This is a genomic window from Planctomycetaceae bacterium (assembly GCA_041398825.1).
Lineage (GTDB): Bacteria > Planctomycetota > Planctomycetia > Planctomycetales > Planctomycetaceae > F1-80-MAGs062.
Window position 1 is genome coordinate 57,420 of record JAWKTX010000014.1, and the last position, 57,671, is coordinate 115,090.

Here is a 57,671-nt window from a genome sequence, read left to right on the forward strand (position 1 = left end):
GGAGATCGACCTGCTGGCGCGGACTGTCAAACGGGACGGCGAAGTGATCACACTGACACAAAGACAGTTCGACCTTCTGGAGTACCTGATGCATCGGTGCAGCCAGGTTGTTTCGCGGGAAATGATCGCGCGCGATGTCTGGAAGGCCGCGACTGCTACATGGACCAATGTTATCGATGTTCAGATCAATCAGCTGAGGAAACGGATCGAACGTCCGCACTGGAAAACCGTGCTGCATACTGTGCGAGGTGAGGGGTATCGACTGGGAGATTCTCCTTGAACGTCCCGCAACCGAATCCCTTTCGCCGGATCCGGACGTGGAGCATACGCTGGCGTCTGACGTTCTGGAACGCGGTTGTCATGACCGCGCTGTTGACCGTATTCAGTCTTACTCTGCTGTTCATCGTACGACAGCACCTGATCGCAACGGTCGATCGCGTTCTGTTTGAAGAACTCAGAGAACTAATCGAGGAAATCAGCTTCTGCCCGGACATCGAAAATCTTCAGGAACAGCTGCAACAGCGCTATGCCGTCCATGCTCATTACCACTTTCGTGTGATCTCCGAAGACGGAAGGACGTTGTTTCGCAGTCGATTCCTGAATTTCATTGATCTCCCGGTGACTTACAACGCCGGCGAGCTTCGAGGTCCCGTCTTCGACAATATCGAGCTGACGAATCTTGGCCCGTATCGCCTGCTGACGATGGCGATGCGAGACTCCAGATCCAATCCGATGCTGCTGCAGGTCCTCTCTCCGCGTTCCGAACTGAACAAGGAGTTCCTTTTCTATGTGTGGATGATCCTTGGCATTGGTCCTGCAGCGGTTCTTGTGACGGTCGTCGTTGGCTATTTTCTTGCCCGGGGCACTCTGCAACCTATTGAAGAGATTGCCAGCACCGCCGAAATGATTTCGGCAGATAACCTCAGTCAGCGAATTGAGTGTCCGAATCCTGACGACGAACTCGGACGGCTGGGCACAACGCTCAACCACACGTTCGATCGACTTCAGGCATCGATCAGTGATATGCGACAATTCACTGCAGACGCCGCACATGAACTACGAAGCCCGCTGACGGTTATGAGAACGGAAGCGGAAATCGCTTTGAGAAGCTCCCGTTCCACGGACGACTATCGCAAAGCAATCGGGGTCACACTGGAAGAAACAAACCGGCTGGCTTTGCTGGTCGACCAGCTTCTGGTTCTCAGTCGACACGATGCGCATATCGACGCCCCGCCCGAAGATATCGTTCCTGTCGATGCGTTGTTGAAGGACGTCGCGGAAAAGTTTCGAGGCCTTGCCATGGAACGAGGTTTGACATTCGAAGCCGGAGAACTGCCGGAATGGTATGTCAAAGGGGATGATATTCAGCTAAGCCAGATGTTTTACAACCTGCTGGACAACGCCGTGAAATATACGCCGGCTTCGGGACGAATTCTGCTCCGCTGCAGGATTCACCAACACACAGCGCACTACGTTATCGAAAACTCCGGAGAGGGGATCCCGGAGGAACATCTGCCGCACATCTTCAAACGATTTTATCGGGTCGATACGTCCCGCACGCGAGCAACCGGTGGTACGGGACTGGGGCTCGCCATTTGCAAATCCATCGCTGAGGCACACGGCGGGAGCATTCAAGCCGAAAACGCCCCGGAAACAGGAACGAGATTCACTGTTATTCTGCCGGGCCGGACTTCGGAATGATGCCCAATAGCCAGTCTGAGACAGACTCAACAAACATGCGACAAAGAAAAGCCTTTACACTCATCGAACTACTCGTCGTCATCGGCATTATTGCCGTGCTGATCGCTTTGTTGCTGCCTGCCGTACAGTCCGCACGTGAAGCCGCAAGAAGGATTCAGTGCCGGAATCATCTGCGCCAGATCGGCCTGGCACTGCATAATTATTCAGACGTTCACGACAAACTCCCTCCCAGCTTTGTGTTCTCACTCAAGGGGTCATGGAGCGTCCACGGAAGACTGTTGCCCTACCTGGAACAGGGCAATGCATACAGTCAGGTTCGACTGGATGTGGAATGGCATGAACCGGAGAATCTCGCCACTGGAATTCAACAACTGTACATCGAAACGTATCACTGCCCATCCGATCCGAATGCCGGCACACTCTACGACGCCGGACCGGGGGAAGGTTTCGTGCAGCCGGTCAACTATGGATTCAATTTCGGCACCTGGCTGGTCTATGACCCCCGTACAAATACCGGCAGCGATGGCGTGTTCTTCCCCAACTCATCACTGTCGATCGATTCCTGCAGGGACGGACTCAGTCAGACACTTGCGGCCTCAGAAGTCAAATCGTTTCAATCGTACTTTCGTGACACCGCCGACCCGGGTCCTGCGGTTCCTCCCAACGACAACTATATCTCCCAATTTGCAGGAGGTGCTCAGTTTGGACTGGGGCCACACACGAATGACAACACCGGACACAATGAATGGTGCGAAGGAACGGTTCATGACAGCGGTTTTACGACCGTGTTCCCACCCAACGCAAGTGTGCAGTATGTTCATTCGGACAATCGTCCCTACGACATCGATTTTTCATCACGCTACGAAGGCACAAGCCTGCATCAGCCGACCTATGCGGCTGTGACATCCAGAAGCTATCACACGGGCCTTGTTCATGCCGCGTTAATGGACGGATCTGTCCGATCAATCAGCAGCAACATTGCGCTGGAAATCTGGAGAGGGCTTGGCACGCGAAGCAGCGGTGAAGTCATCGGAGAATATTGAATTGACTTGCCACTGTTCCCGGTGGCCCCGCATCAATCAACCGGGACGAAAAGCTGCCGCAGGCCGTTCTCCGGGTCGCAACGCCTCCAACGGACATGTTTTCCTGCCGTTGTCAGAATTCGACCCGAAGTTTTGTTGCAAAAAAAATGCCTCTTTCATGAGAATGGCCGGACGTCTGTCGACCGCATGCAACCCGCCGGGATGCGAGAAAATGTCCTCAAAGATTCAGATCCGCTGCCACTCCTGTCAAAAACTTCTGGCGGTCCCTGCAGCGGCTGCCGGAAAGAAGATTCGATGCCCCGGGTGCAGCGAGATCCTCCCGGTTACAGCCGATGGCAAGACCTCGGCTCCGCGAGAAGCTCCATCACGTCGTGCCCCCAATCGTGCAGTTGCCGCGCCCGGGAAAAGCGCCGCGACTGGGAAAAGCGCCGCGACTGGGAAAAGCGCCGCGACTGGGAAAAGCGCCGCGACTGGGAAAAGCGCCGGGCCGCGTTCGTCCGCAGCGAGCGGAACGCCCCCTGCTTCCGCGGCACCGCGCAAGGCTCGGCGAGTTTCCGCCGAAGCACCTCCACAACCACAACCCAGACGAATGGCTAAACCAGGACGAAAGTCCAGGCAGGACGATCACCGATCCAATGATGATCCTTATGCGGCCGATCCCTTTGGATCCGATCCGTGGGACGATGGAGCGGATTCGTACGATCCCTATGTCGACCCGGTTGGCACAGGCCCGATGCCTGGGCGATCACGAAAAAGAACGAAATCTTCAGCACAGCCTACACTCAAAGGAACCGGTAATGAACCACCGGCAGCACAGTATCAACGCAGTTCCGGCGTGGATGGCGGCATGATTTTGAAAGGCGTCGCGATGATGGTCGGCGCCGTGGTCTGGTTTGTTGCGGGATGGTCTGCAGGACGAATCTTCTTCTATCCGCCGATCCTGCTTGTTATCGGTCTGGTTACCGCAGTGCGAGGTCTGTTTGGCCAAAGCGAATGAGTCCTCAAACCGCCGTCAACAGATTTGCTTTCGGAGTAGACTCAAACCGGCCATTTCAGACAGGGCAGGTAACCGGCGAGACCCGGCGAACCCACTTCTAATTCTGCGCTGACACTGCGTTCAGGGCCAGTCAAAGGGAAACACCCGCATCACAGCAGGCACGACCGCCACATTCAAGCTCTTTCACCACTGAAGGCCCGGTCTCGAATGGAGTCCTGGGTCGGATGAAGTCGGAGCAGAATCGATCGATCGCTATCGAGATGAAACAGTTTGCGTGTTCCATTCGTCCAGCATGGCCTGAACGCGAGCAGGATTAAAGTTGTCGGGGACGCTTTCGTCCTGATTTGCCTGCAGATCGGAGACCGTCAGGTCTGGAGAAGACACGCCGCCGGCAGGAACATCAGCCTTTGCCGACCAGGCAATTGCATTCAGGACAAGCGTTCGAAAATCGCGGTGTCCCCAGTTCCAGTGAAAATGTCCGCCGGTAATTCCAAAGCCGCGACCACCATCTTCCCGAGTTCTTGCCCACGCGACGGTTTGTGGCTCTTTACGTTCCAGAACTGCGGCTCGCACAGCAGCGTTGTTGCTGTGCGCTCCGTCCGGTCGCGCCAGCGTGCCGTCATCTTTAACAAGAGTGCTGGCCGGAGGCAGATCCTTCAGAATCGAAGTGACCTGCCCGGCTTCATCGAATCGCATGTGATAATACCATTCATCATTGATATGGAATGGCTTCACACCGTTTGCAATCGGGTGTGCAGGCAGTTCCCGGAAGCTGGCCGTCCAGTGCGGATTCACTGACCAGTCCGTTTCAAAATAGCCACCGGTCCAGCGCAGAAAAGCATCACCGGAAGGACCTTTGGGAACTTCGACGCCGTAGTGGATACAGACCAGCCCAACGCCTTTCTTAAGGACAGAATCAAGCCGGTCGAGTTTGCTGTTGAAAGGGTGACCGCCTCCTCCATCGCAGTAAATCACAATCGCATCTGCCGAATCCAGAACGCTGTCATCCTCCGGCCAGCCATTGGTGTAAACCGACGCTTCCACTCCGATGCCTGCATGATTCAGGGCATCCGAAAGCAGCATGCACCCAGCTTTGTGCTCATGCGCTCCGTATCCATGACTGGGACGCCCGGCGATCAGAGCCACCTTCTTTGGTGCCGGCGTCTTCTTCAGGCGAATATTCCGGAATTGAACGATCATCGGGGGACCAACGTGAATCTGCAGAGCAAGCAAACCTGATTCCCGACGCTGCTGTTCGTCATTGTCGACACATTCAATGGTCGGCACGCCATTGATGAAATGCTGAAAGCGAAAGCCATTGGCAACGATGCGATACTTATTCCAGTCTTCGTGTTTGATCTTCGACTGAATCTCTTCTGAGTTTCCGATGTTACCGACAACCTTCTTTTCGAACTTGTCACCGTTTCTTACCAGTTCGGTCGATTCTCCTCGCAGTGCCAGAATCCCTCGAAACTGCTCTCCATACAGAATGCCTGAGTAGGTTTTGCCAGCTTCGAAATCAGCCTGGTAGCCACCGATACCCCACTCCGAATTGGGCAGCTCGAAACTGCGGTATTGAATGCCGGAATTGCCGTTCACAATTCGGTATTCCAGTTCCAGCTCAAAATTGTCGACCTCGCCACCACGCCAGATCAGAAACTGATTCTTCGAGATCTTGTTTTCAGCAGTGGTCTGCCCCGTGATCGCTCCGTCTTCCACTCGCCAGAGTTTTGGATTTCCGTCCCATCCCTCAAGAGTTTTGCCATCGAATATCGTTTGCCACTCGTCCGCAACGATGTCTGAAGGACTTGTTATGCAGGCTGCAGTGGCAGCGAGCAGAAGCAGGAAACGGACAGCTTTCATAGGGACTCCTTTAATGCTACAGATGATCGAGTGGGTGGGCTTGTGGAGAGCGAATGAGCCGGAGCTTCATCACGGAGAAGTTGGATGATGTTACAATGTAACAAACGTTTCAGCGATCAACAGCTTTACGGAGTGAAGAAAGGCGTCGACAGAAAAGGGTCAGGGCTGTTTTCACCTGACGTTAGCTTAGCTGCCCGTTGAAAAACCGTGACACGCAGGACGACTGGAAACCATCGTGTTTTGAGGTCTCCTGCTCGAGCCAGTCCCGTTTTTCAACCGGCTGTTGTTAGCGATCTTCTGTTTTCACCGTCTTCCGGGGGAGAGGGGCAGGGTGGGGGCGTTGCGGTCGAAGACGACCACATCCACTTCGAATAGAACCTCATCGGCAACCGACTCAAGCAAACCACCTTCATCGATGCCGACGGAACCGCCCGTTCTTCATACCGCCACCGAGAAGGACGAAGTCATCCGGGTGGGCGCGTTTCGCATCGTTTGGGAGCCCCACGAGCGACCGGAGGAGTTCCGCTACGGTGTTTTCTGACTGGAGAGGGAATCGCCATCAGGGTCATCGTATTTGTTTCATAAATCAGGATGCCCCTTACTGCTGCCTAATGTGACCGACACAGAGCTCGTATTCGCTGCGCGAGCGTTTCGTTGGTGGCGAACAGGATCCCTCGGTGACACATGAGCGCGGAGTCGGCCCGGTTGAGGTAGAAACATTGGCCGTAGATGTCGGTGGCAACCGCACCAGGTCCGCGCCGTCTGTACACGGAGCCAGTCCCTTTTTCTCCGGTACCAGACAGATTCATAAGGAGTCCAGAACTTCGGTTGCGAGCCGTGTGCTGTAGCGATGAGCCTTCCAATGGCCGGGGCTCCATCCTTGAAGAAAGCGGAAAAAGTCGGTCCATGCCACAGGATACAGTTCACGCCAGTTGGCTTCGAGCGCGCGACTGTCGACAGCCTTGCCCGAGCCTACCAATGCTTCGCAGAGGAACTCGAAGTAACGATCCAGCAAAGCGGATTCACGTCGCTCACACTCGTCCTCATCAAAGCAGCTGCTGACGAAGTAGGCCACATCTTTCATGCCACAACCTCCACCGACGTACTGAAAATCGACGGCCGCAGCATGTCTTCCATCGGGACTAAAACAGAAGTTCGCAAGCTTTGCATCGCCATGAACAAACGTCTGGAAGGGGCTATCAGACAGTCGACGATCGAGCTCGCTGGCAGCTGCTTTCAGAGGACTGTCGTCGAGCGCATCGAATTCATCGGGGCGAGTGGCGAGGTGCCAATACGTTCCGGTGGTCCACAAGTCTTCGGGCGGCTCTGTCATGAATGTGGCATGGAAGTTAGCCAGCCATAACAGGCACGCATCGACTTCGGCGTCGCTCACGTTCCAACGGCGACCGGCAAAGCCCGCGGCGTTCAGGTCTTCCAGGAGAAGGAGGACTCCATCGGGACGATGCTCGACGGCCAGACAGTTGGGCACGCGACAGGCATCAAGACACCGCTCCGCATATCGTCCGTACCAGGCCGTCTCAACCTGATACGATTTGATCTTTCGCTGATGCGAGCGATCGGACGTCCAGCCGTACTTATGGGCCTGCTCGTCAGGCCAGCGCACGTGCTTCAGAACAACGCTCGGGGTCGCGCAGCCCGAAAGATGACATCGCACAATCTGCCCATAGCCGCTCCAAAGACTCTGCACGACCTCGGTACGTGAAATCTTCGCTGCGCCCGTCGACTGGAGTACGAATGCAGTAAGAATAGCGTCGAATTGATCCGCCTCAGTCACGTGGTCAGGTCTCTCGATCAGTTCGGTTTTGCATAATGAAAATTTCGTCCTCCGGGCTGTGGGTTGTCACGAGGGCGGAGCCCGACAGAATCTCTGCCGGTGGCGTCAGCCACCGATCCGAAGTGGAAGGCAATCAAGGCCGGAGGCCGACACATCATAATGTTGATTGGCAGCCTTGTGTCGCCCTCTGGGCTCGCGGATGTGATGTAACTGAGATCCGGTGGCTGACGCCACCGGCAATGAATGTTTCGCCCTCCGGGCTATGCAGTCCCTCTGTCCGCCTTGCCGATTTGAAGGGCGGCGTACGGCCGGTTTCTACCGGCCGCTCATTTACGAGGGCGGAGCCCGGCAGAATCCCTGCCGGTGGCGTCAGCCACCGTTCTCAAGTCTTTGGGAACAAAGGCCGGAGGCCGACACATCACTCCCAGATGTACTTCGGATCGTAGTCTACTTCGTGTCGTTTCAAAATCTCGAGGAATTCATCCTGAAACGATTGCTTGCGATGATGCTCCATCTGGCGGCTGATGTACGCAACGACGGCATTCTGCCAGGACGGACTGACGGTGAAAGCTCCGTATCCGTCTTGCCAGTGAAACCTCATTCCCGCGTCACGCGATTCGTTGATGTGCTTGCTTGTATTGGCTTTCAGTTTGCCAACAAAGTCGGACACCGCCACTTTCGCCGGAATCCGGACGAGTAAGTGAGCGTGATCGTAGTAGCCACCAATTCGGATCGCGAAGCCATCAAGATTCCTGGCGACGCCTGCCATGTAGGCCCAAACGCCTTCTCGGAACTGATCATCCTGCAGGAGTGGGCGTCTTTCTTTGGTGCTGAAAACAACGTGATAGAGAAGTTGTTGATGGGCTGCCATGTATCGCCCTCCGGGCTCAGGTGTGATGCAATTGTGATCCGGTGACTGACGCCACCGGCAATGAATATTTCGCCCTCCGGGCTATCCAGCCAGGACAACGGCAGAGCCCGAAAGAGCGATACGCAATCAATCTAAGGGCAGAGCCTGCCAGCCGGAACCTGACAGGCTCAGGGCGGAGCCCGACAGAATCCCTGCCGGTGGCGTCAGCCACCGGTTCTCAAGTCTTCGGGAACAAAGGCCGGAGGCCGACAAATCGCGCCCATGGCGACACCATGTTGCCACTTCGTGGCTGGATAACGCGGCCTTCGGCAGCTTGTCGTCAACTGTCCGATCGCTCATGGGAAATCAGGTTCGGATCGTGTTTCTGGCTGTTATTCACATGGGGTGTCGGATTTGGCCGCAGCGTGGACGGCTTCTGCTGTACGCACAAAGTCAACCATATCCTCTGAGAGAACGAGTTGGTCGCGCCACATCAGGAATTGAGCACCATTCAGGACAAAATCAAATCCAAGGTTTGAGCGAAAGGGCCACTGTGTATCAGGTTTGAGGTTTTCAAGGCAGGAAACCAGGTTGGCTCCGAATGGACGGCGTTCGAATCGGCCGCGTTCGTTAAAGATGCAACAGGAATACTCAAGTGACGGATGCGGAAACGAATAATTGAACAGACGTACGGCCAATGGTCGCAGAAGTGCAAACAACGGCAGCTGTCCAAATCCCATGACGTGTACTGGTTCAAATTGGCAGCCTTGGTCCACGATCCAGACGAATGTGGATTCCGTTCCCGTCGCATCCAGTTCGTCGTCATCCCGGATGACGTCAAACACGAGGATCTGACGCTGGTCCCCCGATTGAATCTGAGCATTCACCAGTTGCGTCTGCGTCCATAGATCTATTCTGCGTCGAACACCTCGAAAGTTCCCAAAGGCATCACGCAGTTCGTCCGTTGTTGTCGGTGTCCACTTGAGTGGCCTGAAATTCAATGAATCCAGTGTTCGTTCGCGGTCTGTACGGCGCGTCTTCGTGGCACGATCTCGAGGGCGAACGACAAAGTAATGGCCCAACACGCAGACCAGAACAAAGCCGCCGACCAAAATCAGAACCGGAATGAGAAGGACCCACGGGGACGCGCCTTCACGAGCGGGCTGTGGAACGCCTGGTTGCCATGCAAGCTGCCGAAGCGCGGCTGAAATCGATTGAGATGGATATCGAATAGGGGTTACTCATCTGTGTGAGTGGGCTCTCACTGTAGACAGATCGTTCGCGAACGAAGATGCCTGCAGTTATTTCGTATCCGGGCTTTCAACGGCATTGCTGTAGAACTGGACGAGATTGCCGCGTAGTACTTCGAGAGATGGCTCGTGGATGTACATCATGTGGCCGCCTTCGAAGTAATGCGTTTCGACGTTCTGCATGCGTTCGGGCGACAGGCCGAGATGATTGATGGTGTAGTCCATCGCTGAATGCGGAGTCGCCAGATCGTAGTATCCACAGGCAACAAACAGCTTCAGGGATGGATTCGCTGTCATGGCGCGGCGCAGTGTTTCAGAGGCATCGACGTAGCGATTTTCAAAGTTCCGATAGCTCCATGGATAAACGTTACCGGTCAGAATTTCGTAGACGCGTTCTTCTTCATACTTCAGGTCGCGTCGAATGTAGTCATTCATTGCCGCAGTGAACGGTCCGAAGATTGCAGCACCGCTGGCGTCAAATTCATACGATTCTCCGGCAGAATCTCGATCCATGTTTGAATAACGACTGTCAAATCGACCAATGGTACGATTGCGATCACGAAGCAGTTCTTTTCCGAAACGGTTCATAGGAATACGAAGGTGTGATGCCTTCACATATTCAGGCGACAATCCCGTAAGACGTGCGAGTTTTTCTGCGACGGCATCGAACTGATCCTGCTGAATACCGGAGCCTTTCATCAGTGCAAGAGCGTAGTCACTGGCGGCAAATTCTTCTGCCTGCCGGACCACGTCTTTCAATGAAAGTTGCTGAAGATCGGCCGGCAGAGCCTTGTGATACCATGCGGTCGCGGCGTATGTCGGAAGGAACAGAAGACAGGGCAGATCGTTGCTTGTGCTGAATCGCAGCGTCTGAAAATTGATCGCTCCGGAAATAACGACAATGCCGTTTAGTTCGAGGTTATAGCGGCTCTGCAGGTGTCCACTGAGCCCCGCTGCCCGAACGCCTCCGTAGCTTTCGCCACATAGAAACTTGGGTGACGGCCATCGCTGAAATCGTGTGGTGTAGTCGTGAATGAACTGACCGACGCTGGCAACGTCCTCTTCGTATCCGTGAAATTCATTCTTGTTCACATCTTTTGACGGACGACTGTATCCGGTACTGACAGGGTCGATGAAAACAAGGTCTGTTACATCCAGCAGCGACCATGGATTCGAATCCAGTCGATACGGTGGTTTCAGATAGGACGCGTCCTCCGGAAAGCGAATAAACTTTGGCCCCAGCATCCCCAGGTGCAGCCAGACCGAGGAAGACCCCGGCCCACCGTTGAAGCAAAACGTGATGGGGCGACGCGATGCATCTTCACCATCCCTGGTATAGGCGACGAAGAACATCTCCGCGCGGGATTCCAGCGAATCGGACTTCATCAGAAGCTTGCCCGCTGTGGCTGTGTAGGAAATCGACTTACCGCCAATTGTGGTTTCGTGCTGAGTTTCCACCAGCACTTCCTGAGGTTTGTCCTCCTTTTCCTTTTTGGTGTCGGCATCGTCCGCCAGAACCAGACTGCCGGGAATCATTGCCAGCAGCAGCAGGAATCGGATTTGCTGGAAGCCACGCATCGTCAAGTCACTTTCCGTTTAAGGCGATTTCAGAAGGAAGAAGGCGAGTTTACGGCGACGAGTCCGGCCTGCGAAAGAATTTTCAGGAAGTTATGCGGCTAACCGAATGAAATCTCACGTGCCCATGCGTCCCGATTTTGAGGGAACCCCGACTCGATCAACTGCAGACGATGACAAAATCGCTATGCTGTTGTTCGAGCCGTCCGTGTGACAGATTGAGAGTATGCCGGAAGCATGCAGAATCGGAGAGGGGTGATGCCGTTACTGGTCGACCTCCCGGCCATCAACCAGAAATAATAGGCAGAGAAAATGGGTGCAAAGAAGAACGAAGTGCAAGTTGGCCTTGTTCAGATGACGTGTACGGAATCACCTTCTGAGAATCTGGAGAGGTCGATCCAGAACATCCGCGAAACGGCAAACGCTGGCGCGAAGGTGATCTGCCTGCAGGAGGTCTTTAACACTCAGTACCCCTGCCAGTCCGAAGATCACGCGAATTTTGAACTGGCCGAGCCCATTCCTGGCCCGACAACTCAGGCGCTGTCTTCGATCGCGAAAGAGCTGCAGACGGTGATCGTGGCGCCGGTTTTCGAAAAGCGAACCCACGGGCTCTACCACAATTCCGCTGTTGTGATTGACGCTGACGGATCCACCGCAGGCCTGTATCGAAAAATGCACATTCCGGATGATCCGCTCTACTACGAGAAATTTTATTTCACACCCGGTGATCTGGGTTTCCTGGCATTCCAGACCCGTTACGCCAAAGTGGGCGTCTGTATCTGCTGGGACCAGTGGTACCCGGAAGCTGCCCGGCTCACAGCAATGCAGGGAGCAGAACTGTTGTTCTACCCCACTGCTATTGGCTGGATTCCGGGTGAGCGCGATGTCTATGGTGAGAGCCAGTATTCTGCCTGGCAGACAATGATCCGCAGCCATGCCATTGCGAATGGGCTTTTCGTGGGTGCACCAAATCGAGTGGGAGTGGAAGGGGAAATCCAGTTTTGGGGAGGATCATTCCTTTCCGATCCATACGGCAATGTGCTGGCCAGGTCACCTCACGAAACAGAAGAGAATCTGGTCGTGAATTGTGACCTGTCCCTCATAAACACCGCGCGCACCCACTGGCCCTTCTTCCGCGATCGTCGAATCGATGCGTTCGGGGATTTGCAGAAACGCTGGTGTGAATGATTCATCGCCGGGCATCCGTGCGCCAGCGCAGACAGATTATCCCTGGATTCGTGTGCGGCGTCCGGATCGAATGGCCGGTGTACAGTTCGAGCCCTTGTACAGTTCGAGCCGGTGTGCCAACCGGGCTGGCGAGTCCGAACGATCAGAACAACGCGGGCAGGCCGAGTTGTCGTCGAACGATGACCCACTGCCCGGCATGCATTAACCAATGTGATCCCTGCAGCGAAAACATGTTGCCAACCGTGGGGGCGTAATCGACGCCTGTTGCCCGATCAAGATCCTCATCATTCTGCTCATTCAATAGCGCGATGGTGGCTGCACGCTGAGCCTGGTACGTTGCCAGAAGGACTTCCTTCGAGTCGAAGGCAGAAGCATCGTCCGATTCTGCTGTTGCCTTTTCGTACCTTGCCGCAAATCCATCCGGCAGGGGTGGCATTGTTCCGGCTTTGATACCTTCGATCATGGAATGCTCCGACGCGATCAGGTGCCCGATCTGCCACTTAATGTGATTTGTTCCTGAACACGGTCGCAACATCAATTGTTCGTCAGTGAGGTCATTGATGTAGGCCAGCGAGATCATTTCTGCCATATCCAGCCCAAGCTGAAGTGCTTTGCAACTATTCATTGACTTGCTTTCGTAGTGAGACAGTTCAGGGGGATGATTGGTGCTTTCGTTTGCACCGAAGCGACGCCGTGGGAGATCAGGTCATTTCGAAGGATTGTCCGGCGCTGCGATTGTGGCTTTCTGTTGCAGCGTTGATCTCCCGGGCAGAGACTTTAGACTGACCACGCTTGAAATCCAATGCACCTGACCTCTCAAAGCGGTCATCATCTGAACAGCAGAACTCGATGCGCATTCTTATCAGCGAAAACGAAATCCGGGATCGCGTTAAACAACTCGGATCCACGATCAGCAGCGACTACGCAAATCGCCCGCTGACGATTCTTGGTGTGCTGACAGGCAGTATCGTGCTGCTGGCCGACCTGATCCGCGCGACAAACGTTCCTTTGCGAGTCGCCCTGATACAGGCATCAAGCTATGGTGGAACCAGAACGACGCCCGGACAGCTATCTGTCAACAGCTCGCTTGTTCCCGATCTGAAGGGTCGAGATGTCTTGATCCTGGACGACATATTTGACACGGGCAGCACCATGGTGGGACTCTTCGAAGCCGTCGCCGGATACAATCCCAGTAGTATCAAGTCGGCTGTCCTGTTGTGGAAAACAGCCAGAAGCCGTGTGGAACTGGAGCCAACCTACTACGGCTTCAAAATTCCGGATGAATTTGTTGTCGGCTATGGGCTGGATTACAACGACGAATTCCGGCACCTGCCCTATATCGGAATCCCGGATCCACAGGATCTTGAAGAAGCGTCGCTCGGTGGAATTGCAGCGAGCACGGATGCCACCAATGCCAACGTCACGTGAACCTCGTTGATATGGCGAGACCGTTCGTGCAGTGTGATGAACTCCTGCGTTCTCGCCTGGCCAGGTGGGATGATCAGCTTCTGCAGTGGCTGATAGATCCAAACATAGTCCACCACTGCAAGTCCTGCGGATAAGACCGTCAGAAGCATCGCGACTCGCATTCGCTTGCGCAGGCAGCCACTGGCGACGAAACTTGCGATTGCTCCGCCCACAAGAGCCATCGTCAGGGTGATGGCACCAAAAAGGTAATAAAGTGGGAATCGTACCGTCGCCAGTTGGTCACGCGTGACCGAGTCAAATTCCGGATTGGTTTGTTCTGCAACGCTTGTAATCACAAACAATGCCGCGCCGCCAACCCAGACTGCGAGCATGAGTCTCAATAGCACCACACTGATGACTGTGACAATTCGTTTCATATTCATGGTTTGCAAACAGGCCGATCTGCCTGGTAGGTCCGGAAATCAAAGGATCAGCATCGCATCACCGTAGCTATAAAATCGATACCGCTCTTCAACGGCTTTTCGATAGGCTTCCAGGGTCAGATCATAACCGAGTAATGCCGCAACCAGAACGATGAGTGTTGAGCCGGGCAAATGGAAATTTGTCAGGAGCCTGTCGACAATTTGAAATGTGTAGCCGGGGCGGATAAACAGATTTGTCTCGCCCTGCCAGCCGTGGTCCGGGGAAAGTCCGGCCGATGCTGCGGACTCTAAAGTTCGGACAGATGTTGTGCCAACAGCAACAATGCGACCTCCGTCGGACTTCGTTTGACAGATGTCCTGTGCTGACGACGGGGGAACCCGGCACCATTCATGATGCATATCATGTTCGCTCAGGCATTCGGTGGATACCGGGCGAAACGTTCCGATTCCCACGTGCAGCGTGACTTCCGTTGAACGAATTCCACGATGCTCGCACTGCCGAAACAATTCCGGTGTAAAGTGAAGCCCGGCAGTTGGTGCCGCTACCGCTCCCGGGACTGTTGCAAAACAGGTTTGGTACCGTTCCTGATCCGATTCATCTGCCAGCTTTCGTCCCATGTACGGAGGCAACGGCAGGCTGCCAAATCGGTTAAGAATCGAAATGGCATCCGCATCTTCTGAAATCCTGACACTCCAGCTTCCGTCTGAGAATTTTTCGTGCAGAGTGATCACGAGTGAATCTGAATCCTGACGGTCCGCATCGCGATGATACGCAGGCAGCACAGTGATCGTTTCGCCCGACCGGAGTTTCCCCCGGGTTTCTCCCAGCAATATCCATTGGCCGGGAGCTGTTTCCTGAACGAACAACCCCTCCCAGCGTCCTCCGGTCGCTGTGCGATAACCAAACAGCCGCGCAGGGAGCACCTGCGTGTTGTTGAAGACGAGCAAATCCCTGGGCTGTAGTAAGTCGGGCAGATCGAGGATTTTTCGGTGCTGGATTTGGCCGCTGTTTCGATCCACAACCATCAGGCGGGATCCATCGCGTCTCGCAGCAGGGCGCGACGCGATGAGCTCTTCCGGCAAGTCGTATTGCCACGACGACAACAAATCCAGGTTGGGAACCTCACCAGACATCAGATGTACTGATTAATGATGTTTTCGAGCATCTCCTGGCGCCCGCTGATGTTTGCATCGGCTTCACCTTTCTCAAGCATGTAAGCTTCAAGGTCAGTAAAGTTGGTTGTGCCGATATCAATTTTTCGTCCGATTCCGGTTTCATAACTGCTGTACCGTTGTTTGACGAAGTCAGAAAGAACGCCATCCGCGCGAATCGCAGCCGCAATTTTCAGGCCGCGAGCAAATGCGTCCATGCCACCAATGTGAGCATGAAACAAATCGATGGGATCAATGCTTTCGCGTCGCACCTTGGCGTCAAAGTTTGTGCCGCCAGGAGCCAGCCCACCCTGCTTCAGAATGATCATCATGACCTGAGTCGTCAGATAAATGTCGGTTGGGAACTGGTCTGTGTCCCATCCCAGCAGCAGATCTCCCGTATTGGCATCAATACTTCCGAGAGCGCCCTGAATGGAAGCGTATTCCAGTTCATGCATCATCGTGTGCCCCGCCAGCGTTGCGTGGTTGGTTTCGATGTTCAGCTTCACAACATCCAGCAAACCATACTGCCGAATGAAATTCAGGCAGGCGGCTGCATCAAAGTCGTACTGGTGCTTCGTAGGTTCCTTCGGCTTGGGCTCAAACAGGAACTGACCCTTGAAACCAATCTGTTTGGCGTAGTCATGAGCCATGTGCATGAATCGTGCAAGATGGTCAAGTTCCCGCTTCATATCGGTATTGTAGGAGCACATGTAACCTTCGCGGCCGCCCCAGAACACATAGTTTTCACCGCCCAGTTCCATGGTGACTTCCATGGCTTTTTTTACCTGAGCCGCTGCATAGGCGTAAACATCCGCATTCGGACTTGTCGCGGCCCCGTGCATAAAGCGGGGGTTCGAAAACAGGTTTGCCGTGCCCCAAAGCAATTTGATCCCGGTGCGTTGTTGTGCTTCTTTGAGTTTTGCTGCAACGGCATCCAGATTCGCGTGGCTCTCTTTCAGGGTCGCGCCTTCGGGGGCGACGTCCCGGTCATGAAAGCAGTAATAAGGCACTCCCAGTTTTTCGATGAATTCGAATGCAACGTCGACTCGCTTGAGAGCGTTCTCCAGCGAATCGGTTCCGTCGTCCCAGGGACGATTCAGCGTTGGCGCGCCGAATGGGTCGGTGCCGTTACCACGGAATGTGTGCCAGTAGCAGACACTGAATCGAAGCCAGTCTTCCATCGACTTGCCTTCAATGATTTCTCCCGGGTTATAGTGGCGATAGGCCAGCTGGTTCTTTGTGCTCGGGCCCTCGTACTGAATCCTGCTGACTTCTGGAAAAAACTCTGCCATTGAATGATACTTCCCCTGAGAAATGTGCTCCACGCCTGGTCGCAGCTCAGCCGCTGACTCTGCCTCCGTTCGGATGGCAAATCACGGCCTGCCCGGGAACAACACCCCGGACTCTGATGGTTCCAGAGAGGCCGTCAGCGCTTCTGAAATCATGCCGTTTGAATCGAAGCTGAACCGTGCAACAGTGTAACGCGGAATGTCCTGCTTTGAAGCTACAGGTACGGGTTTGTAAAGAGTGACTCTTGGTCCTGTGTATGGACTGGGCTGCTTCGGACGTGCATTCCCGGCCTAAAACTCGGATGAATGCTGAGTCAGCTGGCCGGAAGTCCCAGCCGATGGAAGGACGCGCGACGCAATTCGCAACGCGACAACGTACATCACCAGCAATGAGACGCGAAAGGCAAGGACTACCCCAAGACCAATCCATGCCCCCGTTCTTTCAGGGCTGCCCGGGGCAAACTGCTGGAACTGCAGGTCTGATTCCAGGACGCCTACGATCAGGGAGCCGACGGTGCATGCCGCAAGCAACCAACCGAACAATATTCCCAGGCGTTTACCCATCAGCAGCAGGATGTTTCCGGTCACACCAAAGATCGCCATCCCCGCCGCACTGCCGATCTCCAGAGCCACGTATTTCATAATGGGGTTGTTGGGATCTTCGCGAAGCAGCATGACCAGCCCCAGGCAGCTCAGCACCAGCAGTGGAATGCGAAGACAACAGAACACCAGACTCGCGATCACCATTCCTTTGGCAAAACCACTCAACCGCCCATCTGCTGGCGGCTGTGACGTTCCAACTGGCGGCTGGCCCTGTGAGGCAAGATATGGATTGAATGGATCACCCGACATCGCCGTTTCCCGTCATGGTAGGAATTCAAAGTTGTTTGCGTCGAAAGACGATCTTCTCTTCCATGTACGAGCCGTCTTTTTGCTTCAGAGCCACAATTGCTTCCAGCTCGTCGTTTTGATTGATCCGATAGGTTAAGCCCCGGAACCAGGCCGTCCTGCCTTCGACACGAATGAGAGGGAACTCTGTGTAGTCGTCCTGAGCCTCCCAGCTCTTGAAGTCCTTTCCGAAGTGCTTCAATCGTAACGTCCATTGATTCTCGCGGCGAGCGAACAGGAAGAACTCAGAAAATTCAAGCTCCCCATTCACCACAAGTCGAAAAGTGCCCGTCATGTGTTGTTCTGATTTTGCCGCATCACCGAGCACCGGAAGCCAGACTTCCTCACAGACACCCCCAAAACCCTCGCCAATCCAGTATCCCTGCAGCCATTGAAGTTTCTCCAAATTGACTTCAGACACTGCGTTTCCCTGATTCAGCTGAAGCGTGTTTTCTGTCAGCTTTGCCTGCCCGAATGCGTTTAATGGGAACAGTGCGACACATAGAATGGTGGCCAGTCTCACAGCAGAATCTCCTGTTGTCCGGATTTGTGGGTTCCGAGCCGGAGCACTTAACAAAATGAATTGTATCTTCACACTCCTTTTGCTGAGTTTGAGTTGCGGCGATGCTTTCGACAACCAACTGAATGAAAACTCGGACAACTTCACCAGCCGAACCTTCTCCGCAAACGACTCTCTGCAGTGTCAGCAGGAAGCAAACGCGGATGCCAGAGATTGTCTTGAAGGGCTGGCATGGCGGTCGACAGATTTCAGCGTTGTCCTGGAGAAGCCAGACAAGCAATCGGGTGATCGGCTTGTGCGATTTCCTTCACCGCGACCTGTAGGCAATGCGACCAACGACCTCGTTGCGATGGAATGGTACATCGCAGCGGATGTCAGTGGAAAAATCAAAGTCGCCCCGGCCGTCGTTGTCGTGCACGAATCCGGCCGAAACATGACGGTGGGGCGAATCATTGCGAAGGGATTTCGTGCCAAAGGCATGCATGCATTTCTCCTGCAACTGCCTGGTTACGGAGCTCGCCGAGTCCCGCTGCCGGATGAAGCAACCCGTATGCTGCCAGCACTTCGTCAGGGAATAGCAGACACTCGACGTGCTTATGATGCTGTGGCAGCGTTGCCGTGGGTGCGAAAAGATCGGATCGCTTTGCAGGGCACCAGTCTCGGTGGTTTTGTGACAGCCACCGTGGCTGGGCTCGACGACAGTTACGATCGCATCTTCATTTTGCTTGCCGGGGGGAACCTGCACGAAGTCGTCCTGCACGGAGCAAAGGATGCTGCGAAAGCCCGCCAGAAGCTGGAAGCGGCTGGTGTGACCGAAGAACAAATCATCAAGATGGCCCGGGTCGTCGAGCCACTTCGAGTCGCGCATCGATTACAGCCGGAAAAGGTATGGCTCTTCAGTGGCACCAACGATGATGTGGTGCCGCCCTCATGCTCTCTCGCGCTTGCAAGCGCTGCAGCACTGCCAGTTGATCATCATATTCAGCTGCCGGCCGACCACTATTCCGGGGCTATTTTCCTGCCAATCATTATTCAGCAGATGGTTCACTGTATCGAATCCGATCTTGAATCCGGAACACCCGCGATTCAACCGTCATCCGGGATTCGATGAAGCGACACGAGTTTCTTTGCCGCTCGCAGGCCGTCGACTGCGGCCGTGACGATTCCTCCGGCATACCCGGCTCCCTCGCCAACAGGGTAGATGCCTTTCAGATTCGGCGTTTGCCATGACTGACGGTCGCGGTCGATTCGAATGGGAGAACTCCCTCGCATTTCCGGACCCACCAGCACTGCTTCCGGCAGATATTTCCCCTTCCACTGTCGGTCCATCAGTGGTAGCCCATCCTGTATCGCCTTCAGAATCGGTGGAGGCAAGACTTCCGCCAGGTTCCGAGCCTTTGTGCCTCTCTGGTAGGACGATGGGATCTGCTCCGTGGGAACCGGTGTACGGTTTGCCAGAAAATCTCTTGCGCGCTGAACCGGGGCCGAATAATCCCCTCCTGTCAAATGAAACGCGTGTGACTCATACCTGCGTTGCAGGTACACGCCGGCAAGCGGATGATCACTGCCGAATGCTTCGGGCTCCAGTGTCACAACTAACCCGCTGTTTGCGTAAGGTGTGTCATGGCGAGAATTGCTCATTCCGTTCGAGCAGTACATATTGGGTTCTGAAATGCTTGGAATGACAATTCCGCCGGCGCACATACAAAAGGTGAATAAGTCACGCTGCCCTTTGGCGACCAGCGAATAGTCGGCCGCGCCGAGCAGCTGCCGGTATTCCGGCCGGCCATACTTGTGCTGATTGATCACTTCCTGAGGCTGTTCAATCCGCAAACCCAGCTGAAACGCCTTGGGCTGCAGTGGTAACCCGGCAGCCAGCAGCATCTCGTACGTATCCCGCGCGCTGTGGCCAATGGCCAGAATACAGTGCGATGTCGCCATGAAACCGGACGAGGTCTCAAGCCCGACCAGCTGGTTTCCTTCGAGGCGAATTCCTTCAAGTCGGCATCCGAAACGGTATTCGCCACCCATCGCCTCAATTCTGCGACGGAAGTTACGGCAAATCATCGGAAGTTTATTGCTTCCGAGGTGCGGCCGGTTTTCATAGACCAGAGACGGCCTGCCTCCGCACTCAACGAATCGTTCCAGAACCCAGTCGACGTCTGGCCCGGTGATTCGGCACGTCAACTTTCCATCGCTGAAGCACCCCGCTCCTCCTTCGCCGAACAGGTAGTTGTTTTCATTGTCGTGGGCACCACCACGATCGAAGGCTCGAATCGCAGGCACTCGTTCGCGAACAGCCTGACCTCGCTCCAGCACAATCGGCCGAAATCCTCGCAGCGCCAGAAAGTAGCCCGCCAATAGTCCCGCCGGGCCGGACCCCACGACCACAGGCCGGTGGCGCATTGGGTCATTTCCAGGTAAGACATCTTCGAAGGATGGAGCCTCATAACGTTCTATCCGGACCGGACCGGAATCGCGAAGGGGCACGTTTCTGCCGGCTCCGGGAAGATCGACGACCAGGGTATAGACAAACTCCAGCCGCTCCCGCTGTCGGGCATCCAGGCTCTTCCTCAGAATTCGTATTCTCTTCAGGTCATCTGGGGAGACCCCGATTGCCCGAGCGACCAATTTCTGCAGATCTGCCTCGGGCTGCTCAACGCGGCATCGGATATTGGTCAGTCGGATTTGCATGGCGAATGGAGCTGAAAGGACTTCCGGGACGAAATTTGCGCCGCCGGGCAACGGAGATTGGAACAGGAATTTGAGCAGGATACTTTGTGAAGGGGTGATTTTGCCCCGGGCATTCGATATTCCTGCAGATGAATCGCACCTGGGCGATCACGATTTCCGATTTTGGAGGCCATTGAGTTAACGTTCGGCGTTCCTGAAAATGGGGGAACCGATCGTGCGGCACTTTTTGCAGTCTGTGAAGTTGTTTCCCGACGAATTGTGAGACGAAACAGTTGACGTTGTCCGGGAATCTCGCATAATCCGCGAACGTTTGGTTCGAATGAGCCGACAATAAAGTGACAATTCGACGCGGTCCGTTCGCGGACTCATTCCTGCGGGTGTAGCTCAGTTGGTAGAGCATCACGTTGCCAACGTGAATGTCGACGGTTCGAGTCCGTTCACCCGCTTTTTTTATGGCCTCAAGTTCCTATGGCCAATCTGCGGTCGTATGCTGGCAAGGCTCGGGGAAACATCCGAGCCTGCTTTTTTGGTAGTCGGCGGGTTTAGGCAGCAAGCCTTGAGCAAGCCGCTCGGCATTTTGCGATTGAGATTGGAAGGGGACAAGGGCGTACCTGATTCTAAGCACGAGTGCCGCTTGGAATCTTCTAGTGGCTGGTTGTTGTGAATGAGGTTTGTAATGAGTTCAGATGCGGAAGGTGTGCTGACAGAGACTGAAGAGTCGGCCAACCGAATGGATTTGAAGGTAGAGATTCGCAACGTCGGTCCATGTAAGAAGCATGTCTCCGTAACCGTTCAGGAAGCGGATATCAATACAATTCGAGAGGATTGTGTTGGTGAGCTTTCCGACCGTGCACAGGTTCCGGGCTTTCGAACCGGGCGCGTGCCCCGTCAGCTGCTGGTCAAGAAGTTCAAGGACGAAATCTCCGCTCAAATCAAGCAGAAGGTTCTGCTGGCCAGCCTGGAGCAGATGTCCGAGGAACATAATCTCGACCCGATCAGTGAACCGAACATTGATGTTGAGAGCTTGGAGATCCCGGACGCCGGAGATTTCAGCTATGAATTCGAAGTCGAAGTTCGGCCTGAATTTGACCTTCCGGATTACGCCTCATTTACAATCCGCCGCCCATCCGGTGATGTTACGGATGAAGAGCTGGCCACCTATCGCGAGCAGTTCCTCAGCTCATACGCCAAGGCAGAAGTTGTAGAGGAGCCTGTTGTTGCTGGTGATGTCATTGTTTGTTCCATGACTTTCGAGCACGGCGGGAATCTACTGCGTGAAGTCAAGGGCACCAGTGTTGAAGTCCTGCCGTCTGTCAACTTTCAGGACGCAGCGCTGGACGGCTTTGACAAGCTGATGGAAGGTGCGAAAGCTGGCGACACTCGAAATGCCACCGTCACCATCTCATTGCAATCGCCTGTTGTGGAAATGCGCGGCGAGCAGGTGGATCTGAAAATCGAGGTTGAAGAAGTTCGTCGCCGTCAGCCTGTTGTGATCGATCGCGAGTTTCTTGAAAACCTGAGCATCGAGTCTGAAGAGGATCTGGTTGCTGAACTCAGGTCATCACTCCAGCGTCAGGTGGAGTTTCAGCAGCGACAAACGACGCGTGAACAGGTGCTTGAGAAGATTGTTGACGCGGCTGATTGGGATCTTCCGGAAAGCCTGGTCCGCCAGCAGACCGAAAACGCTCTGCGACGTGAGCTGCTCGAAATGGCCCAGGCTGGTTTCACGCGCGAGCACATTCTTGCTCGGGAAAATGAGCTTCGCCGCAACGCACTGGACACCACACGTCAGGCACTGAAAGAGCATTTCGTTCTGGACCGCATTGCTACCCAGGAAAACATCGAATGCGAGCCCGGCGATATCGATCGCGAGCTATTGATGATGTCTTTCCAGAGCGGTGAGCCTGTTCGACGAATTCGCGCTCGGCTGGCGAAAAACGGCATGATCGAGAATCTCGAAGCACAGCTTCGTGAAAGAAAAGCGGTTGACTTCATTCTCAGCAAAGCGACATTTGAAGACGTTGAGCGTGAACCCGTTGTTCAGAATAATGCGGCGGGTCTCCGGTTCGCGATCTGCGGCCAGATGAACCCCAGTTTGATTGATGACACCGACGAGACAGAAGAATAGCTGGCTCGCAAGATGGATGAATGAGAACAGGCCGTGCCGGACATCCGTTTCGACACCGCCTGTTCTTTGTGTTTCTGATGGAATAGAACTTTGCCCTGCAAGACCTAAGAGGAAAAGCGAATGAAGGATCCTCGCACTGATTATATGCCTCTGGCAGCACGTGAGTATTCAGCTCAGCGACAGATGACTGTCGGTGATTTGTTGCTGGACAACCGGATTATCTTCCTGGATGGTCCAATTCACGACGGCAGCGCGAATCTGATCGTCATGAAGATGCTCTATCTTCAGTCAGAGAATCGCCACCAGGACATCCATCTGTACATCAACTCACCGGGTGGATCCGTTACGGCGACGCTGGCCATCTACGACATCATGCAGTTCATTGAATGCGATGTCGCGACCTACTGCGTTGGCCTCGCCGCAAGCGGTGGTGCGATCCTTGTCGCAGGCGGAACCGCGGGCAAACGATTCGCGCTCAAGCACGCCAAGATGATGATTCACCAGCCGTATGGTCAAGTCGGTGGACAGGTCTCTGATATTGAAATTCAGGCCAAGGATATTATCGCAACGCGTGAATTGCTCAATGAAATGCTGGCCAGTCACACAGGCCAGCCGGTTGAGCGAATTGCAAAGGACACACAACGTGACCATTACCTGACTTCTCTGGAGGCTAAGAACTATGGCCTCGTCGATGAAGTCCTGGAGCGCCCGGCTAAAGAAAAGAAGAAGTAGTTTGTCTGGATCGATGCCTGTGGCTCAGATCCGAAACGAATGGATGCCCGACTTCGCTCTCTTTCTTCTTATGGAATCAAACGATGACAGTTCTTGTCCCTTATGTTGTTGAAAAAAATGGCCGCGATGAACGGGCCATGGATATCTACAGCCGGCTGCTGAAGGATCGCATCGTTATCCTTGGTAGTGGTGTCAATGACGATGTGGCTAACAGCATAGTGGCCCAATTGCTGTTCCTGCAGTTCGATGACCCGAAAGCTGATATCCATTTCTACATCAATTCACCGGGTGGCTCGATTACCGCTGGTATGGCGATCTACGATACCATGCAGTACATCAGTTGCGATGTTGCCACATACTGCATTGGTCAGGCCGCATCGATGGGTGCTGTGCTGCTAACCGCGGGGGCGCCAGGCAAACGTCATTCGCTTCCCAACGCCCGGATCATGATTCATCAACCGCTCGCGGGCATGGAAGGCACGGCCACAGAGCTGGAGATCCATGCGAAAGAAGTGCTGCGAATTAAGAGAAAGATGAACGAAATCCTTCTGAAGCACACCGGGCAGACTCTGGAGAAAATTGAAGAAGACACGGATCGGGATAACTTCATGTCAGCAGACGAAGCTCGTTCATACAATTTGATCGATAAGGTTCTGGATCGCCTCGAATAGACAAACACTTTGCTGCTGCAAAACAAGAAGGCCACCGGGGTAACCCGTTGGCCTTTTTCTCGTAGATGCTCCAGCGTCTGATCCCGGTTTGAAAATTCGATACGATCTCTACGGTTGATGCAGGAAAAGGACGATACCACAAAGTGTGGGGAGTCGGCACTTTGCGTTGATCGTAAGTGCTTATGCAGCAGAGGGTTATCGGCAATTCCTGCTGAATCTGTCCACCTTGACACGGTGAGGCCGAAAACATAACGTTCTGGACCGGCCGCCGCTTCGGCGCCAATTTGAAGCGAATGGAGTCGCTAATGTCCACACCTCAAACTTCCTCCACTGGCCCCGGGTCAGCGGCGGAATCCAGCCCGGCTGTTCCTTTCATCGATCTTGTCGCACAGTATCAGACGATTCGTACGGAAGTGCGAGATGCGGTTGATCACTGCTTCGAAAACCAGTCCTTCATCCTTGGTGATGAAGTTGCTCTGCTCGAGAAGGAGATCGCGGAATACTGCGACTCTCGGTTTGCTATCGGCTGTGCCTCCGGAACAGACGCATTGATCCTCGCGTTGATGGCGCTGGGAGTCGGTCGCGGCGACGAAGTAATCACAAGTCCATTCACGTTCTTCGCCTCCGCCAGTTCCATTCATCGCGTTGGGGCCAGACCAGTCCTGGTCGATATTGACCCTGTCACGTTCAATATTTCCCCCGAGGCGGTGGAACGGGCGATTACGCCCAGAACCAAAGCCATTATGCCGGTCCACATCTTCGGGCAATGTGCTGAGATGGAACCGCTCTGGCGTCTGTCCACGCAGTATCAGATTCCAATTGTGGAAGATGCGGCTCAGGCAATTGGTGCTGAGTACCAGGGACGCCGTGCGGGTGTTCTTGGCACGATCGGATGTTTCAGCTTTTTCCCCACAAAGAATCTCGGCGGTGCCGGCGATGGCGGAATCATGACGACTGATGATCCCGAAATCGCAGCCCGGCTTCGGCGGCTTCGGGTTCACGGGGACAAGGGCGGGTATCACCATGTCGAAGTCGGATACAACAGTCGTCTGGACGCAATTCAGGCCGCAGTGCTGCGGGTCAAGCTGAGATATCTGGATTCGTGGACAGCTGCTCGTAATCAAAATGCTGCCCGTTATGCGGAACTCCTGTCGAATGCTGCAGAGTTACCGGATCTGATTCTGCCGACCGTTCAGCCGGATCGACGACACGTTTTCAACCAATACACCACGCGAATCTCAGGCGGCCAGCGTGACCGAGTGATGCAGCATCTGCGATCCCAGCAGATTGGATGTGCCGTCTATTATCCGGTGCCACTGCATCTGCAGGAGTGTTTCCAGTACCTGGGATACCGCCCGGGAGACTTGCCCGTCGCCGAAAAAGCTGCCGCGGAAGTGCTCTCATTGCCCATTTACTCTGAACTTCCGGCGGAGCATCTGGAGCGAGTGGTGGGCGGCATCTACGAAGCCATGGCCGTCCGGGGAACCCTTCCGTTTCCACAAGTGGAAGAGGCGCGCCGCCACGCAGCGTAGTTTTTCGGAAGGAAGACCAGTAATAACTATCCGTCGAAGCTGTGTCAGCGACGTTGACACAGCCCCTGCAACGCCTTAGCATTCGCCACGTCGAAGCTTCGGCTTTGCCCGGGAGAGGTGGCAGAGTGGCCGATTGCACCGGTCTTGAAAACCGGCGTCCCGCAAGGGACCGTGAGTTCGAATCTCACCCTCTCCGTTTTTGCTCAAATGCACTCAGACAGCCGCAATCCTTATCGAACACAGCGTGTTTAAGCACCGTGTTGATTGGGGTTGCGGCTGTTGGTGCTTCTACCCCCGAATGATCTGCCAGATCCGGTCGCTCAGTCGCTGGACCGAATGCCGGACGCGGCATGCGGGGGCGTCTTGCGTCGTCACTGGCGAATCCGGTTATCGTCCAGCAAGCTTTTCACCAACACACTGGGTATCTCTTGCCGTGATTCCATCGCGATGGCGAGGTTTTTTTGCTGCCACGGGTTGGTCACTCTCTGACTGATCCTGAATAACCATCTGGACTTCGCAGCTCGGAATCAACCACCTGAATCGATGGCGGCAAAGCTTGTCGACGTTTTATGGTCAGCGGCTGAATGCTTCAGTTTCCCGGAATGGAGCAGCCCAATGAGCAGCGACACAATTTTCTGATCTTTTGTGCGTTCATCGGTCGCGGGTCCTGCTTCAGGGGTACTTTCCGGATTTGCTCCATGCAGTTCGGGTGAAAGGTGTTCCCAGGGAGTAATTTGCCAGCGAGTCTTCCTGAGTTTGCTGTTTGTCTTGTCGTATCGCCAGCCGCTGATGAGGCGTTCGGCAGTCCAGCGATTGTGCTCCATGATGCGGATCTTTTCACTCGTACTTTCATCGAGCGGCGATAGTGAACTGCCTTCGGCGATGTCCTCAGCAACTCCCTCAATTCGATAACCAAGTGCGGCCGCCTTTAACACGGAGTGGATGGCAGCCGATCGGTTGGACGCACGGTCTTCTTCGGTGATGGTGTTCCAGATGTCGCGAGCAGTCTTCTCGAGGGATTGCCAATCCAGGTGAGAAAATGCCGGTCCCGGATTTGTAGCGCTGCAGGCTGACTGCAGACTCGCAATGTGAGAGTCAAATCGGCTGTCTGAGCTCTGCATCCAAACCAAATGAATCAGTCTGGCCAGCCAATCGGTCCAGCCCTGTGTGACTTCCAGGTACGAAACACTGCCGTAGCACTGGCCAAAAGGAAACAGTTCGCATCCTTTACGCGACAGAGTCTGTTCTTTGCTGGTGCGTTGCTCCGTCAATAACTGAGACAGTTCGCGCTGTCTGGGAATCCAGACGAAAATCGGACAACGTTTTTCTATGGTTCGGAGTTTCGCATTCAGTCGCTCGGCCGTCGCAAAGTTACGACGATCATCCTCGAAGCAAACCAGAATGACTGGTTTCACTCCTCTTCGTTCAATTGCGGGGACCATCTCACCAAGGAAATTCTCGTCAGTGGCTTCCGTGTATTTCGCGTAATGGATGTTGCACACATATTCTATTCCCAGCGGAGCATCCTGGTCCGATAGTCGGACGCGTTCCAGGGGTCGATAGATGCGGGAGGACCAGTGATCTGCATCTTCATTGAAATTCCACTCGCGGATCGCATTCAGGTCGGGACCAAATCGAGGATTCTTTGCGGCGAATTCCTTCGCCTTCTTTTCGATATCGTCATCAACAACGGTCAGTCTCAGACGCTTGCCGTTCTCAAAATGAGCCAGTTCGCCCAGGTGCAGAGCCAGTGTCTGTCCGAATCGGCCAAAGCCGAGCATCACAAAATGAGCGACTTCATGCGATTCATTCGGGCGCATTTCATCGCCGAATAATGTTGCGTTCGCGATGTCTGCTAACAGTCGGCGGGAAGTTCGTTCCAGAGCATTAAAGACCTCGATGTCCATCAGTCGATTCGTGCCGAGTTCGATCGCGTCTGCGCGATTGCGCAATGCAATGGCAAGGTCGCGATCCATGATGTGAGCGAAGCATCTCAACGGCGCCAGCGTCGATCCATACCAGGTCGTTCTTCTGCCGAATGCGTTCAGGATATCACGAATTTCAACCGTACTCTCGATATTGCATTCGTCCCTGCCTGTGACGAGAAATACCTCGGCGGCTCTGGCAACGGCCGATTCGACAAGGTTTTCTCTTTTTGTCGCATCACCGACAATGCAAAGGATTCCGTGGTCGCGAGCCCACTTCAGGTTGGGGTTACCCTCGTCCGGTTCGATGACAACAATCAAACGGCGATCTTTCATGTCGATCAGATCGGCGACCAGTTGACGTCCAATTCGACCGAGCCCGCAGACGATAATATGCCCGGAAACGTTGAGAAGCTGCAACTTCTCCCAGGAGTCATGGAACAATACCAGAATACCGCGAGACGCTACGGTGAGCGCCAGCATCATGGCAAATCCAGCTGCCCATTGCAGGCTTTGGTTCGTCAGTCGGCTCGGCTCGACGTTAAACGCAAAAATCTGAAACGTGTCATAGAGTCCTGCGACGATAGACTCCGCCTTGTACTGATTGTCGGCTGCGAATCCAAAACTGCCAAACGCCAGGACCAGCAGCCCCAGTGCAATCACGGCAAAGCCACTCCAGCGAATGCACCATGAACTCAGCATTCGATAATGGTAAGGGAACCGTCGGCGCAGAATGGCGATCCCCATCAACAGCAACAGCACTCCCACAAGGCCATAAAAGTAGAGACTGCTGAAGTAGCCTGAAGCAGTCAGGGGCCGCCCGGTGTTACAGACGGTCGCCTTTGCAGATTCCGGCATTTGTGATCCCGGCGACCCTCGATCTGGAGATACTTCGGCGGGGCCATCCGTCTTTAAATCACGAGTGTCAGATTTTGCATCCGAATGAGTGGTGTCCGGGGGCGGCTGCTTCGTAATTGGCATGCCATCTTCGACCGAACCCTCAGGTTGCTTTGTACGACTCTGCGAAGGTGGTTCGAAGCCGGAGGCGACAATAACGAACGCCACCACGAAGAGGATCAGTACGCCAATCAGGGCCGACGAGCCGTCTGGGACATTGGCAACAGTCCCGGTGGATTGACGGCCATTCGACTGTGAAACGCCACTCTTATCGTTCTCCGGCATGTCCCTTTTCCGCATGACATGGTGAAGTCATCCACCCATCGAAAGCCAATCCAAAACGCTTCCATATCAACTCGTGGGGGCCATCCGTTCCTTGCGTCACTGAACTCAAGTGAGTCTATTCCGCGCGGATGACTGCCACAAGGGACCCCAGGGAGTTCCAGTATCCCCTCTATCAACTCCCGGACACGCAGTGCCAGCGCCACCTGACCTTGCCGTAATCGATTTTCAGGAATCTGTTTGAGATTTGAATACGGGGCTGACAACGATGGTGGGTCCGGGAATCAGAAGGTTCAAAGTCCGGCGGAAATTTGCTGTCTGGATGGCTGTGGCAAAGAACCCGGGTCGTGGGTTTCAAACCTGAGAACAATGGATCAGTATGTGCTCTTCGTGGGGGGAGCGTTGGAGCCAGTGGAATTTGGCACACAGTGCTGGACAAAGCCTGGTTTGTTTCGTTTGATATCACGTCATTATTTCTCTCGTGGATCCAGCAGGACGTGAAGATCAAACAGGTCCGGTCATGAAACTGTTTTTCAATTACCGACGCGATGACACAGACGATTTGGCTGGACGTCTGCATGATCGATTGTCGGTAGAATTCGGCGCGGAGAATATTTTTAAGGACGTCGATTCCATCCGACCGGGCCAAAACTGGCGAGTCGCACTGGAGCGGTCGATTGCTTCGTCGGATATCGTTTTGGCGATCATCGGAAAGCAATGGCTGACAATTACGGATGAGTTGGGGCAGCGACGGATCGATGCGGAAGAGGATTTTGTACGTTTTGAGCTCGAGGCGGCTCGCAGAGCTGGCAAGATCATTTTGCCAGTTGTTGTCAAAGGGGCCAGCATCCCCAATCCGTCGCTGCTGCCTGAGTCCATCCGGTGGCTTTGTGATTTTCAGCAGTCTGAACTGCGAGCAGATCCATTCTTCAAGGACGATGTTGCCCGACTCCTGGCCGAGCTCGTGCGAATTCGGGACCGGCTCAAAGATCAGCAGGCTAAAGTCAGTGCTATGCCTGCCGGAAACAGAAATGTCAGCCACGAAGCCGGAGGGATTCTGCGATGCAGCAGCTGCCATGCCCAGTGTGATCGTTCCAGTCAATACTGTGACGTCTGCGGGGCCGGGTTATGGACGACATGCCCATCGTGCGAATTGCCAGTACCACAGAATCAGGTGTTTTGCAGCGGCTGTGGCAGCAATCTTCCAAAGCTGCGAGAGTTGATTGAGTTTACTGAAAAGACCGAAAAGCGGTTTGCAAGAACTCTGGCGATCGCAGATCCCGGGGAGCGTATGCATTCGATGGCAACCCTGGCTCGTGAGATTGAAGCCGCCATCCGCATTTATCCAAAGCATCAGCCTCTGGCACATCTGCATTTTCAGGCGACGGAAGTTCATCGCAGGTCCGCGCGTGACCTGGCGGACGCTGTTTACGAATCCGGAAAGCTGGATCTTGCCCGAGAACAGTATACCCTGCTCAAGCAAATTGACCCTCTCAGCGAACATGCCAACGTGCAACTCGCGGCAATCGATGCTCGCTTCAAAGCGGACGCGAAAGCCTATCGAGAGCGGATTGCAAAGGGTGATTTCAAAAGGGCCATCGAAATCATCCTCAAGCTGGTCGATGCTTTCCCGGAGGACAGGCAGCTACGGGAGGACTTGCAGCAGTGTCAGGCGATACAGGACCGAATTGTTCGACTGATTCCTGAAGGTATCAGAGATCTGAAACGGCGGAAACAGTTTCTGGCGCTGGAGCAGGAGCTGCTGTGGCTCCGTCAACAAAAGATTCCTGTCAGGAAGCTTGACGAATGGCTTCAGGAAACGAAATCCATCGTTCGGCAGGCAAACCATGAATTCCTGCAGGCACAAAGTGAATTGCGAGAGGGCCGCTTTCGACAGACCAGAAAACTTGCAAATGTCGTACTGAATCTTACTGCAGACCACGCAGGTGCCCGGGAACTGCTGGCTGCAACCAGTGGTACGGAATTAATGATTGCGAAGCTCAACGGATTGCTGCGAAAACAGCAGTACTGTGCGGCTAATCAACTGGTAAAAAAGCTGGCGGAAGACAACATCTCGGATCCCAGAGTGATACGACTGGCGGCAGCAACAAATGTCGAAATCACGACACTGGATTCGTCGATTCGACTGATACTGATGTTGTTTATCGTCGCGTTTGTCCCGGGATATATCATCGGAAACAAAGTCTTTGAACAGCTGCAACTCAGCCCTTCAGCCACTGGTAGTCTTGTACAAACTCTCATCTGGTTGGCGAGTATTTCTGCGATCCCGGTATTTCTTGCCACTGTGTTGACGTTTGCCTTACCCAATGGCGCAGAAAGAATCTCTCGTTTTGTCTTTGACTGGCTGCCATTCGGTCGTCTGACAAGAATGAAGAAACCTGCAGGCGAGCAAAATTCCGAATCTGACGAAGAGGAAGAACTGAGCAACACCGCAGAACTGGATTCACCGGCAATTGAGACGCCCATTCCCGAACATTCCGTTCCCGGACATGATGTCGCCACCGTATCGGATAGTTCTCTGCAGACTTCGCCAGCGGAAGTGCAGGTCAAAGATGCGGGATCGGTGAACACAACTCGTCTCTCAGGAGACGATCCCCCTGACCCATTGCTGACGGTGGGGGCGGATCGTTCTGCCGGTCTGCTGGAAATGCTGTCCGTTGGTGTTCTTTTGTATTGCGTGTCCGTCGCGTGCGGAAACAACTTGTGGAACTGGTTACTTGGCCTGCGTTTTGATGCCTCGGTCGAAACGGATGCCAGGACGGTTGAAATACTCCGTCCGTTTTCAAGCGTCTTTCCATTGCTCGGGGCAGCAGTGATCGCGGTTTTCATCGAATCGGCATCCCGATGGCGTCGTATCCTGACCGCTGGTGGAATCGGAATTCTCATCCAACTGCTGACCGCCATCCTTTTTCCGACAGCGGCGAAGTCCATCCAGGCAATCGTTCTTGGATTGATTCTTCTGTTGGTCATTTCCGAAGTGCGACGCGTATCCGTTGGCCGTGTCCTGCTCGTTCAGTTGGGCGCATTGACTGGAGCAACTTTGGTGTTTTCGGCAGCAATCCTGCCTCTGTTGCTTGCAGCAATTCTGCTGGGCTTTGAAAGCCGGTCGATTCCAGCGGCGTCTTTTTTGCAGGTGTGCCTGACATCGTTATTAATGTGCCAGATCTACGTTTCTGGTTCTTCTGCTGGTTCACTGCAGATTTCACGACTAGCGGCTGACTATCCGGCAGTTCGCGGCACCATGTCGATTGGTGCGGGCTGGATCGCTGCGGCAATCATTACGATTTCGGTTAGCTGGCTCACGTCTATTGTCCGTGAAGAATGGCACGGCGTTGCAAAGTGGGTACTTCTTATCTTCATGCTGCAGATGATACCTTTCGGTTTATCAGGCAGACTCGGACTGCGTTCTCAGCGGCTTTGGTTACTGGTGAGCGTGGTCTGGACCACAACAGTTGCGGCCTTGTGGTGGCTACTGCCGACATCAGCTCTGCTTATGTTCCCCGTCACATTTGCATTCAGTGCGATCAGCCTGCTTCGGCTGGAAACCTGCAACGTATTTACTCACTGGAACACTATCTGGCAGCAAATAAGGGTCAGACACTCAAGGCGTATGTTCGTCATCCGGCAAGTTCTTCGCCGCAACTGAGATCAGGGGATCGCTCAGTCGATCGCTGGAATGGATAAGCCTGAGCCATCGCCAGTAATCGAAGGCGACCATCTGCCGCTGTGTCGCGGAAAAGTAACCTGCACTGAAGCGGCATTCATTCGTTGCCGCATATTCTGTGACGGGGTGGCGAAGGGTGAGGATTTACTCCGAGGGTTGTGCGACGCCGGACCGCGCTGGGGGTAGTCGTGTTCCTGACGCCCCGTGATTCTTCAATTTGCTACCGCTTGCCGACAGATCGACAAATGTGGCAGTGTTGAATACCCTTCAAATTTGTGGCTGATGACACGGCGCGGGCGGCTTCAGCAGAAATCATTTGTGGTGGAACTGGCAACGGCGGAAAAGACCAGAGGGAGTGGACGCTCCTTCGAGGAGACGATTTGATGCGGCTACTGGAAGAACTGACACAGGTGCCCTCGGTTCCTGGGCGGGAAGATCGAATTCGAGCCTTTATTCTGGATTACATTCGTGATCGGGAACTGTTTGACGAGATCTCGGTCGATCCGATGGGCTCAATCATCGCTTTGCGAAAGGCACGCCCGATTGGCGGAGGGAGACCATCTGAGACTCCCAGGAAAGTCATGCTGGCAGCCCACATGGATCAAATTGGGTTTCTGGTTCGCCACATTGACGATCAGGGCTATCTGAGAGTCAACCCGGTCGGTGGATTTGACACAAGAAACCTGTTTGCTCGCCGGGTCAGGGTATGCACATCGAATGGAGATTTCGTTGGGATCATGAATCCGGGTGGCAAGCCGGTTCACATTGCCAGTGAAGCAGACAAAAAGAAAGTGCCTGAGATTGGTGAATTCTTTATCGACCTGGGTATGTCCGCCGATGATGTCCGGGCCAACGTAGTTATTGGCGACATGGTTGTGCTCGATGGACCATTTTCGCACGTTGGACACAGCGTTGTTTCACAGTGCCTGGATAATCGTGTGGGGTGCTGGGCTCAATTGAAGGCCATTGAAAACATCCAGCACCACAATTGTGACATTTATGCTGTATTCTGTGTGCAGGAAGAAGTTGGCTTGCGTGGCGCACAGCCAGCGGCATTCGAGGTGGCTCCGGATATTGCAATTGCCTGTGACACCACATTGTGCTGCAGGACGCCGGGAGTTCCTGAGGAAGATCGGGTTTCAGTAGCGGGTGACGGTGTCGTTCTTCACGTGATGGACTCGTCGATGATATCGGATATCCGACTCATTGAAGAACTGGAACAAATTGCACGGCAGCATTCGATTCCCTGCCAGCGGGCTATTCTTCCTCGCGGCGGCCAGGACGGCGCTGTCATCCAGCGAAGTCGTTCGGGAGTCAGAACCTTAGCCATGGCCTGCCCTGTCAAGTACATACATACGGTGACTGAAATGGCGCACAAGCTCGATCTGGAATCATATCATCAACTGTTGACGCGATGGCTTGAGAGTCTTTGACAAGTTACGCAATCAGAATGCGCGATGGGAGGGGGTTCGCAGCCGTAAGTTCGCAAGGCCACAGGATGCGAAGGCCGCAACCCGGCGTGCCCCGGACTTTCTGAATCTGATCGTTCTGACTCGTTCCTTCCAGGTGTCGGTCATTTAAGTGGCCTTCTCAAGACAGGACCCGGTGTATGCTGCCAAGAACGCCTGAACCCGAAGTCATGGATACTGTGGACGACGCTGTCGACTACGATCAAATGGATCATAGTCATGTCAATCAGTTGTTTGTGGATGATTTTCTGGAGGCCTTGAGGGAATGGGCGGGCGGTGATCTGAACAGCTTATCCGCTTCATTACAAATCGTGGATCTGGGGACAGGAACGGCGCAGATTCCTGTGCGCCTGCTTCAGTCTTGGCCTCAATGCCGTCCGATCTCCGCCTGCGACCTGTCGGTCGAAATGCTCCGACTCGCAAAACGCAACATCTGCAACAGTGGATTCGACGGGCATATTCACCCGGTATTTTGCGACGCAAAGCGACTTCCATTCGGGGATCATTCTGTCGACGTAATTGTGTCGAACAGTATCGTGCACCACATTCCGGAACCCGCAGCGATTTTTGCAGAGGTGGCCCGGTGCCTGGTGAAAGGTGGCCTTTTGTTCTTCCGTGACCTGCTTCGACCAGCTACCCAGAATCATGTGGAAGAATTGGTGATGCTGTATGCCGCAAACGAAGCGCCTCATGCGCAGACGATGTTTCGGGAATCGCTCCACGCTGCGCTCACCATCGATGAAGTAAAACAGTTGCTTGCCGATGCCGGACTTCACGGTGCAAAGGTTCACCAGACCAGCGATCGGCACTGGACAGCGATCGTCGGCAAGGCCAATGCCTGAATGTGATTCACATCCAGTCAGTTGTTGTGGCGCGTGTTCTCCCCGTCGCTGACGGCTGGCTATCACGTACGGACGGCAACACTTTCTAATTCGTCTTGTCTGCTGTCTGGCTGTATCCGCTTCGAATGAGACGGCGAGTGACGAAGAGTTCGAGCAGCAGAAAGCAGGGAAACAGGAAAATCAGAATCGCCCACAGTTCTGTGCGCGATTCGTCTCCGTACATCGACTTCGCCAGTTCAAGCACATTATCCACAAAGCGAACACGGTCGTTGACCCGCAGTCGTCCTCGATCATCCGCAGTGAGTTCCGTAAAGTCGTCTTCAGCGTGATCGTAGTTGACCACGAATCGATCCAGTCGGTCATCGGACAAGACTTCGGCACCAGTGGCATCTGGCGATGACCGAACGAAATCGTAGACTCCCGGCAGCCATGTTCGGGACAGAAGAAAAGTCGATGGATCGCCGACTTCGTTTCCTTTGGGAGCCTCAGCGGCGTGAAACTCCCTGGACGGATCGACAAAGCCAGCCAGCGACAGATCAACGGAAATGTTGTCCGTCTGTGGCGGCGCTGATGCCATCAGTGGTGCGCCGACCTCGACATTGTGGCGGATGCGCGAAGACGCGGACTGAAGGACAGCTTCATACAGGAACGGAACGAAATCGGCGGTGGTCGGGAGGTTGTTCCATTGACGAGTCAGTGACGAATTAAAAAGCAGCACATTTCCTTCTCCGTGACTGCATTGAAGCAACAGAGGGTCGCCCGTGGTCAGAGAGATGAGTACGTTAGGGCGTGGATTCACTTCGTCTGGATCCGTCAGGGTCGGACTCAGATCGATGCTGGTCTCGTCCGTGGCATCCGGCGGATCTGAGGAATTCGTGGCACTGAACAGTGGGTTCGGAATCGGTTCTGTGAGCAACGACAGCCACCATTTTTCGTAACTGGCAGTCAGAAATGAGCGAGCGGTGTCAGAGCGAAATCGGCTCAACCATCCCGTCTGCAGCGAATTCTGATCGACATGAACCCGTCGAGTATCATCCGGAGGAGCTTCGCGAAGACGATCAAGCTTTACTCCGGCCAGTAAGCCGGTCGCCCCGAACAGTTCCTGAAAGTTGTCTGAGTTCGTCTGGGGTCCTGGCGAAATAAAGATACCGTTTCCTCTGCTGGCGTACTCTGCCAGATAAGAGGCAATGCCTTCCGGTAGAGAGACCACATCAGCCAGAATCACCATCGCAGCCCGATCGATATCAGCTCGCGTGACGTCATGCTGATCAACCGTTTTCGCTGAGATCCAGGGGGTTTCTTCGGACGCCCCGAGTGCGGTTTCCACGAAAAACGTCTCACGTTCGAAAGGATCCAGGGATGGACGACCATTGACCAGCAGAACAGGTAATGCGGTGGTTACGACAATCGCGCAATGACTGACGTCATCTGCCTGAATTGCATCGTCTGCAGCGCTGGCGGCAACACTTAGCACCTGAGTCCCGACCTGGTTCAGGCGGACTTCGAATTCAACCGATGCCGCGCTTTGGCCCGGGATTCGAATCTTCTGCGTATGTTCGGCAAGTGGCTGGCCATTCAGCAGCAATCGAATGTCTGTATCCCGATCATCCGCTCCACTATTGTGGATCCGGGTATTGAGTCGCACCGGAAAACCGGGAACGGTCAAATCGCGGGGCAGTTCGATTTTCCCGATGGCGATGTTCTGTCGGACAGGAGCCAGATGCTGTGATACGTCGATGGACCAAAACCTGGGTTTGATGGTCGGGAAAGTCATGAGGTCTTCTATGCGAGCCCAGCTGGCATCATCTGCTGCATCCCAGCCCGCTCGCTGTCGGTCCGTGAGCAAGACAATCTCGCGAGCCGAGGCGCTGGACTTTGACAAAACGGCTATTGCCTGTTCCACGGAAGTCCTGACATCGATCGACCCTCCCGCATCGGGAATGGCATCAATTGCTTTTTTCACCAACTGGAGATCCTGCAGTGGAGATTCAACGACAAGCCTCGGTTGGTCGCGCGCGTCAATGACAGAAACACTGTCTCCTGGACCGAGCGTCTCCAGAAATTCGGCCGCACGTCGTTTTGCATTCTGGTGCAGTGTGTTTAATCCATCACCTCGCGTCATCGAATTGGAACCGTCAATGACGAGGACGATTGCGCGCGATCCCATGGATCGGTAACCCGAAAAAAGGCCGCTTGGCAGCCAGGGCCGTGTAACTGCCATAACAAGCAGCGCAATCATGCTCATACGGATGAGCATCAGCAGCAGTTCTTCGAGTTTGAGCTTGCGGCGCGTCTTTCGGGCCGGGTTCAGAAACTGCATGGCTCCCCACTGGACAACATCAAACCGTCGGCGACTGATCAGATGGGCAATGACGGCCAGGCTTACGCCAAGCAGACCAGTCAGCGCCAGGGGATTCATGAAGTACTGGAGCATGATTCAGAAGGGCATCGCCCCTCCCCCGAATTTCGCGTTCGCCAAAGACAGCGTCAGCATGCAACTGATGCCGAACACTGGTTTGGAAGCAGACATTCTGTGGAAGCAGGAAGTCTCGTCGAACCCATGCAAGGTCCGGAATCTCATCCGGGACGGCCTGCACTGAGACTAACTTCCCTTCGGGACTCTATTGGACGAATGCAACGTAGTAAAACAAAAGCCCCGTGACAGAAGTCATCGTGATGTCGATTGTCGAAGCCCAGCCGAGTCGTTGATGTAATCGGCTGTGTGGTCCGGGCGACGGAGGATTGGGAAACTTCTTCAGAGCCAGCACAATGGTTGCAATCCAAAGCAGCGGTGTGGTTACCGCGAACACCAGATGCAGCCACAGCCACGGCCGTACCTCAGCAATGCGAGCCGCAAATGCTGCGTCGTCAAGTCCCTGCTTTGCGACAATGTTTTCCCATCCGCCGTGAACGATTTGCAGGTCAATTTCAAAGGCGCCCACAGCCACGAGGAGGACAATTCCCAACAGCAATTGCATCGTTCGATGGAGGCCGTAGTTCTTGCGGACACGCACCATCCACAGGCTGTACAGCAGACAGGGAACAATAACCACCAAAGCTGTGACCACGAAGTCCAGCATGAATGATGTCTTGTATCCCAGAAATCCATCATTCAGCATGATTCGAGTTCTTCCCGTCGGTTCCCTGGAGGCAAACAGTGCATTTCGGCATTTGATCCGATTGAGAATCTGCCTGGAAGCTTTCGGCATATTCACGTCGGGGTTATAGCGATGCGACCGAGGCGTTCAAACAGGCATACAGCGAACTGGTGCATTTTCCACTCTCCGACAAACTCCCCCCCGAACAGCATCCGGTTTCGGAGGTAAAACCAGCGGATGAGATGTTTGGTCAGGATTCACTGGTGTTCAGGGCGGCATCCATCGCGGGGAAGCGGTTGCGGTGCCACCATCGCTCCCACCAGGTTGCCTTTCGCAGTAACGGGTCGCTCGCCGGGACGCTCCGCGTTTTCCCGCGTCGAGTCTTCAGATGGATGGTTCCATCATCTCCAACCGCATCAACAACCCAGAATTTGTCCACCACGTACGCGTAATCGTCTCCCATCTGCGCAGGGTGAATGGACCGGGCCCGAGGCCCCGGATGCCGACTGCGCTTGGGCATGGTGTAGATGACCAGGTCGCCTGGCCGGAATGAGATGTGCGGTTCCAAATCCGTTTTCCTTCGATCGGCGGAAATGAGCACGTCTTTCCGCCAACGGTCCATTGAAGAATGGGTCTGACGCTCAGGAGCTGCCAGTGCGGGTCAGAACTCTTGTTTCAACAGCCTGCCGACCCATCTTTCAAACTGGTTTTATCCATGTGAATGTCACTGCACAACACGAATTCTCTCGTTTGTCACCCAAATTGCGACTGCGGGAGTTTCGGCAATTGCTGCTGCACGGGGATTTTCGGTCTGTATCGTTTTTCATCAGGAGTAGGGCACAGGTCGAACAACTTCTGGCCGATACTCAGGATGTACCAGGTTCCTTAAAGTCTGCTGAGTTGAGTGATCGCAATGTCTTCAAACTCCACCATTGCCGGATTCTCCCGCCTTCGAATTCTTGCACTGCTCGCCGCGTTACTCGTGGCCAGCAACCAGGCCAGCGCGGACGAATTGCCCTGGTCGACAGACATCGAAGGGGCACTGCAACAGGCAGCTTCGACTGGCCGGCCTGTCCTGATGGAATTTACGGCAGAATGGTGCGTCTATTGTAAGCGAATGGAGAAAAACACTTTTACCGATCCTGCTGTGGCGCAGGCGATCCGAAGTTCGTTTATCCCTGTTCGGGTGGATGCAGACCAGTACAAAGATCTGGTCAAGCAACTGCAGATTAAAGGACTCCCCGCGATTCTGGTGGTGGCTCCTGACCTCGCTATTCTGGAACGTATTTCGGGCTTTCAGACTCCCGAAGCACTCATCAAAAAACTGGCTCGGTTTCAGCAACCCCTGAATAGTGCTGCCCCATCTGCTCAATTCGCTTCGGCAAATCCTGCCGCTGCCGCACAGCCAACACACCGCGTTTCCAGTACAAACGGTTTCAATGCGGTCCCGGCCTCTCAGCCGGAGCCTGTGCGTTCGCCGTCCCCACAGCAGTTCGCCGCCCAAACCGCTGCACCGCAGCCACAACAATCGAATAATGAACTGCCCAATTTCGATTTGTTCGCGGGCGTTCCTCAGGCGGAATCAGGTATGCGACCTGGGGTGCCGCAGCCAGCTATTCAGGCTGCCGAGCAACCAAATCCTTTCTCACAGGAAAGCTTCGATGCTTTTGTAGACAGTCAGCAAACCAGCGCTCCGCAGCCGTCGGCCACCGTTAGCGCGAGTGCGGCCACAACACCCGCTCCTCAGAATGCCTTTGAGGATGCGACGTTTCAATGGAATACTCCGGCAGCCAACCCCTCAGCTCAGAATGGCGCAACGGGTACGCTGGCCTCGGACGAACGGGCTCAGGTTTCCGCGAATCCGTTTCAGTTGTCGAGCCAGACCCGTGAGCAGACGGACCGGCTGATACGGCCATCATTTGGGGGTATTTGCCTGGTCAGCGCACTGGATGACCGAGCTATCGTTCAGGGGCAATTGAAGGTTGGGACGGTTTATCGAAACAAGAGAATCGTGTTTCACTCCCCCGAGTACCGGGATCGTTTCCTTGCGAATCCCGAAAAATACTGGCCTATGCTGGACGGTATTTGCAGCGTCACACTCGCACAAAGCGGTAAGCAGATCGAGGGACGCTTTGAGTATGCATCCGTGTTCCGAAATCGGGTCTGGCTGTTCACGAACGAGCAGAACATGAATCTGTTTCTGGAAGAACCGGCTGAAGTTGTCGAAGAGGCGCTTGAGCAGCTGTGATCGACGCAGTTGCTGGTTCTCTGGGCCGGCCGAACTCTTTCTGCCTGCCGCCTGCCGCTGTAAGAATGAGATGCAACCCGACACTTGTGAGGGATAAATTCTCTGGTCTTCAAGGGCCAGCAATCCCCTGACGCATCGGGTTCCTTGTTCGCTGTCTGTTGAAAATCGGGACAGGCACGCTGGACGGTTGTAAGCCGTCAAGTTTTCAGGTCTCCCGCTCGAGCCAGTCCCGGTTTTCAACGGGCTGTCCAGCCCCCATCGACAGTGAGCATGCTACCGGTCATATAGCTGCTGGCGGGACTGGCAAGCAGCAGTGCTGCCCCCTGAATCTCGTTCAGATAGCCCCATCGCTCCAGTGCGACGGCTCCAACGATGGATTTCTTTGCTTCCTCTGTGTCTGCGATGGGAATGTTCATCGGTGTGAGGAAGGGACCCGGACAAATGGCATTGCACGTAATTCCGAAGGGGGCCAGTTCCAGTCCAAGGGCTCTTGTGAGCTGAACAACGGCCCCTTTGCTGGTGGTGTAGGGCGTTCGATTTGAAAGTCCAACAAGCCCAAGAGTACTTGCAAGGTTCACAATACGACCATAACCCCTCGACTTCATATGGGGAATCACAGCTTTGCAGCAGAGCCAGGTGCCATCGACATTGGTTTTTTGCACCTGCTGAAACTGCTCGTAAGTAATCTCTTCAATGCTGCCACGGATGTTGATGCCAGCGCTGTTGATCAATGCGTCAATGCGTCCGAATTGCTTGAGTGTCTGATCAACCATCTCTCGAGCATCTGCCGGCTTTGTCACGTCGGCGGCCAGCGCCAGCGTCTGAACGTCAAATCCACTGGCGATCTCATCAGCAACAGCCTGACCTTCCGTCTGATCCCGGCTGACCAGCACTACGGTGGCTCCGGCAGATGCCAGACCGGCGGCCATCGCTGCACCAAGGCCTTTCGAGCCTCCTGTGATGATGGCAACGTGTTCGTCCAGGCGGAACTGTTTGATGCCCGGCAGAGATTTCAGATCCGTGCTGGTAGGGTTGGTCATGCGCTGACGATTTCTATACAGACGATTTTAAACAAGATGAGTCGGGTGTCAGGATTCCGCTGAAACAGCGGCTTCAGCAGAAACTCGTGGAACATAGCTCGGTTGCAGCAGCAGCTCAATGCCACCGCATCATCACGCGGCTTGTGCGTGGAGATTTTCGGCTTGGAAGGACGGCAGAATCGCATTTGTCACCGGAGAGCTCGGCTTCAGCAAAGCCATGGGACCCGTTGGATGGTTTGCCGATGGACCTGGCAAATACACGTCGTTCTATGGTTCCCTTTCGGATGGCGGAAGCAAATAATAGCATCAGCCATCATCTGACGCCTGCAGCAGTCTGAGGCGATGTCGGTGGAGAACCATTCCATCGCGTTCTTCCGTTTTCCAAAAACAAAGGAGTACTCAATCATGCGCAAGTGGGTTTTGGTAACTGGTGCCGTTGTTCTTCAAATGGCTGCGACCGCACAGGCAGCGGATGTCTGGGGGCTTGACAGAGGCACTCCCGAACTGAAGTCTGCGACCTGTCTGGCGTTTGGGCCGGATGACATTCTTTTTGTCGGCGATGCGAAGGCGGCAACTGTTTACGCAATCGCGACCGGCAACAAGGAAGGTGACGCAGCAAAGGCCCAGATCAACATCCAGGATCTGGATGCCGCATTGTCAGAAACACTTGGCGCTACGACTGTCAAGGTCAACGATGTGGCTGTAAATCCGGATACGGGCTGTGCATTTCTGGCGGTGACGGCCGATGAAAAACCGTGCCTTGTTCAGGTTGATAGTGATGGTAAGCGTCTGACAAGGATGGACCTGAAAGACGTACGATGCGCCAAAGTCGACCTGGCGGATGCACCTGAAGACAAGGTTACCGGGGAGGGGCGTCGTGCGAGGAATAATCGTGGAGATTCCATTACAGACCTCGCTTATTTCGAAGGCAAGCTTCTGGTCTCTGGCTTGAGTTCTTCTCAGTCTCCATCGGCGTTGCGAGAGCTGAATTTTCCTTTCGCTGCTGCTGACAAGGGAATCAGCGTGGAAATCTACCATGCTGCTCACGGACGAAGCGAAGACTATGCCGCGATGCGAACTTTTGTTCCGATGATGATTGATGGCGAGCCTAACATTCTTGGCGCTTATGTCTGCACGCCATTGGTGCGAATTCCTGTGAAGGATTTGTCTGCGGCAGGCGACAAAGTCAAGGCAACCACTGTTGCAGAACTTGGCAATCGCAACCAGCCGCTTGACATGATCACGTACGAAAAGAATGGTCAGGAGTTTCTGTTACTCAGCAATAGTGCTCGCGGTGTCATGAAAATTACGACTGCCGGGCTCCGCAGCAACAAAGGACTGACAGAACCTGTCAAAGGCGGTGGAACGGCCGGACAGAGTTACGAAAGCGTTGACTCCTTCCAGGGAGTTGCTCAGATGGATAAGTTGAACGAGACATCCGCCCTGATCCTCGCTCAGGCAGAAAGCGGTAAGCTTTCTCTGAAAACGATTGCCCTTCCATAAGGCTTGTTTCAGGTCGCAACAGGGACAGCCAGCTTCATTCGGGTCTGCTTCGACAGTTGTCGAAGTGGCCTGACTGAAGCTTTTTTGTTGTTTTGCGCAACGGGGCTGATCCGGGCGGGCGAACCGCCAGGTCGTTGCCTGGTGGAAACACTTGTTGTCGCAAGTCATCAACAGGCGTCTTGGTGTCAAGAACATTGAGCGCAAGACCGTCTACTTCAGAATTGCTGTTGTCTGCTTCCTCGCCGGTTTTCTGTGTGAATGTGTCCCGGCAGAGGGCTGTTGTTCGTCCATCAGGATGAGTTCGCTGTCTGTTTGGGTCCGGTGATGGCATGGGTTGTGCAACGTTCGGCATTGTGGCACTTGTTCGCGATTGATGTTGCGAAATATCACCACACCAAATCTTACCCGTTGCGAGTGAACTGATGCCCATCTTAACTTCGCGCAGATTGTTCTACACGGCTGCGGCCATCGGCCTGTTGATCATTTCGTCACTAAATGCCTCGGGCATGGATGACAAAAGCACGGGCAACCAGCATGGGTTACGACGTGCTTCGTTGCGTGACCGATTGCAGGGGCTTGATTCCGGACTGTGGAAGACCGTTTTCGGCACAAGAAACGAAATATCTGATTCGTCCGATCAGGGCGGCGAAAGTACGGACGCGGATTCCACCGGGGAACCATCTGTTTCGATCGTGCTGCCCAATCCCGAACTGACTGAACAAACCACGGGACTGGCAGACCTGAGTACCGGGCAATTGCCCGCCGTATTAAAGAATGATTCAAACGCGACGGATCGTCTGGTGAACACTGCCATCAATGGCGAATCGGATGGTGGTAGTTCGGACGAGATTCCGATGAATAATCTGGAGATAGCGTCAACAACTCAGATGCAGGCCGATCCATTCGCGAATTATGGCGGGCCTTCGCTCACAACGCTTCTTGTTGCTTTTGTCGCTGTCATCGTTGTTGCAGGTGCGTTACTGTCGCCCAAGAAATGAGTTGTTTGCTACGACGGCACCGGGAAACTGTCCAGCATCGCTCGGATGATCTGACCAGCGCGGTGTCGATGTCCTTCCCGGATAGCACCTTTGCAGACAACACGGTGGGCGAGCACAGGAATGGCGACTTCTTTCACGTCGTCAGGGATAACGAAACTTCGTCCTTCCGCCATGGCGAGGGCCTGAGCAGCACGGTAAAACGTCAATGCCCCGCGGGTGCTGACACCCAGCACCAATTCGCTGTGATTGCGTGTCTTCGTCACCAGGTCGAGCATGTAATCGGCAACGGAATCTTCAACGGTGATGGCGGTGACGTCTTTTTGTAATGCGACCACTTGTTCGGCATCGACGACAGCCTGCAGAGTATCGACAGGCTGCCCTTCACGGTGTTGTGTCAGAATCTGTCGTTCCACGCTGCGTTCCGGGTAGCCCAGATCCAGACACATCATGAATCGGTCCAGTTGGTTTTCGGGCAAAGGATAAGTTCCCTCAAACTCAAACGGATTCTGAGTCGCGATGACTAAGAACGGCGTCCCGAGCTTATGGGTAACCCCTTCTATCGACGCCTGATTTTCACTCATCGCTTCCAGCAATGCGCTTTGAGTCCTGGGTGTCGTACGATTAATTTCGTCTGCAAGCAGGACGTTGGTAAAGACGGGACCGGGTCGGAATTCGAACTCACCAGTCCCTGGTCGGTAGACGTTGGCCCCCAGGATATCACTGGGAAGGAGATCCGGCGTAAACTGCAGACGACTGAACTGACAACCGAGGGTTTTTGCCAGCGCGCGGGCCAGCGACGTTTTTCCGAGCCCCGGCGCATCTTCCAGCAGAATATGGCCACCTGCCAGAAGTGCAACCACCGACAATTTAATCGTCTTTTCCTTGCCGAGTACCGCCGATTCAACATTCGCGCGGATCTTTCCAATCACTTCGTGGCCCACTCGGCTTTCCTCTCACTGATTGAGTTACAATTCTGTTCAAAACCGCTGAAGGGTAGAGTCTGACGGGATAAAGATGAACCCACACCACACTCATCTTTGACAAAGCGACCCACAGTTTTGACAAAGCGACCCACAGCTGCCGATTCCCTTCTGCGATACTCTCATACCTGCCCAACTCGTTGCTGCAGGACTGCAACCTGGTTGATGCAGATTCGACTGCCCGATTCAAATCTTCATGCTACCCTCAGAATTTCAACGCCGCCTTCATAAAAAGCTGGATTCGCTTACGGATGAACACCGTCTGCGCCCGCGCCGAACAGTAATCGCTCAGGATTCTACGACGTGCACTGTCGATGGCCAGATCTGTGTCAATTTTGCCTCCAACGATTATCTTGGCCTGGCGTTCCATCCCGAAACGACTGCCGCATTTGCCGAAGCTGCTGGGACGCAGGCCGGTTCGACAGCCAGCGCACTGGTCGCTGGTCGGACAGACTGGCATTGTCGCCTGGAAACCGAACTGCGCTGCTTTGAAGAGGCCGAAGGAGTCTTATTGTTTCCATCGGGGTTCGCTGCCAATCTCGGTACACTGACAAGTCTTGTCACTGCAAACGACGCGGTCTTCTGTGATCGCGACAATCACGCCAGCATCATCGATGGTTGTCGAGCCGCGGATGGCAGAATGTTTGTCTACCATCGAGACTCTCTTGACCATCTTGCTGCTTCCCTGGAACGCCGCCGAAACGAATACGACCAGCTGTTTATCGTCACGGATACTGTTTTCAGCATGGACGGTGTTCTTGCTCCGCTGCCCCGGTTGTGTGACATTGCGGAATCGACGGGAGCGGTCCTGATCGTTGACGAAGCCCATGGGACCGGCATCTTCGGGAGCCGGGGACAAGGTGTTTGCGAACTCATGGGGGTTCACAACCGTGTCCCCGTTCGCATCGGGACTCTCAGCAAAGCGGTCGGCGCGATGGGAGGATTTGTCGCGGGGGACAGCAACCTGATCGATGTTCTCTGGAATACGGCTCGTACCCAGTTTTTCAGCACGGCATTGCCGCCTGCGGTTTGTGCGGCCGCCGTGGCTTCTCTTCGGGTGATGCGGCGAGATCAGGATCGTCTCCGGCGACTGCACGATCGCTGCCAACTGGCTCGCCAGATTGTTGCGGATCGAGGGCTTGTGAGCATTGATGGCAGCCAGGGGCCAATTGTCCCCATTGTGACAGGGGCTGACGATTTGGCGGTAGAAGCCAGCCAGAAACTCATGAACGCGGGATTCTTCGTTCCGGCGATTCGACCTCCCACCGTGCCAACCGGGACAGCTCGCCTGCGAATGTCCATCAACTGCGAGCATTCTGAGTCTCAAATTGAACAGGCCGTCTCCGAAATCTGCAAAGCTGTGAACTGAGCCGTTCGCGTTTGCTGGAACCCGGCGTCGCGCCAACATACCCTCCGCCCGCCACCGGATTACCTTTCTCCACCGTTGGCTGAAAATCGGACACCTCTTTCAGTTTCGTTTGCCATTGAAACAGTGATTCCACGAAAACAGTGATTCCATGAATACTGATCGTTCGGTGCCAGCTACACTCCTCAGCTCTGATGAAGTTGATTCGACTCTTCGCGCTCGTGCGGCCCGCCGTGACGGCTTTGCGGATCAGTATCCTTTTGAATCCCACTGGTTCGCAACGGAAGGAAATGTGCAGCACTATGTGGACGAAGGCACCGGGCCAGTGCTGTTGATGGTCCACGGAAACCCCACCTGGAGCTTTGCCTGGCGGAGGCTGGTTTCGGAACTGTCACGCGATCATCGTGTCATCGCCATCGACCATCTTGGCTGTGGGTTTTCCGCAAAACCACAGAATCCAGATCTTTACACTCTGGACGGCCACATCCGCCGCCTTGCTTCTCTGGTTGAGGCGCTGGACCTTCAGAAGATCACACTGTTTGGTCATGACTGGGGTGGAGCCATCGGGATGGGATGTGCAGGTCGACTGGCCAGTCGGTTCAAACAGTTCGTGCTGATGAATACCGGGGCATTTCGAAGTCAGGCGATCCCATTTCGTATTTCTCTTTGCCGAATTCCGCTTCTCGGGCAAATCGGAGATCAGGCGTTCAATCTGTTTGCCCGGGCTGCTTTGACGATGGCGGTGGAGAGGCCACTGGAATCGCAGGCCCGCGCTGGAATGATTGCTCCGTATGATTCCTGGGCGAATCGAATTGCTGTGCATCAGTTTGTGCAGGACATTCCGCTCCATTCTTCTCATCGAAGCTACAGGACGCTGCTGGAAGTTGAGAACGGTTTAATGCAATTCGCCAGACATCCCATGTTGTTGATTTGGGGGATGAAGGACTGGTGTTTTACGCCGGCGTTCTACGATGAATTCCGCGAACGATTCCCGGACGCAGAGACGATGCCCATCGACGATGCGGGGCACTATGTTTTCGAAGACGCCTACGAACAAATGCTGCCACGTATCCGGACCTTTCTGGGAAGGTAGACTGTCGTTCCACAGGACAACAATCACTTCGATTTCTGGTGCCGTCTGTTTTGCGTCTGCATGGTGTGGTGAGTGGCTGTCGGGGCGGCGACGAGTACCGCATCGATGAATCTGCACCCTGCGTAAACGCTGATGTTGCTGTGCCACTCCGGTTTCCGGCTTGCGGTGTGAACTCACTGCGAAAATTGGTAACGCAAAAATCCACACTGTGTTGACGCGGCCTCCCCTGCCTTGTCCAATGCGGTTTCCCTCCAGCAGCGAAGGCTGATTTCGACAGTCTTCGCCCGTTCACAGGAACCCGCCCTGATGAAGTCTCGCCCTCGTGTCCTGGTTGCCGCGATCTTTCACGAAACGCATACGTTTCTGGAAGGCGTTACAAAGTGGTCGGATTTTCAGGTGATGATCGGGCAGCAAATGCTGTCGATTGCCGGCGACAGCAGTCCACTTGGAGGCGCGTTAGAGGCTGGTGATGAACTGGGTTGGGAGATTTGTCCTGCGCTGGCGGCGACGGCGTCCCCGAGCGCAATTGTTTCGGACGAAGTGTATCAGCTTTATCTGCAGCGTCTGTTGATGGCTCTGGAGATGCACCGGCAGCAGGGACCACTGGATGCTGTCTTTCTGGTGCTGCACGGGGCCATGGTTTGCGAATCGATTGAAGATGTCGAAGGGCAATTGCTGGAAGACCTCGCCGCGCATCTTGGACCGTTAGAGCTCCCTGTATTTGGTGTTTACGATCTGCATGCGAATTTCACGCAGCGAATGGCGCAATTTGCCGACTGTCTGGTGGCCTATCGTCAGAATCCTCATGCTGACGCGCGTGAATCTGCTGTCCGCGCGGTTCGATTGCTCGACGATTGTCTGAAAAGCAAGACCAGGCCTCGCATGCTGTTGTCTCAACCCAGCCTGATGTGGCCGCCCACGGGGACAGGAACAGCAACCGAGCCAATGGCGTCTCTGCTGGAAAAGGCTCGGCATCTGCAGCTTCGTTACCCGGAATTTCTCGAAGTCAATGTCAATGCGGGCTTCAGCTTTGCGGACACGCCTGAAACCGGAGTCAGTTTTTCGATTGCAACAACCGGCGACGATGCCTCCGCAGAATCAGCCCTGCAGGAATTGACCCAGATGGCTGTTGAGCTTGCAGAAAAAGGAAATGTCCTGGAACGACCCGTTGATAATGTGTTGGCAGAACTCCCCCGGGATCAAGCCGGTTTATTGGTTGTTGTCGAACCGTCGGACAATATCGGCGGCGGAGCTCCCGGCGATTGCACCGGCTTGCTGCGGGCATTTCTCAGGCACGGTTTCAGGAACACGGCCATCTGCATCAATGATCCGGAGGTTGTGGGTGCGTTACAAAAGCATACAACGGGAGATCAGATTCGGATCCAGCTGGGCGGTAAAGGAAGTCAACTTGATCCGGGCCCGGTCGAGCTGGAGGTGGTGCTGGTGAGCCTGCATGCGGGGAAATTTGAACTGGTGGACAAGCAAAGCCACCTCGCTTCGATGGTTGGCGATTTCTTCGATATGGGCGACTGTGCCGTTATCAGAGTGGAAGGTATTACCATCCTGGTCACGAGCAATAAGACACCGCCGATGGATCTTGGTCAATGGCTGCACGTGGGCCTGGATCCGTCCCGGTTCTCATTCGTTGGCGTCAAGGCTGCTGTCGCTCATCGAAAAGCGTGGGACACAATATCTGTGGGAAACGTCTGGGTCGGCACACCAGGGCCATGTTCGAGTGATCTGGCACAGTTGCCTTACCGCAGGATTCGACGGCCCATTTTTCCGTTAGACGACTGTCTGAAACCAGACTGTCTGAAGTCTGACTGATTCTTGCGGGACCACCCGATTGGTTTCACGCAACAGCCCAATCATTCGTCCCTTGGCTGCCGCAACTTATTCAACAACCAGTTTACGACGAACCGCAACCGAGGCACTGTTCTATGTCCGGCGACTCTAACGACAATCAGGTGCCGAGTCCGTATGTCTCTCCCCTGCCATCGGATCCTTCCACGCGGCCCACAGTGGTGCGTTATCAGATCGTTGCGATCAGTGTTCTGATGGCTTTTATTCTGTACCTCGATCGCATCTGTCTGGGAGAGATCGTAAAAACGGATGCCTTTATTGAAGACATGAATCTTCCGCCGGAAGAGGCGAAGAGTCGGATCGGCAGTATTCTGGGAGCCTTCTTTTTTACCTACGCCCTTTTTCAGGTGCCGGCAGGATGGATGAGTGATCGGCTGGGGGCGAGGAAGGTTCTGGCATTCTATATCTTCCTCTGGTCGCTGCTGACAGGTCTCACAGGATTTGTGGCGGGGACAGCCGGATTGTTGGTCATGCGTCTGGGTGTGGGTGTCGCTCAGGCTGGCGCGTACCCGACGAGCAGTGCGATTGTGCGACGCTGGGTACCACTGAATGGCCGGGGTCTGGCGAGTTCCCTTGTGTCATTTGGTGGCCGCCTCGGTGGAGCAGCCGCACCCTATCTGACCATGTTCTTGATTTTAACTGTCGGCGGGTGGCGGCAGACTCTCTGGATATATGGCGGGGCAGGGATCGGCATTTCGCTGATCTATTTCCTGGTGGTTCGGGATCGACCGTCCGAACATGGCTCATGCAACGAAGCGGAGAAGAATCTGATCGGTCAACCAGTGGATGATCGCAAACCGGAACTGAGTGATGTTCTGAAGATGATTCTGGCGTTTTGCAGAAGTCGTAGTCTCTGGCTGAATTCACTGGGCCAGTTCTGCATCAACGTCGGCTGGGCTTTTCTGATCACCTGGCTTCCGACGTATTTGAAGGAAGTACACAAAGTGTCGGACGCGGAAGGCGCAAAAATGGTGTCGATCGTGCTTTCGACCGGTATGCTGGGGCAGTTAATCGGCGGGCGGGCAACGGACTGGAGCGTTCGGCGATTTGGACTTCGTTTTGGTCGTGTTCTACCGATCACAGTGGCTAATTTTGTCGCCGGAGGGGCGTATCTGATGTGTATGACGCTCGATTCGCCGTGGGCCATTGTCGCGTGCTGCTCCATGGTTTCAATGATGACCGATGTCGGTAATCCATCCATTTGGGCATTCATGCAGGATGTGGGTGGGCGCAATACGGGGGCCATCTTCGGATGGGCAAACATGTGGGGAAATTTTGGTGCAGCAGCCAGCGCGAAAATGGTGCCATTGTTAGTGGCAGCCGGTGCTGCTAACGGATCTGGCCAGAATCTGGTCTTCATCGCCTGTGCAAGTGCATTCTTTATTGCAGGAACTGCCGCATTGGGAATGGACGCGACGAAGCCACTAAAAGCGACCTCCGGCGATTAATTGCACACAACGTCCGCTGAATAGAAAACTTGTTTCAACGATTGTGAATCGGTAGCCTTTGTCCGCAGCAAGCGAGATTCAAGACACCCGGACTGCCGCACCTGTCTGTTGCAGAAAAGGCGTCCATGTAACGACCTCGGGAAGTTAGTCCCCCCATGAATTCACCGAAGAATGTTTTTGAGTTTGACCAGCAAGGGAATGTCCTGGTTGTCACACCGAATGGGCCATTCATGGAATTCCGCGACAATGATATTCGCAATGCCTACAACGATGCCTACCGACTCTTGTGTGCAGAAGACGTGAAGCACCTGCTGATCGATTTTTCTCGTCTGGATTATTTTGGTTCTACCTTTGTAGGAATACTGATTCGGCTGTCAAAGAAAGTTCGTGGCGATGGAGGTGAGGCGTATCTCTGCCATCTGACCGACAACATGCGACAGATGATGAAAACTTTGATGTTGCTTGAAAACACGAAGACAGACTTCTTCTGGCGGCAGTGTGGGTCTCTGGAAGAAGGCCTGGCTTCGCTGAAATGACAGCCTGCGGGTCAGCCAGGTCAGACTGTTTTCCAGCCCATAACTGTTTGCAGGGCTCCATTCCGCAGATGGGCTGCAGCCGCTCTTATGGCATCACGTTTTCTGTTCGCGCCGGGCAATCAGAATTGCCGGCAATAACAGCAGATCGCCGACCAGAGCCAGCAGGAGCAGAGTGACCATCAGGATCGCAAAGCGACTGGTAGGTACAAAATCACTGAATGAGAAGATGAACAGGCCCAGCCCGCACGAGACAGATGTCTGTATCATGGCAGCGCCGCAGTGCTGCAGGGCGTAAAGTGTGGCGTGTTTTCGATCGTAACCTTGTGCGGAACCGCGACGAAAAAACGTGAGGAAATGAAGTGTGTCGTCGACGGCCACTCCGAGGGCCACACTTGCTGTCATGACGGAGCCAATATCCAGCGGCTGATTCAGCCATCCCATCATTCCAAACGCAACAACAATAGGAAAGACATTTGAAACCATGGCGACGAGACCATTGATGATTCCTGCTTCGACGATTGTCATGGTCAGAGTAATAACCGCCAGTGCCGACAGCAGACTAGAGAACAGGTCCTTTAGTAACCGCCCCTGAATCTCGTGTACGAGCGGCATGATGCCGGATGTCGAAACCGAGACCGAAGAATACTTGTCGGCATTCTGGATCAGGAATTCCTGCGATGCCTGATCTACCTCCCGCAACAGTTGACCGTAATCGACCGGATGAAGTGCGCTTGTGCGGGCCGTCATTCGCCAGTATTCGCCGTTTTCGTCAACCCGAAGCATGTCCGCCTGCTGGAATCCGGCTTTCGACAAAGCGATGGCACGGTTCAGAGCATTGATGCGCATGACTCGTGGAAGATTGCTTTCTTCCGGGATGGGAGGGAAGAAGGCCAGTGCAGAGGTTGTGCGCGAGAGTGATGGCCGTTTTGAAAGGGATCGATCAATTTCGTATAACAATTCCATACGCTGGCGGTCGTGCAGCCTGCAGTCTTTTTGAAATGTGACCAGGATTTCGATGGGAACCAGCGGTCCGATATGATCTTCGAGCCATTGGTAATCCTGCAGAATTCGGCTGTCGCCTGGAAACAGCGTCTCAACACGGATTGAGGTTTTCACACGCGGCAGACCACAGGCACAGATGATCATGAACAGAATCAGAATGACCAAAGGTAACCGTGTTCGCTGAAGCAGACCGGCCAGAAATCGCCATGCGTCTGTGTGTTGTTTTGTCTGATCATGGGCAGTCTCCAAACGTGCAGATGCTGTGTTCAGGCTCGAAGTTCTCTTCACGGGAAACAGCAGCAGCAATCCCGGGACGAGTGTGAGTACAACGGCGGCGGTGAGAATGACTCCGATAGTCGCATAGATGCCGAACTGTCGAATGGGGGTCAATTCGCTGACGATCAGAGAAGCACTGCCCATTGCGGTTGTGAGAGCAGAAAGCACACAGGGAAGCCAGCCCTTTTGAATTGCGGCTATAGCCGGGGAAGATGGATGGGTTTCGCTGGCAAGTGATTCGAAGTAATAGTTGGACAGATGAATTCCGCCCGCGACGGCAAGGACCTGAATCAGTGGCGGAAGAATAATCAACAGGGCCGACAGGGTTTCGCCGGTGTAGTAGATCACTGCCAAAGTTGCTCCCTGGCAGAACGTTGCACATCCAAACACAATCAGTGCCGCACGAAATGACCGAAGCGACAGCCAGCAGAGCAGCATGATCATCAGTGACGAAGGGGCTGCGAATGTCGCGAGAGATTTTTGCGAGGCTTCATCAACCGTGAGTCCGTCAATGACCGGCCCGGCAAGCTTCAGCTCGGACTCTGCCTGACCTGTGATGCTGGTGCAGATTGTTTTGAGTTCAGCGACCAGTTCGGCACGGTGCCGAAGTCCTTCTTTTGTGACCGTGACAATCAGGCAGGTCGTCAATCCGTCCGGCCCGATCAGGAAACCCTGCATTCTCTGGACCGCAACATCCGCGGGAATGGCTCGTTGAGACGAAGGCGAGTCTATTGCGTCGGAATCAGAATCGATCACACCGGACACAGATGAAGAACGACCGGTTCCGCCCCTGGTCATTTGGAGGAGAGTTTCTCGTCCGCTCAGTACAGAATATATCCAGGGTTTGGGGTCTGCATTATGCAATGCGGATTCGCTGCGCAGCTGTGCGAGAAGTTCGTCGAGAACGGGGTTCTTCCAGGTGCAGCCTTTCCAACTGAGCACGACGACATCACCGGGGCCAAACTGTTCCACGAACGCATCGTATTTCATTCGAGGTGCGAATGAATGCCCCACCCAGTCCAGCGGTGAATTGTTGTTTGATTGCAGTGCCTGGCTGGCGCCATAAACGACAAAGGGAACAAGGATGCCCGTATAAATCAGGAGCAGGCGCAATCTTGCAGTCAACGCAGGAGCCAGCTGTGTGTTCATGACGCGCGACGCCATGCGATGGCTTCGTCATTCCCGATCTGATCTTCCGTTTCCGCATTCCCAGCTTGCGATGCATTTTCAGAATCACTGCACGCTTCCGCAAACGAGAGTATTCTGCAGGAGGGATTGGTGAGTGAGTTGCTGGCCGGCATGGTGTTGGCTGCCGTCTGCCGGCGCCCGAGAGCTGCCAGGGGAAAGAAGGGGTAGCCAGGGACGTCTTCACAATATGTCTGGTACGATCGGCCCAGATAGAACTCGAGTCGCCGATCTTTGAGCACACTGCCGACAAAGATGTAGATGGTCCATGTGCCGGTTAGCAGAGCATGGTCGAAGGACATCCGGGGAGTAAACCAAATCAGCCCAAGGAAACTCAGGTAAACGGGATGCCGAAGTATGAGGTACAGGCTGGTTGGCACAAAATCGCGTCGTGGTTGTCGGGTTCCGTTCCACCAATGCATCCATTGTGTCCAGCCTGTCTGATAACCGAGTCCCGTAAGACTGATACTGTAAAGAAGTGAGATCCATGACAACAGAAATGCCGCAAGCATGAGATTGGCCGGGAGCCCGGACAGATCCCAGATCAAATGGGGAGTGGATTTCCAGAATCCAAACATCAGCATCAGACTCGCGCAGGTCGCCAGACAGAAGAAGGCTCCATAGAACTCCGGGGATATCCATTTACGGAGGCGATTCCGTGTAAACGGGTGAAGCAGGATGCTGTGCGGAATTGCGAACTGCAAAGCCAGCAGGGCATCAGTCAGAACCCAATGACTGCTGTCTCTGAATGCGCCAAATCGCAGAAACGAAAACAGATAGACAACGGTCAGGGCAAACACGGCCTGGGTACCGACGCCAACGACGAGCCCGACGGTTCTCTGCCATTGCTGCCCGTCCCCTGTCCTGTCAACGGAAGGGTTTTTCAGCAGATCAGGGTGTCCTGTCAGCTCGTTCGGTTCCTTCCGGGCTGCGGGGCGCATCTGTTCGTCAGGGCCCGTTTCCGCTGGTTCTGGTGTTGGTAGCTGATTGTTGATGGAAAGATGATTCAAGAACGGATCACCTGATCACAGGGACGATTGTTTTTCGGCGATGAAGCATCCGTACTTCATCGCTCTCGTCTGATAGGCATCCAGAATCGTCTGGAACCGATCAAGAAAAATAAGCTGGCCCCGATCTACGATTTTGGCAACCGATCGCATGGCTGTCCTGTTCACTCGGTCACGGCAGATTTCCCAGGTGCGGTACACCTGATCGGTCCAGTCGAAGACCTTCGTAACGGTGAGACCTGAATCGCTCAGCCATTGCACATAGTCTGCTTCATTGCCAAGAGATGGACAAAAGAAGCCTTCGCAGACATCGTAGACTTGTTGTCGTCCCACGTCGGTCAGCGGATCATCGCCAGCAAGCCACGCGCAAATTCCAACCCGTCCGTCGGGGCGCAACCAGTTCGTCATTCTCCTGAAGAAAGCTGGCTTGTCGAACAGATGTTCGGTGCACTCAATGCTCCAGGCAACATCGAAAGAGTTGTCTGCGAATTCCACAGTCTCAGCATCGTGGCAAATAAATTTTGTACGACTGGAGGTCCGATGCCATCGGGATGACAGGGATGCCCAGTTTCGCTGAAAGGGGCTGAGGGTCACGCCGGTCACACGGCACTGGTGGTGTTTTGCCAGATGGATCGAGGATCCTCCCATGCCACATCCAATGTCGATCACGTCTGACTGATCGCGAATGTCGATCTCTTGAATCATTCTTTCTGTAAGCTGCCGGGCCGCAATATCAGGTGCTTCGTCTGCTTCCCACAGACCGTGGTGAATGTGTTGTCCCCACAGCAGTCTGTAGAACAACGTCGAAACGTTGTAATGGGAACGGATAACCTTCTTCTGGACATCAGGGCACGAGATCATGAAAGGTCTTCGACATGAAGGGGGCAGACGGGTCGATCAGGAGGCTGCTGTCACTATGGAGTCACGGAAAGGACACCATGAATTGTCAGTTGGTCGGTGACACCAACTGCGCCGAATGCCTTTGAAAATGGGCGAATGCCATACTGGGTCTGCAGGATCGCGAAGCGAGTTCGCAGCAGGTGCTTGCCATCCTTCTCTTCAAGTTCCGCGTTCAGCTGAAGTGGCCGTGTGACGCCATGCAGAGTAAACTTTCCGTTAAGAACGTACTGCGGAAGTCCCCGGCGACTTTTCTGTGATGATGCCTTTGATGAATCGATTTGGAACGTTGCCGTCGGAAAGCGCTGAACATCCAGTACTCCTGAACCTTTCATATTTGCGTTCACCTGCTGTCGGGTCGAGGCGTCTGTGGAACCGGACAGCCCTACTGCGCGTCGGGCGGCGTTCGTATCTGCGTCAAACGAACGCATATCGAATACCACGGAGCCCGCGTTCTGATCGGTATCCAGTTTGACAGAACCGCTTTTAATTCGTCCTTCGACGCCGTGATCGTGCCCCAATCCTGTTTTACCAACAAAGATATAGACGCGACTGGCGACCGTGTCGATATCACCGGACTGTGCTGCGGGTTGCTGGCTGGTTTCAGGTTGCTGTCCGGGGGCAGTTGTCTGAGGATTCGCCGGGTCGACGACCACTGTGCCTGCGGGATTGCCGAACACCGCTGTCACAAGTGAGGTCATGGCCAACATCATCACGCTCAGACCGATCAACCATGGGTTGATGACTGGGCGGAATGTGTCGTGCACGACGTTTGTTGAATCGAGGTCTGTGAATTGACTGGCTGGTATCGACAAAGTCTTCCTCCCTGAATTGATCCTGGCAGTTGCCGACAGCTATGTCTGGTTTTGAAACATCCTGAGCATTACGCGAAAGACGTGCCACAATCTGTGGATTGTGCCCATGGAACACCTGGTCTCAATTGCGTCTCTCGCAGGCTGTGCAACAACTGCGTCTGTCGAACGTTGAACAACAATTGAGAAGATGCCATCAAAGTCAACGGATCAGCCAACCAGTTGTTTTCACGCCTTTTCGCATTGCGTTGGATACTATAAAAGGCCTCCGCACGTCGATGTGAATTCCAATCGGAACTCAGGAAACTTTGATTCCTTCTTGTTTTTCCCGAGTATCTGGTCAAGCGTTGGCCACTTTGGCATTCTCTTCTCCATGGAAAAGATTGCGCTAACCGTTTCCCGCTTAGCGCTTGAAGCAGAAGGACGCCCGGATGGCCTTTTTGCGCGATCGCAATCGTCAGCCAGAATTGATGGATCAGCCGGAACTGGATGACGATCAGCATCGCGCGGCATTGGCGGGGCTTGGGCGGGTCAACAAATTCAGTCGAACGGATGCCGTGTTGTGGAGTGTGTTGAGACCCCTTGCGGAATCACAGCCGCATCCTCTGCGAATTCTGGACGTAGCCTGTGGAGGAGGCGATCTGGCAATTCGGCTGGCTCGCCGGTCACGTCGAACGGGCTTGCAGCTGCAGATTGAAGGCTGTGATATGAGCGCCACGGCGATTCAGTTCGCATCGGAAAACGCCGCTCATCATGGCCTGACATCTCTGCGATTTACACAACGCAATATTCTTGCGGAACCGCTGGATCATGGCGCCTATGATATCGTCATGTGTACGTTGTTTCTTCATCACCTGGACGAGGACGATGCTGTCAAAGTTCTGCAAACGATGCAGAACGGAGCGTGTCGGATGGTTGTCGTTGATGATTTGCTTCGCACGCAGTTCGGGTACTGGCTTGCGTGGCTGGGAACGCGGCTGCTTACGCGATGCCATGTGGTGCATGTTGACGGGCCGATGTCAGTCGAGGGCGCGTTCACGTGGAATGAGGCGAAGAATCTTGCTCGCAAGGCCGGTTTGAGTAACGTTCGACTCTCAACACACTGGCCACAGCGGTTTCTGCTCACCGCAGCGGTTCAAAACGAAGCTTCCCGCGATGAATCATGAATCGAACGGTGTGTACGATGTCATCGTCATTGGAGCCGGAGTTGCCGGTTGTTTTTCCGCTGCTCTGGCAGCGCGCAGCGGTCTGAGAGTTGCTCTGCTTGAAAAAGAAATCATGCCCCGCCCCAAAGTGTGCGGCGGATGTCTGAACCGGCGTGCGACGCAGTTGCTGCGTCAGGCAGGAGCCGGAAAGGTTCTGGAACAATCGGATGCGAAGCCATTGCGAAATATGGTGATCTGCCTTGCTGGACGCAGAGCGACCCTTGCGATGAACGATTCTGTTGTTATCGGTCGGGAACAGTTTGACTTCGCACTGATGAAGCTGGCAGTGGAGG

The 57,671-nt window shown here is 54.4% G+C and carries 47 protein-coding genes and 2 tRNA genes (2 of these 49 cut by a window edge); 26 read left to right on the forward strand and 23 right to left on the reverse strand.

From position 1 onward, the window contains the following. The 4 genes from R3C20_21770 to R3C20_21785 form a co-directional block, all read left to right on the forward strand. Window positions 1-280: the end of a response regulator transcription factor gene (locus R3C20_21770; GenBank protein MEZ6043135.1), read on the forward strand. The gene continues 398 nt to the left of window position 1, outside the view; the window shows 280 of its 678 coding nt (coding positions 399-678); its start codon lies beyond the left edge, outside the window; its stop codon occupies window positions 278-280. An 80-nt stretch (window positions 281-360) separates the two neighbouring features. Next, a complete protein-coding gene (locus tag R3C20_21775) occupies window positions 361-1,701 on the forward strand; it encodes an ATP-binding protein (protein ID MEZ6043136.1) in 1,341 nt (446 codons plus the stop codon). After that, window positions 1,698-2,744, forward strand: coding sequence for a DUF1559 domain-containing protein (locus R3C20_21780; protein ID MEZ6043137.1), 1,047 nt, complete (start codon window positions 1,698-1,700; stop codon window positions 2,742-2,744). Before R3C20_21775 ends, R3C20_21780 begins: the two co-directional genes overlap by 4 nt. Window positions 2,745-3,333: 589 nt before the next feature. Beyond that, window positions 3,334-3,741, forward strand: coding sequence for a hypothetical protein (locus tag R3C20_21785; GenBank protein ID MEZ6043138.1), 408 nt, complete (start codon window positions 3,334-3,336; stop codon window positions 3,739-3,741). 252 nt (window positions 3,742-3,993) lie between these two features. On the opposite strand, the gene R3C20_21790 is transcribed toward R3C20_21785, so the two are convergent. The 6 genes from R3C20_21790 to R3C20_21815 all read right to left on the reverse strand — a co-directional run bounded on the left by R3C20_21790 (window position 3,994) and on the right by R3C20_21815 (window position 11,077). Beyond that, window positions 3,994-5,604: a family 16 glycoside hydrolase gene (locus R3C20_21790; GenBank protein MEZ6043139.1), complete on the reverse strand. Its 1,611-nt coding sequence runs from the start codon at window positions 5,602-5,604 to the stop codon at window positions 3,994-3,996. 805 nt (window positions 5,605-6,409) lie between these two features. Beyond that, complete coding sequence (locus tag R3C20_21795; protein ID MEZ6043140.1) at window positions 6,410-7,399, reverse strand: phosphotransferase; 990 nt, start codon at window positions 7,397-7,399, stop codon at window positions 6,410-6,412. A gap of 418 nt (window positions 7,400-7,817) precedes the next feature. Beyond that, entirely contained in the window at window positions 7,818-8,270 is a 453-nt protein-coding gene (tnpA, locus tag R3C20_21800; GenBank protein ID MEZ6043141.1) for an IS200/IS605 family transposase, read from the reverse strand. Window positions 8,271-8,396: 126 nt separating this feature from the next. Beyond that, the gene (locus R3C20_21805; protein ID MEZ6043142.1) at window positions 8,397-8,609 is read right to left on the reverse strand and encodes a hypothetical protein; all 213 of its coding nucleotides are present in this window, start codon (window positions 8,607-8,609) and stop codon (window positions 8,397-8,399) included. 32 nt (window positions 8,610-8,641) lie between these two features. Continuing rightward, a complete protein-coding gene (locus tag R3C20_21810) occupies window positions 8,642-9,331 on the reverse strand; it encodes a hypothetical protein (protein ID MEZ6043143.1) in 690 nt (229 codons plus the stop codon). A gap of 219 nt (window positions 9,332-9,550) precedes the next feature. Continuing rightward, window positions 9,551-11,077, reverse strand: coding sequence for a hypothetical protein (locus tag R3C20_21815; protein MEZ6043144.1), 1,527 nt, complete (start codon window positions 11,075-11,077; stop codon window positions 9,551-9,553). A gap of 309 nt (window positions 11,078-11,386) precedes the next feature. Between R3C20_21815 and R3C20_21820 the strand changes: the two genes are divergently transcribed. Further along, the gene (locus R3C20_21820; protein MEZ6043145.1) at window positions 11,387-12,262 is read left to right on the forward strand and encodes a carbon-nitrogen hydrolase; all 876 of its coding nucleotides are present in this window, start codon (window positions 11,387-11,389) and stop codon (window positions 12,260-12,262) included. A gap of 142 nt (window positions 12,263-12,404) precedes the next feature. Here R3C20_21820 and R3C20_21825 read toward each other — a convergent pair whose 3' ends face one another. Continuing rightward, a complete protein-coding gene (locus R3C20_21825; protein ID MEZ6043146.1) occupies window positions 12,405-12,887 on the reverse strand; it encodes a DinB family protein in 483 nt (160 codons plus the stop codon). Window positions 12,888-13,111: 224 nt separating this feature from the next. On the opposite strand from R3C20_21825, the gene hpt reads away from it, so the two are divergent. Further along, window positions 13,112-13,690 (forward strand): hypoxanthine phosphoribosyltransferase, encoded by a 579-nt coding sequence (hpt, locus tag R3C20_21830; protein ID MEZ6043147.1) that lies wholly within the window; start codon window positions 13,112-13,114, stop codon window positions 13,688-13,690. Here hpt and R3C20_21835 read toward each other — a convergent pair. The 5 genes from R3C20_21835 to R3C20_21855 form a co-directional block, all read right to left on the reverse strand. Next, window positions 13,597-14,112, reverse strand: a complete 516-nt coding sequence (locus R3C20_21835) for a hypothetical protein (protein MEZ6043148.1) — start codon at window positions 14,110-14,112, stop codon at window positions 13,597-13,599. The two genes, hpt and R3C20_21835, sit on opposite strands and share 94 nt — an antisense overlap. Window positions 14,113-14,151: 39 nt before the next feature. After that, entirely contained in the window at window positions 14,152-15,246 is a 1,095-nt protein-coding gene (queA, locus tag R3C20_21840; protein MEZ6043149.1) for a tRNA preQ1(34) S-adenosylmethionine ribosyltransferase-isomerase QueA, read from the reverse strand. Then, a complete protein-coding gene (gene xylA, locus R3C20_21845; GenBank protein MEZ6043150.1) occupies window positions 15,246-16,559 on the reverse strand; it encodes a xylose isomerase in 1,314 nt (437 codons plus the stop codon). Before xylA ends, queA begins: the two co-directional genes overlap by 1 nt. Window positions 16,560-16,847: 288 nt before the next feature. Further along, a complete protein-coding gene (locus tag R3C20_21850; protein MEZ6043151.1) occupies window positions 16,848-17,408 on the reverse strand; it encodes a hypothetical protein in 561 nt (186 codons plus the stop codon). A gap of 25 nt (window positions 17,409-17,433) precedes the next feature. Continuing rightward, on the reverse strand, window positions 17,434-17,967 hold the full coding sequence (locus tag R3C20_21855; protein ID MEZ6043152.1) for a DUF6265 family protein: 534 nt from the start codon (window positions 17,965-17,967) through the stop codon (window positions 17,434-17,436). A gap of 55 nt (window positions 17,968-18,022) precedes the next feature. Between R3C20_21855 and R3C20_21860 the strand changes: the two genes are divergently transcribed. Beyond that, window positions 18,023-19,075 carry a prolyl oligopeptidase family serine peptidase gene (locus tag R3C20_21860; GenBank protein MEZ6043153.1) on the forward strand — a complete coding sequence of 351 codons (1,053 nt, stop codon included), beginning with the start codon at window positions 18,023-18,025 and terminating at the stop codon, window positions 19,073-19,075. Here the strand turns inward: R3C20_21860 and R3C20_21865 are convergent. After that, window positions 19,051-20,658, reverse strand: coding sequence for an FAD-dependent oxidoreductase (locus tag R3C20_21865; GenBank protein ID MEZ6043154.1), 1,608 nt, complete (start codon window positions 20,656-20,658; stop codon window positions 19,051-19,053). The genes R3C20_21860 and R3C20_21865 overlap by 25 nt on opposite strands. A 373-nt stretch (window positions 20,659-21,031) precedes the next feature. On the opposite strand from R3C20_21865, the gene R3C20_21870 reads away from it, so the two are divergent. The 6 genes from R3C20_21870 to R3C20_21895 all read left to right on the forward strand — a co-directional run bounded on the left by R3C20_21870 (window position 21,032) and on the right by R3C20_21895 (window position 25,917). Continuing rightward, window positions 21,032-21,104: transfer RNA gene (locus tag R3C20_21870), tRNA-Gly, on the forward strand. A gap of 230 nt (window positions 21,105-21,334) precedes the next feature. After that, on the forward strand, window positions 21,335-22,786 hold the full coding sequence (tig, locus tag R3C20_21875) for a trigger factor (protein ID MEZ6043155.1): 1,452 nt from the start codon (window positions 21,335-21,337) through the stop codon (window positions 22,784-22,786). Between the two features lie 120 nt (window positions 22,787-22,906). Further along, complete coding sequence (locus R3C20_21880) at window positions 22,907-23,518, forward strand: ATP-dependent Clp protease proteolytic subunit (GenBank protein ID MEZ6043156.1); 612 nt, start codon at window positions 22,907-22,909, stop codon at window positions 23,516-23,518. A gap of 83 nt (window positions 23,519-23,601) precedes the next feature. Further along, on the forward strand, window positions 23,602-24,189 hold the full coding sequence (gene clpP, locus R3C20_21885; GenBank protein ID MEZ6043157.1) for an ATP-dependent Clp endopeptidase proteolytic subunit ClpP: 588 nt from the start codon (window positions 23,602-23,604) through the stop codon (window positions 24,187-24,189). Between the two features lie 305 nt (window positions 24,190-24,494). Next, entirely contained in the window at window positions 24,495-25,721 is a 1,227-nt protein-coding gene (locus R3C20_21890) for a DegT/DnrJ/EryC1/StrS family aminotransferase (GenBank protein ID MEZ6043158.1), read from the forward strand. 111 nt (window positions 25,722-25,832) lie between these two features. Then, a tRNA-Ser gene (locus R3C20_21895) sits at window positions 25,833-25,917 on the forward strand. Window positions 25,918-26,248: 331 nt separating this feature from the next. On the opposite strand, the gene R3C20_21900 is transcribed toward R3C20_21895, so the two are convergent. After that, the gene (locus R3C20_21900) at window positions 26,249-28,828 is read right to left on the reverse strand and encodes an NAD-binding protein (GenBank protein ID MEZ6043159.1); all 2,580 of its coding nucleotides are present in this window, start codon (window positions 28,826-28,828) and stop codon (window positions 26,249-26,251) included. 517 nt (window positions 28,829-29,345) lie between these two features. On the opposite strand from R3C20_21900, the gene R3C20_21905 reads away from it, so the two are divergent. The 3 genes from R3C20_21905 (at window position 29,346) to R3C20_21915 (ending at window position 34,821) form a co-directional block, all read left to right on the forward strand. Next, window positions 29,346-32,492, forward strand: coding sequence for a TIR domain-containing protein (locus tag R3C20_21905; GenBank protein MEZ6043160.1), 3,147 nt, complete (start codon window positions 29,346-29,348; stop codon window positions 32,490-32,492). A 293-nt stretch (window positions 32,493-32,785) separates the two neighbouring features. Then, window positions 32,786-33,943 (forward strand): hypothetical protein, encoded by a 1,158-nt coding sequence (locus R3C20_21910; GenBank protein MEZ6043161.1) that lies wholly within the window; start codon window positions 32,786-32,788, stop codon window positions 33,941-33,943. Window positions 33,944-34,119: 176 nt separating this feature from the next. Next, complete coding sequence (locus R3C20_21915) at window positions 34,120-34,821, forward strand: class I SAM-dependent methyltransferase (protein ID MEZ6043162.1); 702 nt, start codon at window positions 34,120-34,122, stop codon at window positions 34,819-34,821. An 85-nt stretch (window positions 34,822-34,906) separates the two neighbouring features. On the opposite strand, the gene R3C20_21920 is transcribed toward R3C20_21915, so the two are convergent. The 3 genes from R3C20_21920 to R3C20_21930 all read right to left on the reverse strand — a co-directional run bounded on the left by R3C20_21920 (window position 34,907) and on the right by R3C20_21930 (window position 38,439). Next, a complete protein-coding gene (locus tag R3C20_21920) occupies window positions 34,907-37,255 on the reverse strand; it encodes a VWA domain-containing protein (GenBank protein ID MEZ6043163.1) in 2,349 nt (782 codons plus the stop codon). A 187-nt stretch (window positions 37,256-37,442) separates the two neighbouring features. Beyond that, window positions 37,443-37,940, reverse strand: a complete 498-nt coding sequence (locus R3C20_21925; protein MEZ6043164.1) for a DUF420 domain-containing protein — start codon at window positions 37,938-37,940, stop codon at window positions 37,443-37,445. A gap of 229 nt (window positions 37,941-38,169) precedes the next feature. Continuing rightward, complete coding sequence (locus tag R3C20_21930; GenBank protein ID MEZ6043165.1) at window positions 38,170-38,439, reverse strand: hypothetical protein; 270 nt, start codon at window positions 38,437-38,439, stop codon at window positions 38,170-38,172. A 393-nt stretch (window positions 38,440-38,832) separates the two neighbouring features. Here R3C20_21930 and R3C20_21935 point away from each other — a divergent pair, with 393 nt between their 5' ends. Beyond that, window positions 38,833-40,167, forward strand: a complete 1,335-nt coding sequence (locus tag R3C20_21935; protein ID MEZ6043166.1) for a thioredoxin family protein — start codon at window positions 38,833-38,835, stop codon at window positions 40,165-40,167. Between the two features lie 236 nt (window positions 40,168-40,403). Here R3C20_21935 and R3C20_21940 read toward each other — a convergent pair whose 3' ends face one another. After that, window positions 40,404-41,207: an SDR family NAD(P)-dependent oxidoreductase gene (locus R3C20_21940; GenBank protein ID MEZ6043167.1), complete on the reverse strand. Its 804-nt coding sequence runs from the start codon at window positions 41,205-41,207 to the stop codon at window positions 40,404-40,406. Window positions 41,208-41,612: 405 nt separating this feature from the next. Here R3C20_21940 and R3C20_21945 point away from each other — a divergent pair, with 405 nt between their 5' ends. Together R3C20_21945 and R3C20_21950 are read left to right on the forward strand one after the other, a co-directional pair. Next, entirely contained in the window at window positions 41,613-42,710 is a 1,098-nt protein-coding gene (locus tag R3C20_21945) for a hypothetical protein (protein ID MEZ6043168.1), read from the forward strand. A gap of 422 nt (window positions 42,711-43,132) precedes the next feature. Further along, window positions 43,133-43,708, forward strand: coding sequence for a hypothetical protein (locus tag R3C20_21950; protein ID MEZ6043169.1), 576 nt, complete (start codon window positions 43,133-43,135; stop codon window positions 43,706-43,708). A gap of 8 nt (window positions 43,709-43,716) precedes the next feature. Here R3C20_21950 and R3C20_21955 read toward each other — a convergent pair whose 3' ends face one another. Further along, window positions 43,717-44,649, reverse strand: coding sequence for a MoxR family ATPase (locus R3C20_21955; protein MEZ6043170.1), 933 nt, complete (start codon window positions 44,647-44,649; stop codon window positions 43,717-43,719). 235 nt (window positions 44,650-44,884) lie between these two features. Between R3C20_21955 and R3C20_21960 the strand changes: the two genes are divergently transcribed. The 5 genes from R3C20_21960 to R3C20_21980 all read left to right on the forward strand — a co-directional run bounded on the left by R3C20_21960 (window position 44,885) and on the right by R3C20_21980 (window position 50,994). Then, window positions 44,885-46,057 (forward strand): aminotransferase class I/II-fold pyridoxal phosphate-dependent enzyme, encoded by a 1,173-nt coding sequence (locus R3C20_21960; GenBank protein ID MEZ6043171.1) that lies wholly within the window; start codon window positions 44,885-44,887, stop codon window positions 46,055-46,057. A gap of 148 nt (window positions 46,058-46,205) precedes the next feature. Further along, window positions 46,206-47,147, forward strand: a complete 942-nt coding sequence (locus R3C20_21965) for an alpha/beta fold hydrolase (GenBank protein MEZ6043172.1) — start codon at window positions 46,206-46,208, stop codon at window positions 47,145-47,147. A gap of 306 nt (window positions 47,148-47,453) precedes the next feature. Then, complete coding sequence (locus R3C20_21970) at window positions 47,454-48,974, forward strand: M81 family metallopeptidase (GenBank protein MEZ6043173.1); 1,521 nt, start codon at window positions 47,454-47,456, stop codon at window positions 48,972-48,974. Window positions 48,975-49,087: 113 nt separating this feature from the next. Continuing rightward, entirely contained in the window at window positions 49,088-50,458 is a 1,371-nt protein-coding gene (locus R3C20_21975; GenBank protein MEZ6043174.1) for an MFS transporter, read from the forward strand. 155 nt (window positions 50,459-50,613) lie between these two features. Further along, complete coding sequence (locus tag R3C20_21980) at window positions 50,614-50,994, forward strand: STAS domain-containing protein (GenBank protein MEZ6043175.1); 381 nt, start codon at window positions 50,614-50,616, stop codon at window positions 50,992-50,994. A 93-nt stretch (window positions 50,995-51,087) separates the two neighbouring features. Here R3C20_21980 and R3C20_21985 read toward each other — a convergent pair whose 3' ends face one another. The 4 genes from R3C20_21985 to R3C20_22000 are packed head-to-tail and all read right to left on the reverse strand — an operon-like array spanning window position 51,088 to window position 56,176. Then, window positions 51,088-53,436 carry an MMPL family transporter gene (locus R3C20_21985; GenBank protein ID MEZ6043176.1) on the reverse strand — a complete coding sequence of 783 codons (2,349 nt, stop codon included), beginning with the start codon at window positions 53,434-53,436 and terminating at the stop codon, window positions 51,088-51,090. Beyond that, entirely contained in the window at window positions 53,418-54,467 is a 1,050-nt protein-coding gene (locus R3C20_21990; protein ID MEZ6043177.1) for a hypothetical protein, read from the reverse strand. Before R3C20_21990 ends, R3C20_21985 begins: the two co-directional genes overlap by 19 nt. A gap of 15 nt (window positions 54,468-54,482) precedes the next feature. After that, window positions 54,483-55,325, reverse strand: a complete 843-nt coding sequence (locus tag R3C20_21995; protein ID MEZ6043178.1) for a methyltransferase domain-containing protein — start codon at window positions 55,323-55,325, stop codon at window positions 54,483-54,485. Window positions 55,326-55,378: 53 nt separating this feature from the next. Continuing rightward, window positions 55,379-56,176, reverse strand: coding sequence for a YceI family protein (locus R3C20_22000; GenBank protein MEZ6043179.1), 798 nt, complete (start codon window positions 56,174-56,176; stop codon window positions 55,379-55,381). 428 nt (window positions 56,177-56,604) lie between these two features. Between R3C20_22000 and R3C20_22005 the strand changes: the two genes are divergently transcribed. Further along, window positions 56,605-57,339, forward strand: coding sequence for a methyltransferase domain-containing protein (locus tag R3C20_22005; protein ID MEZ6043180.1), 735 nt, complete (start codon window positions 56,605-56,607; stop codon window positions 57,337-57,339). Continuing rightward, on the forward strand, window positions 57,329-57,671 hold the beginning of the coding sequence (locus R3C20_22010; protein MEZ6043181.1) for an FAD-dependent monooxygenase. It continues 935 nt past the right edge of the window; only the first 343 of its 1,278 coding nucleotides appear in the window; the start codon lies at window positions 57,329-57,331; the stop codon falls past the right edge of the window. The genes R3C20_22005 and R3C20_22010 overlap by 11 nt, the downstream gene beginning before the upstream one ends.

Bases quoted from the DNA above. Each gene is read 5' to 3' on its own strand.
- R3C20_21815 (MEZ6043144.1), bottom strand. From the start codon at position 11,077: ATGCGTGGCTTCCAGCAAATCCGATTCCTGCTGCTGCTGGCAATGATT.
- R3C20_21995 (MEZ6043178.1), bottom strand. From the start codon at position 55,325: ATGATCTCGTGCCCTGATGTCCAGAAGAAGGTTATCCGTTCCCATTAC.
- R3C20_21925 (MEZ6043164.1), bottom strand. From the start codon at position 37,940: ATGCTGAATGATGGATTTCTGGGATACAAGACATCATTCATGCTGGAC.
- R3C20_21785 (MEZ6043138.1), top strand. From the start codon at position 3,334: ATGGCTAAACCAGGACGAAAGTCCAGGCAGGACGATCACCGATCCAAT.
- R3C20_21865 (MEZ6043154.1), bottom strand. From the start codon at position 20,658: ATGCAAATCCGACTGACCAATATCCGATGCCGCGTTGAGCAGCCCGAG.
- R3C20_21780 (MEZ6043137.1), top strand. From the start codon at position 1,698: ATGATGCCCAATAGCCAGTCTGAGACAGACTCAACAAACATGCGACAA.
- R3C20_21965 (MEZ6043172.1), top strand. From the start codon at position 46,206: ATGAATACTGATCGTTCGGTGCCAGCTACACTCCTCAGCTCTGATGAA.
- xylA (MEZ6043150.1), bottom strand. From the start codon at position 16,559: ATGGCAGAGTTTTTTCCAGAAGTCAGCAGGATTCAGTACGAGGGCCCG.
- R3C20_22005 (MEZ6043180.1), top strand. From the start codon at position 56,605: ATGGCCTTTTTGCGCGATCGCAATCGTCAGCCAGAATTGATGGATCAG.
- R3C20_21950 (MEZ6043169.1), top strand. From the start codon at position 43,133: ATGCCCATCTTAACTTCGCGCAGATTGTTCTACACGGCTGCGGCCATC.
- R3C20_21790 (MEZ6043139.1), bottom strand. From the start codon at position 5,604: ATGAAAGCTGTCCGTTTCCTGCTTCTGCTCGCTGCCACTGCAGCCTGC.
- R3C20_21900 (MEZ6043159.1), bottom strand. From the start codon at position 28,828: ATGCCGGAGAACGATAAGAGTGGCGTTTCACAGTCGAATGGCCGTCAA.
- R3C20_21820 (MEZ6043145.1), top strand. From the start codon at position 11,387: ATGGGTGCAAAGAAGAACGAAGTGCAAGTTGGCCTTGTTCAGATGACG.
- R3C20_21890 (MEZ6043158.1), top strand. From the start codon at position 24,495: ATGTCCACACCTCAAACTTCCTCCACTGGCCCCGGGTCAGCGGCGGAA.
- R3C20_21920 (MEZ6043163.1), bottom strand. From the start codon at position 37,255: ATGCTCCAGTACTTCATGAATCCCCTGGCGCTGACTGGTCTGCTTGGC.
- R3C20_21825 (MEZ6043146.1), bottom strand. From the start codon at position 12,887: ATGAATAGTTGCAAAGCACTTCAGCTTGGGCTGGATATGGCAGAAATG.
- R3C20_21985 (MEZ6043176.1), bottom strand. From the start codon at position 53,436: ATGGCGTCGCGCGTCATGAACACACAGCTGGCTCCTGCGTTGACTGCA.
- R3C20_21775 (MEZ6043136.1), top strand. From the start codon at position 361: ATGACCGCGCTGTTGACCGTATTCAGTCTTACTCTGCTGTTCATCGTA.
- R3C20_21975 (MEZ6043174.1), top strand. From the start codon at position 49,088: ATGTCCGGCGACTCTAACGACAATCAGGTGCCGAGTCCGTATGTCTCT.
- R3C20_21860 (MEZ6043153.1), top strand. From the start codon at position 18,023: ATGAATTGTATCTTCACACTCCTTTTGCTGAGTTTGAGTTGCGGCGAT.
- R3C20_21945 (MEZ6043168.1), top strand. From the start codon at position 41,613: ATGCGCAAGTGGGTTTTGGTAACTGGTGCCGTTGTTCTTCAAATGGCT.
- R3C20_21835 (MEZ6043148.1), bottom strand. From the start codon at position 14,112: ATGAATATGAAACGAATTGTCACAGTCATCAGTGTGGTGCTATTGAGA.
- clpP (MEZ6043157.1), top strand. From the start codon at position 23,602: ATGACAGTTCTTGTCCCTTATGTTGTTGAAAAAAATGGCCGCGATGAA.
- R3C20_21880 (MEZ6043156.1), top strand. From the start codon at position 22,907: ATGAAGGATCCTCGCACTGATTATATGCCTCTGGCAGCACGTGAGTAT.
- R3C20_21940 (MEZ6043167.1), bottom strand. From the start codon at position 41,207: ATGACCAACCCTACCAGCACGGATCTGAAATCTCTGCCGGGCATCAAA.
- R3C20_21970 (MEZ6043173.1), top strand. From the start codon at position 47,454: ATGAAGTCTCGCCCTCGTGTCCTGGTTGCCGCGATCTTTCACGAAACG.
- R3C20_21935 (MEZ6043166.1), top strand. From the start codon at position 38,833: ATGTCTTCAAACTCCACCATTGCCGGATTCTCCCGCCTTCGAATTCTT.
- R3C20_21850 (MEZ6043151.1), bottom strand. From the start codon at position 17,408: ATGTCGGGTGATCCATTCAATCCATATCTTGCCTCACAGGGCCAGCCG.
- R3C20_21915 (MEZ6043162.1), top strand. From the start codon at position 34,120: ATGCTGCCAAGAACGCCTGAACCCGAAGTCATGGATACTGTGGACGAC.
- queA (MEZ6043149.1), bottom strand. From the start codon at position 15,246: ATGTCTGGTGAGGTTCCCAACCTGGATTTGTTGTCGTCGTGGCAATAC.
- tig (MEZ6043155.1), top strand. From the start codon at position 21,335: ATGAGTTCAGATGCGGAAGGTGTGCTGACAGAGACTGAAGAGTCGGCC.
- R3C20_21960 (MEZ6043171.1), top strand. From the start codon at position 44,885: ATGCTACCCTCAGAATTTCAACGCCGCCTTCATAAAAAGCTGGATTCG.
- hpt (MEZ6043147.1), top strand. From the start codon at position 13,112: ATGCGCATTCTTATCAGCGAAAACGAAATCCGGGATCGCGTTAAACAA.
- R3C20_21805 (MEZ6043142.1), bottom strand. From the start codon at position 8,609: ATGAGCGATCGGACAGTTGACGACAAGCTGCCGAAGGCCGCGTTATCC.
- tnpA (MEZ6043141.1), bottom strand. From the start codon at position 8,270: ATGGCAGCCCATCAACAACTTCTCTATCACGTTGTTTTCAGCACCAAA.
- R3C20_21980 (MEZ6043175.1), top strand. From the start codon at position 50,614: ATGAATTCACCGAAGAATGTTTTTGAGTTTGACCAGCAAGGGAATGTC.
- R3C20_21930 (MEZ6043165.1), bottom strand. From the start codon at position 38,439: ATGCCCAAGCGCAGTCGGCATCCGGGGCCTCGGGCCCGGTCCATTCAC.
- R3C20_21905 (MEZ6043160.1), top strand. From the start codon at position 29,346: ATGAAACTGTTTTTCAATTACCGACGCGATGACACAGACGATTTGGCT.